Source organism: Wolbachia endosymbiont (group A) of Nomada flava (assembly GCF_964027055.1).
Classification (GTDB): Bacteria; Pseudomonadota; Alphaproteobacteria; order Rickettsiales; family Anaplasmataceae; genus Wolbachia; species Wolbachia pipientis.
The window spans coordinates 1,095,761-1,153,431 of sequence record NZ_OZ034725.1 but is presented as its reverse complement, the minus strand read 5'-3'; the positions used below and the strand labels follow the sequence as shown (position 1 = coordinate 1,153,431).

Genomic DNA, 57,671 nt, shown 5'->3' with positions numbered 1-57,671 from the left:
CGCTTCTGTCATATACCGGGGGAAGTCCTTGTTTTAACTGCAATTTTCGTTTAATGTCTAACTCTTCTCTTGTTTCATAGCATGCATAAATATGCCCTTCTTTTATTAACTGCAAAAACACCTCATTGTAACGCTCAAAGCGCTCTGATTGCTTGAAACTTGCATCCCAATCTATGCCAATCCATTTCAAGTCTTGTATGATATCATTTATATATTTGACATCTGAACGCTGAAGGTCAGTATCATCAAAACGGAGTAAAAATTTTCCATTTTGATTGCGTGTGTACATCCAACAAACCAAAGCAGTTCGTACGTTTCCTACGTGGAGGTAGCCAGTTGGGCTTGGAGCGAATCTTGTTAGCATTTAAATAGCAATATTGTTTACTCTAATTTATTTTAATTTTATATAAACATATGGCTAAAGCAAGTGAGATCTGCTAATACAATTGAGCAAGAGAAGAATAAGTATGGCTATAGCATTGTGGCACCTTTGATATTTGATGGATTAAGACCATATGATAAATTCAAGAAAATTCACAGCTTGACGACAAAGGCTAATGTAGCATTATATTGGTATCATGACTAACTTAGAAAAGATGAGAGAAAAACTACAAGATCAAATAAATTATCATAATGTTTTATATCACCAAAAAAATAAGCCAGAAATAAGTGATGCTGAATATGATGAACTGAAGAAAAAGTTAGCTGAAATAAAGGCACAACTTCCAGAAGCTTATGCAACACAAGATAGTGTTGGTGCTTCACCTGATGAGAGGTTTTCTAAGGTGGAACATCAAGAACCTATGCTTTCCCTTGAGAATGCTTATGATGAACAAGGTGTAGAGAAATTTTTGTCTAAAATAAAGAGGTTTTTAATTGAGGACAAAATAGAGATATTATGTGAGCCAAAAATTGATGGGTTGTCGTTTTCTGCAATTTATGAGGATGGAAGATTTGTTAAAGCTGCAACTCGAGGCGACGGTTTTGTAGGAGAAGATGTCACTCACAATGTTGCAACAATAAAAGGCTTTCCTAAGTTTTTGCAAGGTGTGCAAGGAAGACTAGAAGTAAGAGGTGAAATATACATCAGTAACAGCGACTTTTTAAAGTTAAATGAAAACGATGAATTTGCCAATCCTCGAAATGCAGCCGCTGGTTCTCTAAAGCAATTGGATGCAAACATTACAGCAAGTAGACCACTTAGATATTTTGCTTATTCTTTAATTGGTGGGGCAGAGAAAAGTCAAAGTGAAATACTAAATAAGCTTGAGGCACTTGGTTTTTGCGTAAATGAGCATCAGTCCTTAACGAGTAGTTTGGATGGAATGCTGAAGTTCTATAACGAGATCTATAATTGTCGCTATAACTTGGATTATGATATTGATGGAATAGTCTATAAAGTAAATGATTTGGTACTACAAAATCGTCTAGGGAATACTCACAAAGCACCGCGCTCAGCACTTGCATACAAGTTTTCTGCGGTTTATGCAAAAACAAAGTTAAACAAGATATTTATACAGGTGGGCAGAACAGGGGTTTTAACTCCAGTTGCAGATTTAGTGCCAGTCAATGTTGGTGGGGTGCTAGTTAGTAGAGCAAGTCTGCATAACCAAGATGAGATAAAACGTAAAGACATAAGAGAGGGAGATATTGTAACAATCAAAAGAGCAGGGGATGTAATTCCCCAGATCGTTGAAGTAAGCAGAGATTCTCGTCTTCCAAATACACCTGAATTTGTGTTTCCTGAAGTATGCCCTGAATGTGGTAGTAAAGTACGTCAGGTTGAGGGAGAGGCGGCAGTAAGATGTCCTGAGGAATTTGCCTGTAAAGCTCAAATAATAGAAAAACTAAAGCATTTTGTATCGAAAGATGCATTTGACATTGTTGGCCTTGGTGATAAGCAGATAGAGTTTTTTTACGACCTTGGTCTGATAAAACAAATCCATGATATTTTTACTTTAGAAGAAAAATTGGATGAATTTAATCTGGAAGAACAGTCTGGTTGGGGCAAGAAATCAATAGCTCATTTATTAAATGCTATACAAAGCAGAAGGGTAATAACTCTAGATAGGTTTATATTTTCTTTAGGTATTAGATTTATTGGCCAAGTTGCAGCAGAATTGCTCGCAGATTATTATGTTTCTTATGATAATTGGTATAATTCGATGATTGAACTGTCATCAGATAATACTGAGCTAGTAGGTATAGACGGCATAGGAAAAAAAGTGGCTGAATCTTTGGAATCATTTTTTTCTAAGGAACATAACATCAAAATGTTAAATGATCTTACTGCTTGTCTTCAAATTCTTCCTGCGAGCTCCAACTCTAGTGACTCTGTTTTAAATAATAAAATTATAGTGTTTACTGGTAGGCTACTTGCTATGAGTAGAGGAGAGGCAAAAGTAAGAGCCAAAACTCTAGGAGCAAAGGTCAGCTCACATCTTTCTGCTAAAACTGACTACCTAATTGCAGGAGAAAAACCAGGATCCAAATATAAAAAGGCAGTGGAATTAGGTGTAGAAATTTTAGATGAAGACCAGTGGCATAAAGTGATAAGTTTGGGAGTGCTCAAATGACACTTGGATGTATCCGTTCAGGCAATGGCGTCAACTTAAGGACACATTTTAGATTTCTTTGTTGAAATAAAACAGAAACAAAAGTGCTGTTTATTGCACTCTTTGGATAATTTAATGATAAAAAATTTAGAGAGAAATTTTATACACTATCGCTGATATTTTTCCTTAAGTTGACGCCATTGCCTGAACAGATACAATCAATTTACTGACATTGGTATGGCTAAATTCGAAATGGCTACATGAATTTATCGTAAATTACTACCGCATAAGGTGCGATGCAACAAAGCCATCCCAGTGTCAAGCACTGCCGTCATAAAGGAACCAGTGTCAGCTACCTTCATGACGTCGTTTACTATGTGATATCGTACCATATTGCAGTGTTCGTACAGTTGTGGGTCAAGCCATAGGATGACAACAATGATTAACTTTCTCCAAATTTAGAATTATTTCGGTTGCTTTTTTTATCTCATCAACAGACGGCAAGTCTTCTGTGCTGAGCGGTAGGCGGACAGTTTGATGTTCTATAAGACCAATATCATGCAAAAGTGCTTTAGTAGGTATTGGGTTGCTGGCAATAAATAGTGCTTTGCAGGCTTGTTGCCAGATATCTGTTGAACTTTTCATGTCATTTTCTGTCATTTGAGCAGGTTTCCTTCTGGATTCCAGCGTCACGCGCTGGAATGACAGTGAAGAGAGTTCGTCGTTCAGACATTGCTTAACGTATTCATGCGCTACACGCGGCCAAACATTGGCAGCAACAGAAACCAGACCAGCCGCACCATAAGCGGCCATATCAGATATCATATTATCATCTCCGCAAAAGACCTCAATATTTGGTGCAACTTTCTTATACTGAGCTAAAGTATCAACGGTGCCACTGGAATCTTTGATAGCCCAAAATTTTTCATGGCTGGATAAGTTGCGTACAGTTTCAGCGTGGAGACTCACTCCTGCTCTTGATGGAATATTATAAAGCATAGCCGGCACATGTGCTCTTTCAAGTAGCTTTTCAAACCATAAAGTCTGCCCCATAATTCCGGGCTTTGCATAAATGGGAGTTGTCATTAGATAGCCGTGAATAGGCATACCCTTGCAAAAATCAAGCCATTCAAGAGCCTGATATAGATTCACCCCTGGTACGCCAATTATAATTTTTGTATTTAATTTTAGCTTACATACAAATTCAACTAACTCGCGTTTTTCAGAATCAGTAAGCGATAGGCTCTCACCTGTGCTACCCAGCAACACTACGCCATTTTCAGCTTTAACTTGCATTGTCAGTAAACGCTGCAAACTGCTATAATCTATGCTATCCCCATTGCAATTAAAAGGAGTAACACAAGCAGTCCATAAAAATGTAGATTTCAATTTAAATTGTTAAAATGGTATTTCATCGTCGAGTAGTTCATCTTTTATATCGTTGTCAAAACTTTCGTGTTTATCTTTTTGTTCTGTTTCACCTTGTTTGTATTCACTTGGCTTGTAATCAGAATTTGGCGCACTATTTCGTGAATCCAAGAGAGTAAGAGCGCTATTAAAATTATATAGAACCACCTCTGTTGTGTATCTTTCACCACCGTTTTGGTCAGTCCATTTTCTAGTTCTCAAAGAACCTTCAACATAAACTTTACTGCCTTTGCGTGCAAAATCTTTGACGATTTTTACTAATCCTTCACTAAAAATTACGATATTATGCCACTCTGTCTTTTCAGAGCGCATACCGGAAAGTTTGTCAGTCCAACTTTCAGACGTGGCTATTGAAAAACTTGCCATTTCTTTTCCATTTTGTGTAGTCCTAATTTCAGGATCTTTTCCTAAATTACCAACTAGTATGACTTTGTTTATGGTACCACCAGACATAATTATGCTCTAAATAAATCCTTTTATTATCTTATGTGAAAATACTATTGTCAAATTTAATTAAAAGTGCGCTTGGAGGGATTCGAACCCACGGCCTTTGCCTCCGGAGGGCAACGCTCTATCCAACTGAGCTACAAGCGCATATATATTTAAGTTATTTAATAGATAAGCCATCCAAGTCAAATTTTTGTTTTGGATAAAGCGTAAACATAATACTCCCATATCCAAAATATACATTTTGAGAATCATTCGCATGCTTTTTTATTGCTTTTTGATCTACGGTCCATACAAAAGTTACATAATTTTCAGTGACTGAGTGCACTTTTAAATCCTTGGTATTTATAAACAGTTTTCCATTTACCCATATTTTCCATGTATCGGGAGAAAGATATAAAATTGAGTCTAAACTCACTACCTTACAGTTGAAATTATCTGATACCTCCTCTTTTACAGCTCTTGAAGATCGTAAATTGAACTTTTCCATTTCATTGACCATTCTATTAACTGGCTCTTCATCAAAAAAAATGCTTTTTACGTTACTATATTGTGACAAAACGTCAAAGTCACTTTCCACTGCTTCTCTTATTATATCGTCCCGATCTGTATAGCTTAGTTTTTGATTGTTGATAAAGAAACACTCTTTTGCACGCAAATTTGCTATATCAATAAAATCGTCGATTTCTTGATTGCCAACTTTAAGAATACTTTCAAAATATCTTTTTTCTATCATCATTCCATACTGAGAATGATGACAAACCATTTCATCATTACCTTGTTTTTCTATATATACGCATAAATTTCCACTATTTAATCCTAATATTTTATGCTCAATAAAATCTTCATTGCCAATATATTGTCGGCAAGAATACTCCTTACAAATTTCTATGCTTTCTATGATATCTTCACAACTGCAATATGCATTAACATTGGAAATGAGTAGCGTAAAAATAAAAAACAGCTTTATGTTCATCACCTTATCTACTTAATATAGTATACCAATCAAAGACTATATTAGCTCTCACTATCTCTATCATATTACCATTCAAAATCTGATTCATAGTTGCAGCATCAATATTTCTCTGCTTATTTAAAATAAGAGATTTGATCATAACATAACCGGGCAGATTTGGAATAGACTGTAGAAATAAAAAAATATGCTTATCGCTGATTGAGCTTAAATTTAGGACCACTTCACTTTTTATTACTTTTGTGCGTTCACTTTTGTTGTGGAGCTCAACTTCTTCGGGTATAGAAATTGATATTTCAGGTTCTAATATATAGTACTTTTTATATAACTTGCTAAGCTCGAAATTTAAATTTGCAATGTATCTGCTACTATGTAAATTTGAAGAAGAAATTTTTTTCCATAAATCTAGGTTTTTATTTAGAACAACTTCCTTTTTTTGAATTCCAGTAATCTGTAAATTAATAGAACGTATTTTATCAATCGCAATTTGGTTTTTATTATAAATCTTTTCGTTATAGATAACAACATATGTTAATAACCCTATTAATCCAACAGATAATAACAAATACGATATAAACTGAATTGTAGCTTTTCTTTTTAATTGAGAGATAGTCATTAATCTACATTGCCTCTCCTATTTCAACATCAATAGATAGATTTTGCTCTTTAGCAGCAGGTAAGCTAGAAATATTAATGTCATAGGTACGAAAATTATCGTTTAAATTTTTTCGTAGTTTCTCGTATTGATGAGAAATATTTTTACCGGATTGAAAATTAAACTTTAAAGTTGTGGTAATATAACTTTTTGCCTCATTATAATTCCATTCAAATGATCGAAGCTCTATACCTGGTATTTTTAACTTTTCTACATACTTAACTTGTGTAAGAGGAGAGTATTCTATTTTTGATAAAATATTATTGATATTAATAAAATCATAAATTTCATCTATTTTTTTTACATTATAGCTTTGGCTAAGTTTTGTTAATTGGTTATTTAAGGTGTTCTGCTTTGCTGATAAATTATCAGCGACATTGAAATTTGAATACAAATTTAGCAAACAAAGGGTGTTTGTTATAACTAAAACCAGGGCGAAGTATAGAAAAATTCGAGGAGAGTTTAAATAAAGGTAATTGAATAGATAAAATTCTTTAGTTTCCTTTGTATTAAAAATAGCTGCTAATTTATTCTTAAAGCTATGAAACAAAATTATGGTATCGCAAAAGTTATCTTTTTCACTTATAGCTAGTTCTGCTCCTAATAGTTTGCCTAACTCATATGGAGTTAATATGTTCACACTGTTCTCTGAAAAATTTATGACTGATAAACTAGCTTTGATATCTTCTGACACTATGATACAAAGGTCGATAGGGTTATTTTTTTCAAACCCAAACTTAGTTAAGGATCGAATAGTATCTTGCACTTCCTGATATATTCCACCAGCGATAATTCCTGGTAAATTATCATTAGTAAATGATGTTAAGCGCGTAAATACCATTTTATTCTCTTTAAGAACCACTTGTCTATAGCCTCCCGTTTTAGTTGCAGCAACTATAATTTTCCAATTATTAGGATCTTTATGTAGAATCTTTTTTGTTATATTACTTATTTCTATAGGAAACATTAATATTCCCTTAAAGTTGGAGCCTATCTCAATAAACACATTCAACCAATATTCTACTAAATGCTTTGCTTTTGATGAAACAAGAAGATAGCACCAGTTTTGATTGAATTTGTTTGGCTTCTCAACCAAAAAAACTGAACTTATGTCATTATTACGAGAAAAATGCTCCATCTTTGTTTTTGCTGATAGATAGGCACTAATCTTGTTTGCCCTTGTAATAAACTGTAGCGAGTAATTTTGATCTGCATGATTAAGCACCAGGTATAAAGGTGCTTTTTTATCTGACGAAAGACATGAAATTAAATCGGAAACTGCTTTATCGTTTTTGCCCTTAACAAAATACCTTTTATTTAAAGTATTATTTTTAAAATATAGTAACATTATGCCTTCTTCTCCAATAGAAAGCATAAACTTACTTTTGGATTTTGAACTAAACATATTAACAAAGCATATACTTATCTAGAATTAAAAAGGCAATTTATTGAAATTCATTAAACGTTAGAGGGAAATATTGTTATAAATTTTCGCAGCAACATTATTTATATTATAATTTTTTTATAAAATTACCACTAATATTAAGTTATTTAGATAACAAATTAAGAAAATTCATTAAGACGAATTTGTTGTTTTTCAAATTGTAGGTAAACCTAAGCCACTTTAGCTATATCTGCCGATTGACTTTAATTAATAAGAGTTATTAATCTATTTACTATTCTTGTAATATTATTTCTAATAGTAAAGAAATATATATTTTTCTGGAACAGTTGTTATTTCAGATACAGAATTTATTGTAAGTAAACTAACCATTTGCTGAAGAGCGCTCATCTTCTGTGGTACTTGATGATGGAGCAACTAATTTGCTCAAAATCTCATCTTTTGGTCCCATAGCGTAAATGACACCATCTGACATGAGGATCACCTTATCAACTACGGACAATAACGGTAGCTTGTGAGTGATGATAACAGTAGTAGTATTTTGTTTTCTTGCAATGCCAATTGCATTAATTAAGCATGCCTCTCCATTGCTATCTAAGTTAGCGTTTGGTTCATCAAGTACTAAAAGTTTTGTGTGACCATAAAAAGCTCTGGCAAGTCCAAGAAGCTGTTTTTGGCCGCCAGAGAGCGTTACTCCTCCAGGACCTCCTATTGTTGTATCATATCCATTTGGTAAGCTTAGTATTAGTTCATGTATTCCTGCAATTTTTGCTGCTTTGATTATTTCTTCAGGATTTGGATCTGGCCTCATGCGAGCAATATTAGCTTTGACACTAGTGTTAAATAACTCAATATCCTGAGGTAAGTAGCCAACATAATTACCAAAATTTTCTCGATTCCAAGTATATACATCAGCGCCATCTAGTCTGACTACACCAGATATTGGCTTCCATACACCAACAGTTAATTTTGCGATAGTGGATTTACCAGAAGCACTTGCACCAATAACACCAACTACATCTCCAGGATCTATAATGAATGATATTCCTTTTACTGTCGGCTTATTGCTTCCATAAGGAGTAAAAAATACTCTATCAAATTCCAATTTTCCTTCAGGTTCTGGTAGAGCCATCGTTTGCTCTCTTTTTGGCGATGTTAATATAAGTCTTTGTAGCCTTCCATATGACATTCTAGCCTGATTTAAAAACTTCCAAGTATGAACCGCAGCATCAAATGGTGCTAATACTCTACCCATTAAAATTGAAGCAGCGATGATGCTACCGGCAGTCTTATGAGCTGTGATTGCAAGTAATGCACCTGTTCCAATCACTGATATTTGCAGAGTTGAGCGCAAAAATTTAGTGATTCCAGTAATTACATTAGAGCGATTTTGTGCTTTAATTTGCATTGCTCGGTTCTGATCATTTCGTTTACACCAATCAGAGACTATGAATTCTGACATGCCCATAGCTTCAACCACTTCTGCATTTCTTGTTGCAACATCTATAGCATTGATATTCCGTATAGTTTCTTCGTTGGTTTCTTGTAATATTCGTTTAGTGGCAAGTTCATTCCATATTGCCATAGAGACTAATATGATGATTCCAGTAATAGCTATGAACCCCGTGGAGGTATGTATCATGAAAATCACAACAAGGTAAATTAACGACCATGGAGTATCAAACAGTGAGAATATGCCATTTCCTGTAATGAAATTTTTTATCACTCCGAGATCTCGTATTGCTTCACCACTTGAAGTTGAGCTCTGCACTGATGTTAATCTAATTGACCTTACTATCAAATCTGGTGTTGCAGTTTTATCGATCCAATCACCTATTTTCGCCATGGCTAAATATCGACAAGTTTCAAGCATTGCAGAACATGCAAATGCAGATAAAGTGATAATTGTCAGCATAGTTAGTGTTGATACACTTTCGCTCGATATCACCCGATCAAGCACTTGAGAGGTATAAAGTGGTAGGAATAACATTAATAAATTGATTCCCGCACTAAACCAAAAGATAAACCAAAATGCACTTTTGCATTTTTCTAGGCAAATATATAGAGTACTTTGCTTCAATTCTTTTTTTATTGATGGCGTAATTTCCACAATCTTCCTCTTAATTTGATTACATGCACCATATACAATTTTTATTACAAAAATATTAATAACGGTAGTTAGCTTACTTTAAGTGAGTAAAATATTAATATATGTGAATAGGAAATATAAACAATGGTAAAAAGAAGTATAGTTGATATTTCCTTCGTTGCCTATAGCGAAGCTACGTCATACCGCGATTCATTCTATAGCTGTACGAACATTCATTTTTGAAGGTAAACTGCACAGCAAATGGTGTCATGAAAGTAGCTGACACTGGGATGGCTTTGTTGCATCGCTACTTATGAAAGGCTAACTATAATTAGGATTATAAGCAACTTATTGAAAATCTTGTTTTTTTGCAATCAATCTGATCAAATTTAAGAATAGTAATTTGTTATTTATATTAATAAATTTAATTCTATTGAAAATAGCTAAAGCATTGAAATTCTTGAATTTTAGCCGGATTAGTGAGTGATAGTGAAATTTCTTTTACTCAAATTTAGGTATTCACTGACCGTTCTTGTTGTAAATACCAGAATAATAAGCTACTGATATTCTCCACCTTTTTTATCTTTAATCCATCATAGCTAGCGATGCAACAAAGCCCACCGATTCATTCTACTGCAACGCAGAAAATTCGTACAATTGTGCATAATGTGGGGCTTCTGGCTACATTTTTCTATTGAACTCACCTTTTCTCTATGTGACAGATTTCGTATTAAATTTTAAATTTAATGCGCCTAGATATACAAGCATTCCTAGCAAAACCATAGGTATAGAAAGCAACTGCCCCATAGTTAAATCAAGCCACAAATAGCCAATTTGATAGTCTGGTTCGCGAAAAAACTCAACGAAAAAACGTGCTATTCCATACCACATAACTGCAATACCAGTTAACGCACCGTGATACAGTCTTATTCTAGTTAAGAAAAACAGTGAATTTGCAACTGCAAAAAGTAGCAGTCCTTCAAAAAGTGCCTCATAAAGCTGGCTTGGATGACGCAGCAAATTATCACCACTCTCTGGAAATACCATACCCCATGGCATAGTTGTAACTCTGCCAAATAACTCTCCGTTTATAAAATTGCCTATGCGACCTAAAAATAAACCTATGGGAACTCCGCAAGAAATTAGGTCCAGTGCATAAAATATAGGAATGTTATGTCTTTTACACGAAATTATTACTGCAAGCAAAACTCCTATAGCACCACCATGAAATGACATCCCTCCTTCCCAGGTCTTCAATATCTCAATAGGGTTGCTTATATAAAGAACTGGATCATATATCAATACGTAGCCAAGTCTACCTCCAAGGATAATACCTACAATAGTGGCTGTTAATAACGAATCGTAAAAATTCTTAGTAAATATTTTTTGGTCATCTAGCCTATGTAAATACCAATATGCAAACACTATACCCAAAACGTAGGCTAAGGAATACCAATATATAGAAACAGGACCGATGCTGAAAATTACTGGATTTAAAGACATATTTTGCTATAAATTATTCTTAGACAATCTACTTTTTTCACGATCCCACTCTCTCTGTTTTATGGTTGCTCTCTTATCGTAGAGTTTTTTTCCTTTTACAATGGCAATTTTAGTTTTTGCCAATCCTTTATCGTTAAAATAGACCAAAAGCGGCACAACAGTTATCCCAGCAGTCTTGATTTGACCAATTAGTTTATTTATCTCCTTTTTATGCAAGAGTAATTTACGTTCCCTTTTTGGTTTATGATTTTTTCGGTTCGCAGCTTTATATTCTGCAATATGCATATTGTGCAGCCATACTTCGCTATTCTTTTCAACAACGTAGGCGTCGGAAATATTTACTTTTCTTTCTCTTAGCGATTTAACTTCACTGCTTAATAAGACCATACCCGCTTCAAATTCTTCTAAGATGAAATATTCAAACCTTGCTTTCCTATTTTCTGCAATAACTTCCATATCTAAAGATATCTTTAAGCTTCAATATATTACAGAGTTTTTGACTTAATTCATAATAAAACAGTTATCCCAATAAATATAAGGTGCCAGGCTAGTCTGATAGCAACAGGATAACAAAAATCAAGTAAGTGCTTTTTCTGTCTCTCTAGGCACAAGTTCCTTTACTTCTTTCATTTCAGTTTTAGGCTTTGACATTATATATTGACCAGCACCAACTATGAGCGCAGATCCTGCAGCTAGTCCAATTATTGCTGGTACGGATAGGGCAGTAGCAAATGCAAGTGCAACACCAACTATCACTGCAGTTACAAAACACACAATAACACCTTTTACAATTGCATTTTTTGCAGACTGTTCTTTTTCTTTCATAATTGCATTTTTTCCAACCTGTTTTTCTTCCTTTTTCTCTGGAAGCTGCATTGCATCTTTATTTTCAGTAAGATCCTTTGGCGTTTTTTTATTCTCATTTTTTAACGTTTGCTTTTTTTCCGCTTCCTCTAAAAGCTGAACTATACCTTGATCTTTAGTAAGGTCTCTTGGCGTTTTTTCATCAACATTTTTTAATGAAGAGTCTGCTCCAGCTTCTAGCAGAGCTTCCACCACTTTTCTCTTGCCATTTTCAGCAGCAAGATGTAAAGGAGTACGTTTATCACCTTTGTTTGCATTAACCTCTGCTCCTTTTGCGATTAGAGTTTTTACTACATCTTCGTGGCCATTTTTAGCAGCAAGATGTAAAGAAGTACGTCTATCAACATTTTTTGCATTAACCTTTGCTCCTTTTGCGATTAGAGTTTTTACTACATCTTCGTGGCCATTTTCAGCAGCAACATGCAAAGGAGTCCATCTATCAGCATCCTTTATATTAACATCTGCTTTCTCAACTAGAATTTTTACTACCTCTATGTGGTTCCCTTCAGCAGCAAGATGTAAAGGTGTATATCTATCATCATCTTTTGCATTAACATTTGCTTTGTTTGCAATTAGAGTTTCTACTACATCCTTATGGCCCTTTGCAGCAGCAAGATGTAAAGGAGTCTTGTACTCAATACCTTCTGCATTAACATTTGCTCCTTTTGCAATGAGAGTTTTTACTACATCTTCGCAGCCCTCTCTGGCAGCAAGATGTAAAGGAGTACATCCATCATCATCTTTTGCATTAACGTTTACTCCTTTATTTAATAGGTTTTTCACCTCCTCCTCCTCATTATTATGTTTAACAGCTGAAGGCAAAGCTTTGATGTTCTCTTGTGCCTTTAATAGAGCTTTTTTTATCGCTTCATGGCCTTTTCGAGCAAGCATTAAAGGAGTACGTCCATCATTATCTTTCGCACTAACATCTGCTCCTTTTGCAATGAGAATTTCTACTATATCTTCGCGGCCCTTTGCAACAGCAAGATGTAAAGGAGTATACCCATCACTATTTTTTGCATCAACGTCGATTCCTTTTGCTTTTGATAGAACTTGTACTATCTCTTTGTGGCCATTTGTAATAGCAAGATGTAAAGGAGCCCATCCTTTATCATTTTTTGCATTAACATCTGCTCCTTTTCCAATTAGAGTGTTTACTACATTTTCGTGGTTCTTTTCAACAGCAAAATGTAAAGAAGTCCATCCATCACCATTTTTTGCATCAACAATTGCTCCTTTTCCAGTTAGAATGGTTACTACATCTTCGTGGCCATAGTGAGCAGCAATATGTAAAGGAGTAATTTTATTATCATGTTCTGCATTAATATCTGCCCCGTTTTCAATCAGAGCTTTTGCTACATTTGCACAGTTCCAATAAGAAGCAAGATGTAACAATTTGACTTTCTTAGAATTTTGACCACAAGATATAGTAAATATGTAATTTATGCCAGACCCACTATCGTTGTCAGGTTTACTCTTTTCCCACTCTTGACATAAATCTGGATCTTCTTCTTGTAACTTAGCTTTTATTTTTTCAACTATATTGTCCTTGCTCAAATCTGAAAGGTCATTTATTTTTTTTAATATTTCCATAAATTTGTCATATTTCATAACTTCCTCACTTAAAATACATAACTTAGTTGTTATATCTTTTAACATAGAAGTCAAGAACCTAAATATTCGTTATTATCTTTCCTTAAAGAGTCATTTAAGTTATATTACAGACTATGAAAAACCTCAACTTTAGGAAGGAAATCAAATTTTTTTCTCTGTCGTTTATAACTTTATTTGTTTTATGGACTGTATTGTCTGGTTATTTTGAGCCGTTTTTTATTTTTTGTGGAGTGTTTTCCTCTATATTCACATTGTTTATCTTTAGACGGTTGATAAACGCTGAAAGCGCTCTTAGTCAGATTTTAAATGGTACGAGTAGACTGTCGTTTTATAAGTTCGGAAGTTATATACCGTGGTTAATGTACCAAATCATTTTATCAAGTGTTTATGTAACAAAAAAGGTGCTACAACTCAAATCTAAGCTTGAACCGATCATTATCCTAAGAAAATGCAAAGGGCATAATGATGAAAGCATTGCATTATTTGCTAGTTCAGTTACAATCACTCCTGGAACTTTAATTATCAATGTTGAAAGCAAGCAAAAAACGTATTTGTCTACCATATGCTTGATAGATAAAAACCTTGAAAGCGGCGTTTCTGAAATAGAAAATAAAATCTTAAAAATACTACGTTCAGTTAAGTAATTGCTTTAAATAAGTTAACAGCATCCTTATATTCCCTTACAAGACTTTCAAGCATTTCTTTTGGAAGGCTATTGTTAACAATAGAACATAAATAATTATATAAATCTTCTAACCTTAATATGTTATTTCTCTTCTTGCTGTTAAATTTATACGGAAAAATACCTTCCATAACTTCAATAGTAGTAGCCTTGTTTAAAAATACATTTTCACTTGTCACGCTTATTCTTGCTAAAACAGTGTTAATTTCAGGTTCGTCACTCGTATAAAAATCTGATAGCTGAGTTATTCTAATAACGTACAAAGTTACTATTTTTGACAAGCAATTATCAGCATATTCACAATTTTTTATTACCTCCCACTGAGTAACCTGAGATTTACCTATTTTTGCATTGTTCGGTAATTTACTCATTGAACTTTCTCCATTTAATTCAGTGTAATAAATTATACTAATACTTTGTTAAATAAATAATAACGCGATTACAAAAATATATACTTATAGTAGTATATTATACAAAAATAGCACAATATCTAAGCATTAAAGCTAGTTTAAGCTGGGTACATGGGGCTATTCGTTATTTTTGTGTTGTCCAATGAGGTCCAAAATTAGAGGTCCACTGATAAAAGAGTTTAGTTTACCTTCTTTGCTATAAAATAAGTTTTCCTTTTGAGCTGTTTTGTTAGTATTAACTAAATCCTAAACTAACTGTGCTATAATGAAAAAGATAAAACTCGGAATACTAATTTCAGGTAGGGGGTCAAATATGCAGGCCTTGATAGAAGCATGTCAAGATCAGAATTTTCCCGCAGAAGTTGCATGTGTTATCACAAATAATAGTGAAGCTACTGGTCTGAAAGCAGCAGGGCAAGCAGGAATCCCAGCGTTTGTTGTTAAAGATAAACCACTTGATGCTAATAAAATTCACAAAATACTTGTTCAACATAAGGTTGATTTAATTTGCCTTGCAGGGTTTATGAGAATTCTCAAAGCTGATTTTCTGAGTAAATGGCATAACAAGGTGATAAATATTCATCCTTCTTTACTTCCGTCTTTTAAAGGCCTAAACGCTCAAGAGCAAGCTCTAAAAGCAGGTGTAAAAATTACAGGTTGTACTGTACATTATGTCACTCCTGAGGTTGATGCTGGAGCCATGATTGCTCAAGTTGCTGTGCCAGTGCTACCGAATGATGATGTTCAAAGCCTCTCAGAACGCATTCTAGCTGAGGAGCATAAGTGTTATGTAGAAGCAGTAAGATCAATAGCAGAAAGTATTAATTATTGATCTTAAGTGTTTCTTCCAACTTCAACAAAAAATAAATTTTCAGGTTCCAGTAAAGAACTTGCCAGTTCGTTTACTTCCTCTAATTTAACATCATTAATGACATTCGCATAATTATTTATACGGTTAACATCACGATCATTTATCTGCATATCATCGAGCAGCATTGCTGTATTTGTGTTATTGGACAGGCGAAGGACAAGATTATTTACCAAGCCAATTTTTACATCCTTGAACAATTGTTCGTCAATTCCTTCCTTTTTTATTCTGCTCAATGTATCTTTTACCGCTGATATAGCTTTGCCAGCAGTAGAACTATCAGTATTCATAAATCCAAATATAATATTTCCATGTTTATTGGGAATAATACTTGCATAAACACCATAAGTAATACCCAAGTTTTGCCTCAGTTCTGTCATTAATATTGAATTCAGCCTCATGCCACCAAGTGCATCAATTAAGACACCAGCGTTATAATAATTAGGATCTTCATAAGTTATACCTTTTTGAGCAAAAAGTATCACACTCTGTGGTATATCCATAAAAATATTCTTACTTTCTGCAGGACCAAAATCATTTTTCACAGGTATTTTTCTAACTTTCGATCTTTTTGATGGCAATTTAGATAAATATTTATCTAATAGCGTAATAATTTCTTCTTTCTTTACACAACCAACAACACTGATAACGATGTTATCTTTAGCAAAATTACGCTTTATGTATGTTAAAACATCGTCTCTAGTAATGGTCATTACAGTGTCAAGAGTTCCATATTCACTTTTTGAGTAAGGATGCTTTTTAAATAGCAACGTTTCCAATTCCCTTTTGGCAACAAAGCCAGGATCTTTTTCAAGATGATTAAAATTCACTTTAGCAACCTCTAATACCCTATGCAACCCTTCAGGGTCAACCTTAGGACGCATTATAGTATCGCTCAGTAACGAAATTGCATCCTATAGATTGTCAGACAAAGTATTTAATGAAACCCTAAATGCTTCTAAATCAGCAATAAAATTTAAACTAATCCCTTTATCTTCAAGCTTTTTCGCAAAATCTTTGGCATCATTTTTTCCTGCCCCTTCTTGAATTATAAGAGAAGTAAACCAGGTAAGTCCCTGTTTTTCTGCATTCTCATACACGTAACCTGCATCTTTGAACGATATATTGAGTGAAACTTTTGGCAAATCATGATTTTCTACAAATAAAAACTTAAATCCTTTACGGGTGGTGACCTCCTCTATATTTAGGTTACCACTTGCTTGTAAATTAAAGCCTAGACAGAAAAAAAATAGAAATATAATTTTACTTATTCTCATTATTATCTCCTTTTGGTAATAAACGACCAATTAACTTATTAGCAGAAAAAATAGCACGGATTTTATTATTTACATCCTCTAGATTGACATCATTAATCTTGCTATATGAAATATCTATTTCATCAAGTGGAATGCCAAGTGCTAGGTGCGGCACATAAAACATTGCTATATGAGTTAAGTCAGATAGATTATCAAACTGTGCTGCTTTGTATCTATATTTTGAGCTTTGTAATTCCTCGCTCGTCACCCCTTTAGATACGAAGCCATTAATAGTATTATCTAACTCTCTTTCAACAATATCTAAATTAGCGCCACTTTTTGGAATTATCATAATATCAATGTAGCCATCACTAAAAGCTAGGCTATTATAATAAGCAAACACTGATACTGCCACATCTTTATCTAAAACCAAATCTTTATACAGTTTGCTGGATTTGCCGCCACCTAAAATGTCAACCGCTAAATGAGCAGCGGAAGCTTTGTTTATATGCTCAAATAAGGGTACACGATAACGAAAATATAAAACTGGTTCTTTTACTTCAGTGCTTTCTAAGGTCACCGATAGACCTGCGTTATGTACTGGGTCCTGATTAGGGTAATGCCTAATTATAAGCTTAGCTTTAATTTCGCCATACTTTTCTTCTGCTAATTTCACTACTTCATCAAGTTCCACATCACCCACAATCAGTAATATTGCATTGCCGGGGTGATAATAGTTATCATGAAACCTCGTTATGTCATCCTGATTGTAAGTTTTGATATCGCTCTCCCAGCCAATAACAGATCTACCATAGCCAGTACGATAAAATGCACTATCCATTTCTTCCCACAACAAGTTATGAGGTTGGTTATCAAATCTCATTTTTCTTTCTTCCAGTACAATGTTTTTTTCTCTATCTATTTTGTCTTGAGTAACATTAAAGTTTCCCATTCTATCTGCTTCAACTTCCATTGCCAGTGGTAAATCTTTTTTGGGGACCAACTCATAATAACAGGTATATTCTTTAGTGGTAAGCGCGTTAAATTTAGCCCCAATGCTACTCATAGTGGCTTCTATGTCTTTAAACTTTCCTGTAGTTTTAAACATTAAGTGTTCAAAGTAGTGAGCCAATCCTGCTTTGCCGATTGGATCATCCATTCCCCCAACTTTATATATTACTGCATGTAAAACAGATGGAATCCGATGATTAGGAACAACATAGACATCTAGTCCGTTACTGAGTTTAGCATATTTTATGTTGTGCTCTATGCTCAAAGCCTTCAAAGAAATTGGGTAAGTAAAAAAAAGTGCAGGTAGTATAAGAAAACTAAAAAGCTTATGAAGCATTATCCTAACCTAATATAAACATAATTACTTTATTCCCCATTTTGTTTAGAAATAAGCATATCGTATATATACCACTTATATAACAATGTAAACATTCCACAAACTATAGATAAATCCGCTAAATTAAAAGCTGGCCAATACCAATCATCAATATGAAAATATATGAAATCATATACAGCTCCCCAATAAATCCTATCAACTACGTTTCCGATTGCTCCACCAATCATCAGAGAAAACCCAAGGTAAGTTGACTGATCATCAGACTTGTATATCAAGTATGCAAGTATACCAATTATTAGTATTGAAAATGCTGAAAAAAAGAAACCGCCATGCTGTAAAGCGCTACACATTCCAAAACTAATGCCTGAATTCCAAACTTCAACTAGCTTTATAAAGCTAGCGATCTCAATTGATTCTCCCTCATCAATCAATGAGTTTATGTACAATTTGCTCGTTTGGTCAATCAATACTATAATTAATATAACAATTAAGCATAACTTTTTCATAAATTTGCCTTTAACCTATAAATTTTAAGTATATCATAATTTATCTGTTTTGTTAACTCCTCAATACTATGGAATTTTTTTTCTGACCTTATGAATTTTAAAAGTTGTATATTAACTTTATGATTATATACGTCTTCATCAAAATCGAATATGTGCATTTCTATTATGGGCTTTTTCAGATCCTTAAATGTAGGTCTCATACCAATATTGACTACTCCATATAACCAATTTGGGTTATTATAAGAAAACATCACTTTAGCGTAATATGTACCAAATTTTGGTTTTATCATGTAATCTTCTATAGGAATATTTATGGTTGGAAATCCCATTTCTCTACCTCTACATGCACCTTTTGTCACAACACCAGAAACTTGATAAGGTCTGCCGAGCAATTTATTAGCAATTTCTATTTCGCCCCTTTGTACATACTCCCTTATTGAAGAAGAAGAGCAAATTTTGCCGTCAATTATTAATGGCTCTAATTTAGTCAAAGAGTATCCATATGTTTCAGAATATTTCTCTAGAGTTAATATATTACCCAATCGTTTATGACCAAAAGTGCAATTTTCTCCGACAATTATGTGTTTAGCGCCATATTTATCTATTAAAATCTTACTGATAAAGTCATCGCAGCCAACCTCAGAAAAACCTCTATTAAAATTAATAATATACAAGTAATCTATACCATAGCTGCTGATCAGTTCCTTTTTTTGTTCTTGGTCTATTAACCTAAAATTGTTTCTACCAAATAAAACAGTTGATGGGTGAGGCTCAAAAGTTAAAACTGCAGAGGGTAATCCTCTTTCTTGTGCTACCTTCTTTAGAGTAGAAATTGCAAACTCGTGTCCTAAATGAATGCCATCGAAATTTCCGAAGGTTAGTGCTATATTATTTTCTATCCCTTGCTCACAATTATAAATAATTTTCATACAATTTGATGTTTTTACATGTTTCTTATATATAATAACTATATTTTAGCAAGCTACGGAGATAAATTGTGAAAAATGTTGTGATATATGTAAAGAAGGGCTGTCCATACTGCATAAGGGCAAAGGATTTACTAGATAAAAAAGGTGTGAAGTATGAAGAAATTGATGTGCTCAAAAACTCAGATCTATTTAACGACATAAAATCAAAGTATAACGTTAGAACAGTTCCACAGATTTTTATCAACGATAAGCACATGGGGGGGTGTGACAAATTGATGGATCTTGAAAAAGAAGGAAAGTTGGATGATATGCTAAATAATAATGACAATCACACTGATGTCACAACCTACACAAACAGCAATGATGAATGTGGAGAGTGTGTTATACCACATGATGATTTTATGTAACTTTTTATCTTGTTTTGTCGTGTAATACGTAAATGAAAACTAGTATGCTCACTTTAAACAATTCTTAATGAATTAAAAATACAATTCATTCAGTGAGTTTTTTTAGTGGGAAAAAATGACAAAAAATATTTCAATTATTAGCAGAAACTTAATTAGTATCGAATTAGTTAACAAACAAGATTTAGAGAATTTCATCAAGATTTTCACAGTGCTTGATAAACATATAGCAGCTAAAACACTTTTTACAGAAGAAGTGAGAATAGAGTATAAACAGCACAACAATATAGAAGTTGTTGAATTGCTAAAAGATACAGACTTTACATATCATGAGGTTGAAAATGTATTGAACCACCTGAGTAAACATGGAATGAAGGTGCCCAGCAGTGTTATAGCACACACCCTTTTTGCTGCATACAATCACGCACTTGAATTTAAGGATGTAGCATTTTCCTTTTCTGAAGGCTTTCCACAATTTAACATCAGAGTGAGTAAGAACACCTTCATAATAACTCCTATGAGTGAGGAGAATTTGGAATTGAATTCACAAAGTAGCAAGAAATTAATAGAGTCGTTACAGAGCGAAAAAAATATTTATGATTGTATAGTAGAAGAAAATACCATTAAAGTTATAGTGCATTCTGAAATACATCAAGCTATAAATTTGATTATAAAATCACTGATAAAGTCTCGCCTTTTAGCAAAAGAGGAAGAAGGAAAATTCAAAGAGAAATTGAGACAACTTGCTTTTAAGGATCAAGCTTTTGTTGAGTATTCCAGTATCAAAACCATCAGTAGTTATCCACATAATCATCCTCTGAGGAAGCATGAAAGTGTTACTAAGGATATAGAAAATATTTTATGTGATTTCATAACAAATGAGAACAGCGAGTTTGCTATAGAGCGACTAAATAGGCTGAGCTCAGCAGTTTCTCCGGATACTCCAAGAATCATCACTAAAACTATAGATAAACTTGTTAAGTTTCACTAAGGTATACGAGAGCCAATAGATTTCTTGTATTACCTTTTGTCATCCAAGTAGCCAGGGCTACTTGGTTCTTTTTTTGGGTTTCAGCGCTATGTACATAGCTGTACAAACATTGTAGCCGTTATTTAAGTAGTCCACAGAAACGAAAAACTTACTTGACAAACTCCGCCAGCCCCCTTATCATGAAACTGAAGCTATTTCATTTAACTTCGCAATCTGTGCAGATTAAAACGACAAGAAAACTTGTATTTGGCGTCTTATTTTTAATTTTTTGCACTATGTGCACCTTATGTCTTCACAACATTTCTGGGTTTTTACCTATATAAGCTGAAACGCGCTTATAAGTCGTTTAAGACAGTATAGTACGCCGATTTGCAGGATTAGAGAGTGACAACTAGCTAACACGGGGTTTCTTTTGCCTTTTTTTCTGCTTAGTAAATTTCTTAAACATTTAAACTAAGGTGAGTTGCATTTAAAAGCAGCTAAATTGCAGCGTTTAAGACTTAAAAAACGCCAATACTGAAAATAGACAATGACTAGGGCTTCTTTTGCCTTTTTTTTGTTTGGTAAATTTTTTAATATTTATATGGAAGGTGTCATTCCAGCGCGTGACGCTGGAATCCAGGAATTTTATCAAGTATAAAAGTTATGTTAAAATGCACCATTTATGGAAAACTGGATCCCAGTGTCAAGCACTGGGATGACATCATAGGGGCTACTTTCATGACACCATTCTTTTTCCTGGATTGTATCTTATCAGTAAAAAAGAAGAGCTATTTTAGGAAGTTTTTATAGGACTAAAACCAAAGAAAACTTGCATATAAGTTTATCAAGATGTAAAATTGAAGTTATTTTAAAAGAATAGGTTAATTATGAATCTTGTAACAAAATCTGCTATCGATTTTACTGCTTCATCTGTTCTCTCTGACGGAGAAATTGTTGATGATTTCTGTCTGAGTAAGCACATAAAAAATAAGTATGCTGTCCTTTTTTTCTATCCACTTGATTTTACTTTTGTTTGCCCAACTGAATTGATATCGCTCAATAATAGAATAAATGAGTTTGCAAAGCGTGGTGTTGAAGTGATAGGAATAAGTGTAGATTCAAAATTTTCACATTATAAATGGCGAAACACTCCAGTTAATGATGGTGGTATTGGAGAGATTAGCTACACTTTAGTGTCTGATATCAAAAAGTCTATATCAAGAGACTATGGGGTCTTATATGATGACTCAATTGCGCTGAGAGCAACTTTCGTTATTGATGATAAATTTATTGTACGTCATCAATCGATAAATGATTTGCCTTTAGGGCGTAATATCGATGAATTCGTTAGAATCGTTGATGCAATTAAACATAATGAGGAGCATGGTGAAGTATGTCCAGCAGGGTGGAAGAAAGGTAAGCCAGCAATGCAGGCAAGCGATGAAGGAGTAGCTGATTATCTAAACTCATACAGTGAAGAATTATAAATTTAGTACAAAAGTTCTTATTATTGGATCTGGGGCAGCGGGTTATGCTGCCGCTATATATGCAGCACGTGCAAACTTAGAGCCGATTGTAATAACGGGAATGCAGCCTGGTGGTCAGCTTACAATTACTACAGATGTTGAAAACTATCCTGGTTTTGTTTCAATACAGGGTCCAGAACTAATGGAGCAAATGAGGTTGCATGCAGAAAAGGTTGGAGCAAAAATAATAGATGATGAGATAAAAAGCGTTGAACAACTTGAGGATTTTAATGAGTATAGATTTAGATCTTCTGGTAATACTAATGACTACTATTCAGATGCAATTATAATTGCATCCGGTGCGCAAGCAAAATGGCTTGGTTTGGAGAGTGAAAAGGAATTTCAAGGTTACGGAGTTTCAGCTTGTGCAACTTGTGATGGTGCATTTTTTAGGAATAAAGTTGTAGCTGTGGTTGGTGGTGGAAACACTGCTGTTGAAGAGGCGATATTTTTAACTCGATTTGCCAAAGAAGTGATATTAATACACAGGCGTGATAAATTGAGAGCGGAAAAAGTAATGCAAGATAGGCTCTTTAAAAATGATAAAATAAAAGTAATGTGGAACCATACCGTAGAGCAGATTCTTGGAGAAGAAAATCCGAAAAAGGTTACTGGTATTATAGTTAAATCAACGGAAGCTCAAGAATTAAAAGTGGATGGAGTGTTTATTGCAATCGGACACGCACCAAATACGGGTATTTTTAAAGGCTTTGTTGAAATGGATGAACAGGGTTACATCATTACAAAACCTGGAACAACTTTAACTAGTAAAGCAGGAGTATTTGCTGCAGGTGATGTTCAAGATAAGGTATATCGTCAGGCAGTAGTTGCAGCAGGAACAGGATGCATGGCTGCGCTTGATGCAGAAAAGTTTTTGGAGTCGTAGTTAATTCTAGGATTTTAGATAAATTGCTTGCAATTTTCCTTTTCTTTTACATAATTATGTTAGTAAATTATTAGATGGGTTTAATATGCTTTATGGAGAGAATAGGACAAATACTAATGGTTACAGATATCAGAGAACTCTAGATGCACCGACACAAAAGTTATTTAAAGCTATTGATGATGAAAACCTAGAAGCTTTTAAACAAGCTTTGGAAGGAGATGCGGATGTTAATGCGTTTGATGAAGAAGGCATGACACCTTTGATGTCTATTGCTAGAGCTTGTGATGTCACTTATGGTAGACAACCCATGTTAGAAAAAATGGCTAAATTGCTTATACAAAATAGCAGTATCGATATTAACGCTCGAAGTAGGGAATATGTTTATGAGGAAAGGTAAAAGAAAGACAGCCAAGGTCATGTAGTTTTTCAATACCTTGGAAAAGAAATAGTACGTGATGGTTTTTCGGGTTCCAAGCGCTTTACACTAAGAAATGGACGGGGATCAATAAACGCTAGTAAATTCAAGTACATTGATAGTAATGAAATAGTAACGAAAGATGATAATGAACCTATATGGTTTACTACTGATCATTTTGTAGGATATCATGAAGAAAATATTGGTTTCAAGGTTTTGACAGAAAGCTATGACGGTGTAAAGGAGGAGGTAAGGACACCCTTAATACAAAAAAATACAGCCCTACATATTGCTTGCCAAGTTGGAGCTAGAGATATGGTAAAAATATTGCTCACGCACCCAAATGCAAGCACTAATGTCAGAAATTATAAATATAAAAGCCCTGAAAATTGTATTGAAAGAGGTTCCGGAGATGTAATAAAATTGGAGTTTAAAAAAGCACAGGAAGGAAAAGAATTATTAGATGCTCTTTCTAGCGGAAATATTTACCAAGCGAAAAGACTATTAAATCAAGAGCTTAACCCTAATTGCTGGAAAAGAACCTACAATGAAGAAATAGAAACACCGCTTAGCTTAATTATCGAATCGTGTTTACGAGGAATAACACAAGATAACGAAGAAGTATTGACTAAACTTTTAAAACATAAAGACCTAGATTTTAGTCAAATAAAGCCAATACAAGATATAGAGAAAAATCCATGGGTGAAGCAAATAATTGAACAAGCCATTAAAGAGCGATTAACCGGTACTATTAATAGAAAAGATCTAGATGATGTAAAAGAATTGGTAAAGGATAATTGCTTCATAAATCGTGCAATTGTTACTGCTGCATTGAGAAATGCTAGTGAGCCAACTGAGTCCATTAAAAATTATCTAAATGAAAAATTTCCTGCAAGTGTGGAACAACCTGTGGCAAATACGAATAATATACCAGCAGGTTTTGAGCGAGCTTTTCAAGAAGTTGTAATTGAGCTTGAAAAAATAAAAGCTCAACTTGCAGAAACAGAGCAAGAGCTGGATAGTGCAAAGCAAGAGAAATTAAGTCAGCAAGCAAGGATTAGCGCTCTTACTAATCAAGTAGCTCGACTGACTGAAGAAAGAGATAGGCTTTCATCAGAAAATAGACTGCTCCGTACTAAAAGTCTGAGTAATAAAAACGAAAAATCCTCGCAAGCAATTTCTCCTGGTAGAAAACTAAGCAACTACGCTTCTGCTGCTTTTGTGTTGTCTGGAGCATTTGCTGTTGGTGCATGTTTAGCAGTTTTATACGATTATCCAGTAATAGGTGCTTGTCTTGCAGCAGTTGCACTTGTTCTTCTTTTAGTAGGATATTTTTTATACAAAGGAGATGAAAAAGACATAGGACCTGGTAGTGCCACAGATAATCCTCGAGTTACAAGGGTTTTGGCTTCTTCTCCAAACTTTGTTGGAAATTCTTATACATATTAAAAACATCTTGATAATTGAGGTGAGTGTAAACTTGAGTGGTCTCAAGACTCGAATGACCAAGCAGTTGTTGTATTGATCTTATATCAATATCTTCCTGAAGCAAATGAGTAGCAAAACTATGACGAAATGCATGTGGAGATAAGATTTCTGGCAGATTTAATATTCTCCTTATTTTCTGCAAACGATTAGCGACATAAGTTCTCCCCAATTTTTTTCCTCTTACTCCCAAAAAAAGATGTTGTGCTTCATCAAGGTAAGGACAGGCTTTTACATATTCTTGTATACATTTTTTTACTACCGGAAGAATGAATACCTGCCTTTGTTTATCTCCCTTACCTGTTACTATTAAACTTTCATTGTTAATATCACTAACCCTAAGGTTCAACGCTTCACTGATTCTTAAGCCTGTACCATATAGCAGGACGATAATTGCAATTTCTCTTTTTACCACCCAAGGTTCACCCAGGTCGGATAGTTTCATTTCTTTTAATAAAGCTTTTATATTAGATATTGAAAGTGCTTTGGGCAAAGTTCTTCTCTGAATTGGCCTTGATAAGGAAAATACAGCTTCATTGTCTATATTGTGGTTGTTTTTTATGTACTTGAAGAAATTTCTGATTACTGAGAGTGCTCGAGTGTTGGATCTTGCGTTTACACCTCTTGCGTAACGAGAGGTAAGCCAACTTCTTAACTCAGGTACGCTCAATTTTTCCAAAGTGCCGACATTTACTTCTTCACCAATGTGAGTGCTTAGGAAATTTATGAGGTCCTTCAAGTCCCTCATGTATGATTCCAAAGTGTTTGGTGAATAAGATCTGTTGCACCTCAGCCACTCATACCATTTTTCAATGATTGAACCGAGGTCCACAATTATTTTTTAAAGAAAGCATCGATGCACGCATCACGGAAAGCTTCGTTTATATCAGGATGAGAGTGACAAATTCTGTATATATCCTCTGCTGCTGCGCCGTATGCCATTGCAACTGCTGCTTCGTTGATTAGCGTATCAGCGTATGCCCCTATGATATGCACACCTAGTATTGTATCTGCTCTGTTACAAGTTAGCACTTTCACGAATCCTTCAGCATCATCAGTTATTTTTGCTCTGCCGTTTGCAGCAAATTGACACTTACCCACTTTGTATTCACGGCCAGCATTTTTGAGTTCTTCTTCGGTTTTACCAATCGAAGAAACCGCAGGGTGAGTGTAAATGACAGATGGTATGATTCCATAATCAACGTGAGGTACTTGCCCAGCGATTATCTCTGCAACTGCTACCCCTTCTTCCTCTGCTTTATGAGCAAGCATTGCTCCACCGATCACATCACCAATAGCAAATATTCCTTTCACATTAGTTTCATATCTGTTGTTAACTTGAACGAAACCGCGATTATCTTTTTCTATTTTTTCAAGACCATCAGTACATGGTTTGCGTCCTGCTGCCACCAATACCTTATCCGCCTCTATAGTGTTTGTTTGATTATCTTTTACAGAACAAACTTTCACACTCAAAGAGTTACTACTTTGTTTTATCTCCTCAACTTTAGTGCTAAGTAAAAATTTTATTCCTTGTTTTTGTAGACTAGAAAGTAGAGACTTACTTAATTCTCCATCCATTGCTGCAGCGATTCTGTCAAAAAATTCTACTACAGTGACTTCAGACCCTAGCCTCCTCCATACAGAAGACATTTCAAGCCCTATTGCCCCGGCTCCGATTACGACAAGTTTTTTTGGTACTTCAGTTAAAGATAGTGCACCGGTGGAAGAAATAATGTCTTTCTCATCGATATTAATTCCTGGCAAAGAAATAACGTCAGAACCGGTTGCAATTACTATATTTTTTGTCTTCAGCACCTTACCTTCAACTGAAACTTCAAGATTACCTTGGTCAAAAGAAGCAAGCCCATTGATTTTAGTGATTTTGTGAAGGTTAAACAGATATTCTATACCTTTTCCGAGTTCCTGAACTCTGGCGTCCTTATAACCTAGCATTTCTTTTAAATCGAAACTTGCATCCTTAATTTTTATGCCAAGCTTCGACAGATCATTTTTCGTGTGAGCATACTGATAGGAAGAATGAAGTAGTGCTTTGGAAGGTATGCACCCAACTCGCAAGCATGTACCACCAAAAATGCTATTTTTATCTATGCAGGCAACTTTCAATCCAAGTTTTGCAGCAGCGATAGCACACTTATAACCGCCTGGACCACCACCTATAACAATCAGATCATAATCAATCATAAAGAACAAACCTATTTTCTAAAGAATAAACACCATTTCCCTCAGTTGTTACATATATTTTATCGTGAGTAAACACTGGAGTGTGAAACACATTACCAGGTACTTTGACTACCTTTCCTGCACTTTCAGATCCAGGAAAAGCAAGCATTGAACCTTTATTGCTTGTCACCCACAGTGTATGGGCATGCACAATTGGAGCAAACAATTGCGTATTTTCTATTAAATCAGATGCCCAGACTGTTTCTCCATTTTTTATATCCAGGCCGATTATTTTATTATCTTCAGTTACTATAAAAATTCTTCCGCCTTCTTTTTGTTTCTCTGCAGGAATAAGAGGACTATAATATGACTCAATGTCTGATACACTTTTTACTTGCAGTGACTTTGACCATAAAATATTTCCTGATTTCACCTCAATGCCATAAATATAAGAATTATTTGTAGCTATTAAAGTATCGCCAAGCACTCTCGGTGTAGTAGTTACATCTGTGAGCTGTGTATCCAAAAGGTTTGTAGCCAATTTTTGGCTCCACAATTTTTTACCGTCTTCATTAAAAGCTATTAACTCACCATTTGAAAATGGCGCTATTATTTTATCGTTAGAAATTGCTGGCGATATGGAATATAAACCTCGAACCTCATTGATACCGTTTTGATAAGTCCAAACGGAGCTGCCATCTTTTATATCAAACACGTACAGATAATTATCAATAGTCAATACTGCCAATTTATTGTTTATTACTCCTGCTTTCCCTCTTACTGGAGCTCTCAATTCTTTTTCCCACTGAATCTCGCCGGTTTTTGCATCTATTGTGTGTAGAACGTTATCCACTATAAAGAAAACATTTCCTCCGTGACGCAATAGGCTCATGTTACCGATTTTTTTCCTATGTGAGAGGTGTAATTTCCAATTCATAGCCTTTGAGTTATCAATATCAAAGGAATATAAAGCGCCGTGCTTGTCTGGTAAAATAACGCTATTTTCTGTAAGCACTGGAGCTACATACCCTTGAGATAGTTTTTTATCCACTAGACTTATTCGCTCGCTTGCCATTGTATAGTTGCTACACAATAACATTATTATAATAATTATTACTTTCATTACTTAGTTGAGAACAAGATTTATTAATATACATACTAGAAATCTTAATCACAATGAAAATGTTCTTGTTGTACGTTGAAACATTGATTTATGAACAGAATATCACATTATTATGTAAAAAACTATACTCTTAGAGGTAATACACCTCATCCACTATGCAGCAACGTGCATAGCTGTATGAACATTGAGATATAAAAGTAATTTATACCAAGAAGAAAGATGTCATCCAAATAGCCTCTTTTCCTGTCATCCCAGTGCTTGACACTGGGATGGCTTTGTTGCATAGCAACTGAAAAAATCTTGTGGCTACTGACAAAATTCATTATAAATAGCTATTTAACTGTTGAAGAAAAAATATGCCACAAAAAATGAGAGTTAGTAACTGCCATGAATATAACAAATTTCTAGAAAAAAGAGGAAATATTTTTCGTTACATCGATAAAGCTATCGAAAATTGGTATGAAAATAGTCCAAAAATGCAGGGCGGCAACTATATTTATAGTGATAAAGTTGTGATTTTAGTCCATATAATCGTTAATCTTTTTAGAATTGGCTTAAGACAAACAGTCGGGTTTATAAAAGGATATTTGCAACAAATAGGAAGAGATTTGGCAGTTATCAGCTATTCGCAAGCTTCAAAAAAAACTTAATATTAAGATCAATGATTGCAGAATTGATAAAAATAATATGGAAGATATCGAAATTGCCATAGATAGCACAAGCATCAGCATTTATAACAACACACAGCAAGGAAAATAGCGCTGACAGAAAATATCGTGGCTATGAACAGACAAGAAAATTGCATGTAATGTTGAATATAAACAGCAAAAAAGCCATAGCTGCAAAATACAGTAACGGTCTGATCACTATGGAGCTTGCGATTTGCTTAAAGGAGTTAATTTTCAGCATGCCATAAAAGCACTATATGCAGACAGAGCATATGACAGACATAAACTCTATAAATTGTGTGATGAATGCGGCATAAAGACAAAAATTCCTCCAAAAAAACAATGCAGCAGAGCATCCAAAGTATGGCAGAGAGAAATGCTGCAATTAGACTAATAAAGTCATACAGCGAAGATGGAATGAAGAGGTGGAAAAGGCAAACAAACTACGGAAAAAGATCTTATGTAGAAAGTTTTTTCTCGCGACTGAAACAAACATTCGGGTTTAATTTTCGGAACAAATCTGAAATTAATCGTGGGAAGGAACTGCTACTCAAGTGTTATTTGCTTAATCAATTTACTGACATTGGTATGGCTAAATTTGAAATGGCTACATGAATTTATCGTAAATTACCACCGCATAGTTGTAACATTGTACCATATTACAATGTTCGTACAGTTGTGTGCGCGACCGAGGGTTTTATACTATTCTAGAAGTAACCTACGGAAAAGGGGGGATTTGAACCCCCGACATATTTTCATATGTGCACGCTTTCCAAGCGTGTGCTTTAGACCACTCAGCCACCTTTCCATGTATTCATGATATTGAAAATTGTGCTGCTAAACAATATAAAAACCTGGTATATAGGGTTCACCACGAAAATTCACAGTATTGTTAAACTTGCTTCTGCAAGTTGGAAATGTTTTATCGCAACCTGCAAGTATTGAATATTTATCTCCAGCAAAAATTTGGTATGGAGGCACAGTAAACAATGTAACTACTTTATTTTTATATTCTTTTACTACACCTTCAAATGCTGTTGAGCCAAAGAATTTCACTACTCCGTGCTTATAATATTCATCACTCTCAGTTAAATTTGTGTCTTCAAATCTTCTTTCATCTATTACTTTAGTGATTGTACTTATTTTACTAAATTTTTTAGTATCGGCTTTACATTTATCATCGCAAAATTGTGCTCTGCATGCAGGAGAGTATAATTCTGCTATGCTTCTCTCAAGCTTTGCTGAGAGCCCTCTAATTTCAACAATAAATCTTCCACTACTTAATGTTACTTTACCAAAAGTTCCTGAATGTAGATTCAGAGGTTGTCCGGAAACAAGTAAATTCAAGCATATTCCCTCTTTAACATAACCCTACTCATAGCTAGGTATATGAAATTCTCAGTGGATGTTGTGAGTAAATCATACTCCTTCGATAGCCTTCTATTCCTATTAACCCAAGCAAAAGTCCTTTCTACAACCCATCTTCTTGGCTGTACTTTAAACCCTTGTTCTCTTGTTGGTAGTAGCTCAGGTGGCGTATCTTTGTGCACCCAAAATCTACATGGAGGCCTTTTAACAATTTCAATATCTATGTCATATTCTTCCTTTATGTGATTCTTTAAATTTCTTCCTTGGTATCCCATGTCAGCCCACATTTTTTTAACTTTAGTATATTTTGTTCTCATATTGTTTAATGCTATTTTAATACCATCTCTATCATTTTCGTTAGCAGCGCCTACGTAACAACCTAGTATAAAACCCTGAGTGTCTGTAATTATATGCCTTTTTCTACCCTTTACTTTTTTACTTCCATCATAGCCTTTGATCCCCCCTTTTCTGTAGTCTTTACAGATTGACTATCTACTATACAGGCACTCGGCTGCTCATTCCTTCCTATTTTTCTTCTACTATATTTCATAATTCATTTTCTCAAAAATTCCCTGCTTCTTCCATTGCCTGAACTGCTCATACACAGTCTTCCATAGCGGAAAATCATTTGGTAAATACCGCCATTGACACCCTGTACGCAATACATAGAAAATTGCTTCTAATATTTCTCTTTTGCTATACTTTGGCGGCCTTCCTCCTTTCTTGTATGATACTCTGAAGTGTTTTTCTATTCTTGCCCATTCCCTTTTACTTAAATCTGTTGGATACTTTTTTCTCATCTTTACCCCGTACTAAAATTTCAGATATTATAGCCTTTTACTTGTTTCCGGACAACCTCTAAGACAATATTCAATAAAAGAAAGTAAAAAAGGTTACACATTATTAATAAAACCAAGTCGTAATTCTATAAAGCAGCATACATTTGCTATTAAACATAAACTTAGAGAAATGCGTGGGGCGCCACAGGAAGTAATAATAAGGAATCTCAATCCAATAAACAGAGGATGGAGTCAATATTACTCTTCGGTAGTTTCATGTAAAATCTTTAGCTCATTGGATAATACTATACATAGAAAGCTCTGGAAGTGGGCAGTCTTTAGGCACCCAAATAAAGGGAAATGCTGGATAAAAAGAAAATACTTTAAAAAGTATAATAACGATAACTGGCGTTTTATGACAAGTAACAAGATACATCTTATTATATACAGCGATCATGTTATTAAACGACATATCAAAGTGCAAAAAACCAGATCTCCATATGATGGTGATTGGGTATATTGGGGTAAACGTCTGAGAAAAATACCAGATAAGCCATTAAGAGTAATAAAACTATTGAAGTTACAACAAAGTAAATGTGATAATTGTAGACTATGGTTTAAAAGTGATGATACAATAGAAATACATCACAAAGACCGGAATAGACGAAACAATATGATCAAAAACTTATCTTTGTTACATGGACATTGTCACGATGAATTACACAGGAGGTGTGCATGAAAAGCACCAAATTGGAGAGAAGCCGTATGAGGCGCAAAGTCTCACGTACGGTTTTGAAGTCGAGTGAGGAGGGGCGACCTTCTTCACTTAGACAACAATATGCAGATGAAACTACGGAAGAAGACTTAAGGAAAATAGCAGAAAAAGCACCAATAATAAAGTTAGCCTACGATGAATTAGACAGGTTTAGCTGGAATGAAAAAGATTTAGTAGCATATGAAGAAAGAATAATGGATCTACGTAAGGAAGAAGCCATTCTTGAATACAGACTTGAGGAAGGTATAGAGAAAGGAAAAATCGAAGTTGCAAAAAATTTACTTAAAGCTGGTGTATCTGTTAATTTAATAGCTGAATCCACTGGCCTTTCTCAAGCTGAAATTGTACAGCTTAAGCAAGAAGTGGCCTAAGTATCACGGTTTTCAGGGCTTTTTTAGCTCGGCAGTGGTCTGAAAAGTCCATTTTTCACTTTATAAAATGTTTATATTTTACCACCTACTTTATTTGAATAAGTTCTTCTGCCACACTCTGAACGGATACTTGAATCAGGCTCAAGTTGACAAGTAGATGTTATCTTGTTATAATAAGTAAGTATTTATTAATTTAATCTTAACTTAAGAGGGTATTTATGGTAGCAAGTGATAGTGTTTTAAAAAGGTATGCGTTAGCCTATATAAAGAAATCTGGTAGTAACAGTGATGTTAAAGAGTTTTTACAATTTTGTAATACGCAAAATACCACAAATTGGAGTGAGGAGAATTTTAAAAATGCGTATGAAAAATTTACACATCCAAATTCAAGCAATAGGCACGATACAGGAAGCAGAAATGATCAATATAACGCAGGGAATAACGCACAACCTACAGGCCCTCAGACTACACATATACATGTATACAATGATAGAGGTTTAGATTTTTGGGATTATTTACTACTTCGCAGCCTGTTTGGTGGTCATACTACAGTTATAAATAACCCTGGTTTCAGTAGTGGTAGCCATCAAAGCAGAGAAGATAAGAAAAAAGACTCAGAAGACAATAGAAAGTTATTAGCTTTAGGTATGGTAGCTGCAGTTGTGTGTGTTGCTTTCCATGCTGGTATGTGCTTTTGGTACAACAGCAGCAAAAAAGCGGCTAGAAAAGAAGAAAAAATAGATTATCTTGATAATAAACTTAAAACGTTCAGAAATATAGAATTTGCGGTTGGCGCTGTTTCTTTGGCAGCTTTGGTAGCTTGTGCTGTTTACCCAGTCTTACCAGTGTGGGGTTTAGTCATTCTTGGTATTAATTCTCTTGTGTGTTTTGCTGGTGGTTTAGCTTTTCATATGAAGCATGAGGAAGAATCAGAAAATATCGAGAAAGCTAAAGGAGCGGTAGATAGCTGTCTTAGACAAGGGCATGGTTATGGAGATTCTTCTCGTTATGATGCACCACCTCCTTACTTTTCTCAAGATCCTAATACTACTCCAACTGCTCCTCCTTGTAGTGAATTTGATAATTCTAATGCGAAACGGCAGTTTGAGAATTGTGAGGGGTTCACGTATGATAGAAATAAATAGTTTTATTTTTAGCCAAATTAATTGAATCAAGCCACAAAATCTGCTAAAGTTAACTTTATGAAAGCACCCTTAGCTCAGTTGGATTAGAGCATTTGACTACGGATCAAAAGGTCGGGCGTTCAAGTCGCTCAGGGTGCACCACATTTTATAGGAAGCAGAAGTCACACTTGAAATTAATATATGCAATACCTATCTTTAAAGGTTAAGCACTAAACTATTATATATGAGCAAAAAAGACTACTATGAGCTACTGGAAGTAGGCAGAAATGCCAGTATTGATGAGATAAAAAAAGCGTATAAAAAATTAGCGTTAAAATATCATCCTGATAGAAATCCTGGCAATCAAGAAGCAGAGGAAAAATTTAAAGAAGTAACAGCTGCATATGAAGTTCTATCTGACTCTGAGAAAAGGGCAGGCTATGACCGTTATGGCCACGAAGGTGCTTCTGGTGGATTTCAAGGCTTTAGCTCTGCAGGAGATTTTAGCGACATATTCAATGACTTCTTTGGTGGAGGATTCGGTGGTGGTGCAAGTAGATCGAGAGCAAAAAGAAGTACAACAGGAGTATCTGGAGCAGACCTACGTTATGATCTTGAAATTACCTTAGAAGATGCATTTAAAGGAATACAAGCGCCTATACATTATGTGACAAATGTAAAATGTGATACATGCCAAGGCACAGGTGGCGAAGGAGCAATTAAACCAGTTCAGTGCCACACATGCCAGGGAAGCGGTAGGATTAGAACTCAACAAGGCTTTTTTACCATCGAAAGAACATGTACTACATGCTATGGGGAAGGAGAAATAATACAAAACAAATGTAAGAAATGTGGTGGAAGTGGACGTAGAAGAGATGAAGTAAATATATCCGTTTCAATTCCAAAAGGCATAGAAGAAGGAGCTAAGGTAAGGATAAGTGGTAAAGGAGAAGCTGGAACAAAAGGTGGAAAAAGTGGAGATTTATACGTATACGTGAAAATAATTTTTCATAAAATCTTTGCTAGAAATAAAGCAGATTTACACTGTAAAGTGCCTATAAGAATGACACTAGCAGTGCTTGGTGGTGAAATCGATATTCAATCAATTGATGGAGCTAAAATAAAAGTAAAGGTCCCTGAAGGCACTCAAACTGGTACCAAACTACGTTGTAGGGAAAAGGGTATGCCATATATGAACTCACATGCTCGTGGTGATTTATACGTACAGGTAATAGTTGAGACTTTAAATCCAAAAAATTTAACTAAAAAGCAAATTGAACTATTAAAAGCGCTTGAAGAAGAGGAAAATGCAAGTGTACAACAGCAACCTGAAGGGTTTTTTAGTAAAGTAAAAAAAAAATAAGAAATCTGCTAAATGACATAAAGGGGTAACTGTTTACGGGTTTTCATTTAATCCTGCAATTCTTTGACCTTATTAATGGAAAACTTAACAATAGTGTTATTATTAGCCAACAGAAACTTCTTAGTTCCTTAAAACTATGTAAAAGCAATAAATTTCTTTATTTAAGGTCGAAGTTTTGCTATTCTCAGGTTTTAATAATTTAAATTTAATGAATATAAACAAAAATGAGTTTTTATTTCTTCCGCTTGGGGGAGTAGGAAGAATCGGGATGAATGTTAGCCTATATCATTACCAAGGTAAGTGGATTATGATCGACCTTGGTGTTGGTTTTGCAGATGAAACTATGCCAGGTGTTGAGCTGCTTATTGCTGATATAGATTTTATTGCTCAAAGAAAAAAAGATTTACTTGGAATAATAATTACACATGCACATGAGGACCACTGCGGTGCAGTGCCCCACTTGTGGGAAGAGTTGCAGTGCTCCATATATACAACAAAGTTTACGGTTAATTTTCTTAAAGAGAAACTAAAAGAATTTCGATTGGAAGGTATAGTGCCTGTGAAAGAGGTAGACATAAATGGCAGCATAAATTTGGGTCCTTTTACCGTCGAGTTTATAAATGTAACTCATTCAATTCCTGAGGCAAATTCAATATTAATTAGCACTGAAATGGGTAGTGCACTCCATACCGGAGACTGGAAATTTGATCCAAAACCTGTTGTTGGATTAACTTCTAATATGGAGCGTCTAAAAGAAATTGGCGATAAAGGTGACCTGCTTGCAGCAATTTGCGATTCAACCAATATATTAAGCAAGCATCACCCTGAGTCAGAAGGTGAAATTTATAATAATATTTATAACATAATAAAGCGGTCTAAAAAATTAGTTGCTGTTTCGCTATTTGCTTCAAATGTGGCACGAATTGAAACGATAAGCCAAGCTGCAAAAGCACTAAATAGAAAAGTAGTTTTACTTGGTAGATCTTTATGGAGAATAGTGAAAGTTGTGCAAGATAGTGGTTATTTAACTGATTCTCCTCAGTTTCTTGAAGCAAAGGAAGCAGTAAATTTTCCAAGGGAAGAACTGGTGCTACTTTGCACAGGTTGTCAAGGTGAGCCACTGGCAGCTACCGCAAGACTTGCTGCTAAGAGTCATCAAGCATTTAAAATGCAGCAAGGTGATACCATGATCTTTTCGTCAAAAATCATTCCTGGAAATGAAACTCGTGCGCACAATATGCTCAATGCCTTTATTGAGATGGGGGTAGAAGTTATTACTGAAAAAACAGAGCATGTTCATGCTTCTGGGCATCCAACAAGAGAAGAGCTAAAGGAAATGTATTCTTTAATAAAACCGAAGATGTCTATTCCAGTTCACGGCGAATATATTCACACGCATGCACATGTAAAATTTGCTAAAGAGTGCGGTGTGGCAAAAGCAATAATGATTGCACCAGGTGATATTGTTAATTTGGAGAACGGAGAAAAGGTTGATTCAATTGATGTTGACTACTTTGGTATTGATGGTATGTTGCTACGTCATCCGGAGAGCAGTGTTATAAAAATGCGTAAAAGAATGAGAGATGCCGGAGTTATTGTGGTAACAGCAGTTGTAAACAAGAAAAATAAATTGCTTGCTAAACCAAAAGTATTTGTACCTGGTGTTTTTGAAGTGCTAGAAGATGCAGCTACCATACAGAAAATTGTCAAGAAAGTTGAGTCGTTGTTTAGTTTGCAGCCAACAAAAAAAATTAAAAATAAGATTGAAAGTTCAATATTGAGTATCTTAAAGGAATATTTACTAAAAAGACCTATAATTGAGGTTCAGATAGAACAGGTATGAAATGAATGAAGCTATTCGTTCATCTGGTGTTATTTATTTCGTTATTTATTCCTTATTTTACAAAAGCTGCTTTATATGTTGATATAAAAAAAAGCAGTGTTGGTAACATTGGTCTTGTTGTATCTAAATGTACATGTAAAACAGCGTTGGAAAGCGAATTAAGCGAAAATATTGCAAAGGTAATAGGAACAAATTTATCTAATTGTGGCTTATTTAATGTAAAACGTGGCGCGGAAGCTGAATCTAAATCTTGGAAAAGCGATACTGTAGTCACAGTAAGTTTAAGCGAAATATCTGGTAGTGCATTAGAGCTATCATTTCGTTTATTTGACACTTTTACAAAAAGAGAATTACTTACTCAGTCAGTTGTTTTTCCAGCAAAAGACTGGAGAAAAATTGGTCACCTCGTTTCGGATGTGATACATGATAGATTAATTGGTGAGAAAGGGCACTTCAACACAAAAATCACGTATATCGCTGAAGAAAAAGATAGCAACTACAAATCTGTGCGTAAAATTGTTGTGATGAATCAAGATGGAAGTAATATAAAATACTTAACAAATGGCGATAGATTTGTGTCAACACCGAGATTCTCACCAAATGGAAAGGGTATTGTTTATATCTCGTACGCAAATGGTAAAAGTTATATAATATTAAAAAATTTAAAAGATAACACTGAATCAATAATCAGCGCATTTGAAGGAGTTGTTTCTGCACCAAGATTTTCTCCCGATGGTAAATCTCTTTTAATTTCCCACTCATTGGGTGGTGAAACGAATATATTATCTTTGGATTTAAGTAGTAAACGAACAAAAAAAATTACTAAAGGTTCAGCTATAAGCACTTCTCCCTCTTTTTCTCCAGATCAAAAGTATATGGCTTTTAGTTCTGATATAAGTGGGAGTCAGCAACTGTACGTTATCGATTTTACTAACAAAAGTAAAAAACCTAAAAGAATTAGTTTTGGAAGTGGAAGATATGCTACGCCTGTTTGGTCGCCAAAAGGAGATCTAATAGCTTTTACAAAGATTCAGTCAGGAAAATTTTACATAGGAGTTATGAAGCCAGATGGCAAAGAAGAACGTCTGCTTTCAGAGGGGCATAAAATTGAATCCCCGGCATGGTTACCAAATGGTAGAGAAATCATTTTTACAAGAACAGAATCACCAAGCAACTCTAAACTATATTTAGTAGACTTAGTAAAGAAAAATCAAAAAATGGTTTCCACTCCCACAAATGCTTCTTTACCGGATTGGTCTTATTTTTGAAAGTAGATTTATTGTATCTGTTCAGATGCATGGCTAATGTACAAATACTGAAACAAAAATTCCAGTGCTCCCTTTCTTGTCATCCCAGTGCTTGACACTGGGATCCAGATTGGGCACTAAGTTGGTAAACACGAAAGCGCTTTACAACGTTTTTGATGGAACTGTGCAAAAGGACTGGATGCCAGTGTCAAGCACTGGAATGACACCCATTTGTTCCTATAGTTGTCTTTTCTCGTCTACCTTATTTTGCCACTCTGCTGAACAGATACGATCCATTATAGGTTTGATATGAGCCTTATTTTACCTTAATCATTTATAACCTTTGGCACTACGAAATACCCATGCTCAGGTTTTGTATTGGACAATATCTCTTCTTTAATGTTTTGAGAATTTATAACATCATCGCGTACATGAATGTCCTTGTCTATGCTGCCATAACGCATAGGAGAAACACCTTCAGTATTAACTTGCAATAAAGTATCATGTATCCAATCCAGCATTGTCAGTTCTTTGGAGTAGTGATCAATCTCGTCATTTGATAACTTAATCCTTACAAGCTGTGCAATTTTAAGCATTTCTTCTTTGGTAATTGTTATTTTTCTCTTATTTGCAAATTCTATTAGTGAAGTAATAACGTCTTCTGTTGACTTAGCTGGCATCTTTACCTCCTTGGATAAAGTGAGTTAAAATATCTACGACCGAAACAACTTCTATTTTACCAGTTTTTTCAAGTTTGTGAAGTATGGTATCCGTAATCACTAATTTATCTAAAGAAGAGGAAGAGATTTTCTCAACTGCACTTCCTGAAAGCACGCCATGTGTGATGCATGAAATTACGGACTTTGCTCCGTGGCCTTTTAAAGCAAGAGCTGCATTACACAATGTTCCACCAGAGTCAACTATATCATCAACAATGACACAATTTTTATTCGCAACTTCTCCTATTATGTTCATTACTTGAGATGTGCCTGCTCTCTCCCTATATTTATCTACTACAATAATCTTATCACTTAACCCTATCTTGTACTTTTCCTCTAAAGCCTTTGCAAAAGCACGTGCTCTGCCAATTGCTCCAACATCAGGTGCAACAATTGCCAAATTTTCTGTGTGTATAGAGTCAACAAATGCTTCAAAGCAGTTCAAATTAGTTATCGGTACATCAAAGAATCCTTCAATTTGACTTGAGTGCAAATCAATAACTGCAACACTACTTGCACCTGCAGTTTGAATAAGATTTGCAACTAATTTGGCACTTAAAGCAGACTGCACATTATTGTTCTTGATAATTCTATCTTGCCTGCTATATCCATAATAAGGGATAATTACTACTATCCTTTTGGCTCCTAATCTATTTACTGCATCAATTATAAGCAGAAGCTCCATAAGATTATCATTCACAGGGGGAGAAAGAGATTGTATTATATATACTTCTTGATTATACAGATCATTTGCTACTTCTACATTTACCTCACCATCGGTAAACTTTGATATCCAAGCAGAGGATGGTTGAACATCTAGCCGGTTAACTACTGATTCCCCTAATTCCTTACTAGCATTACCTATTATTATTTTCATAACGCACTAATTGAGTTTTTAAGATTATACAGAAATTGTGAAATAATTGAAATGTAAGTGTCTTTATCTAGCATTCTTGTCGGTGAATTAGGTACCTCTTGTACAATGACCTGTCATTTTCACGCGTTGTTTCAATATACAGACCCAAATTGAAACAACTATACAAAATCCTGCTTATGTTTCAAGATAAATGACTTTAATGAAATATAATTTATCTAGTCATTTGTATCTGCTAACATACTACACTTCCCATTGTAGAGCCTCTGCAACTTACTGAAATTTATAATCGCTTTATAAAAAGCTTTATACTCTTTGCTTAATTGGAGGTGCTACCTCTGCACTTTCTGCTCTGTCTAGGGTACTACTTGGTTTTTCTGCAGTAATTTTTTGAATGCTACCATCTACCTTATTCTTGATATCTGCTCCATATGATCTTAATACTTCAATAGCTTTCTCGTTTCCACTATTCAGCGCAATATCCAAAGCATCCATTCCATCATTATTTTTGTGGTTGATAAAATTCTCTAACTCAAAGATTTTTATATATTGCTCAATGATGAATTCTACCACTTTTCCAGGGCAATTATTAGCGGCAGGAAAGAGTACTGCATTGTTATTATTGTCTTTCTTTGTTACATCTGCTTTGATCTTGTCTATCAAATACTTGATAATTTCTATTCTGCTATCATCTTCTGCTTCAGTGCACTGCCTAGCAGCTAAAAACAGAGCTGTTCGCCCATTATTGTCCACATCTTCAATATCTTGCCCCTTATCAATTAAGGTTTGTATTATATTTTTATTCCCATACAAAGCAGCAAAGTGAAGAGGAGTATACCCTTCGGTACTTTCTCTTTCATTAATCAATGCACCATGGCTAGCTAGTAATTCTATAAATTCTGGCGTATTTGCAAAAACTGCAAAGTGCATTGGTGTTAGATCATCTTTACCATGATTTTGAGTTTTTGCATTAACGTTTGCTCCATTTTTTATCAGCAATTTTGCTATTTCTAATTGTTTGCGTCCGATGGCAATATGCAGTGGCGTACGATTGCGTTCATAATGATCATTGACGTTTGTACCACACTTTATTAGTAGTTCTGCAGCTTCAATATTACCTTCCTGAATTGCAACGTATAAGGAAGCATATCCATCTTTTGTTTCCTCTGTCATACGAAATTGCGAACATGTTAGTTCATATATTATTAAGGATTATTATTAAGTTTTTATTAATACAATATTAATGTAGCGGGATGACGAGCTTATCGTCATCCCGCCGCGAACCGTCATACCACTGCGAACCGTCATACCGCCGCAGTATCTCTAGATCCCGCTAACAAGTAGCGGGATGACGGTTTTTCAAATTATCGTAAGTCAGTTTAGCTATAGCTACAAGTTTCATTCTTCCCTTACAAATGACTTTACTGCGTCCTTTTTTCGGATTCAGAATTAGCAAGAAACGTTCTTGTAAGGTGGTCTACTAAAATTTTGCTTTATAAAACAATGTCTGAACTATGCAATTAATACATTATCAACACAACTGATTCATAAAAGCAAATATTATAACCACGAAGAGAGGAAATGTTATGCTTAGTTTAATAAGAAAGACCTGGAGAAAAAAAATGACTCATCAGGTAAACAATTCGAAATCGAAAGAGAAGGAAAAACAAAGGATTCCTACTACGGAAGTAAGCAAACATCGGGGTAAAGAACCAACTATTATATCACTTGCTTATGCTATACTACGTAAAGATAGTATAGCTGTTGAGAAAATGTTAAGAGTAGCTAAAGAAAACGGTATTCTGAAAGACATTCTTGACGCAACAACAACTATAAAATATCCAGGTGGTCAGGAAGAAACTTGCACACCACTTACTTATGCCATATTATGTAAAAATAGCAAAACTATTGAAGAAACTTTAAAAGTCTCTAAAGAAAACGGTATTCTGAAAGATATTCTTAACGCAACAACAACTATAAAATATCCAGATGGTCGGAGAGCAACTGTTACACCACTTGATTATGCTATACTACGTGGAGATAGTATAGCTATTAAAGAAATTTTAAAAGTCTCTAAGGAGAACGGTATTCTGAAAGATATTCTTAACACAACAGCAACTATAAGATATCCAGATAACAAGGAAGTGACTTACGCGCCACTTGCTTATGCTATGTTCTGGAAGGATAGCAAAGCTATTAAAGAAATTCTAGTAGCAGCTGAAGAGAACAGTATTCTGAAAGATATTCTTAACACAACAACCACCATGAAATATCTAGACCGGGAAGTGACTTACACACTACTTGCTTATGTTATACTACGTAGAGATAGTATAGCTGTTGAGAAAGTGTTAAGAGTAGCTAAAGAAAACGGTATTCTGAGAGATATTCTTGACACAACAATAACTATAAAACATTTAGATAGCCGGGAAGTGACTTACACACCACTTGCTCATGCTATGTTCTGGGAGGGTGGCAAAATTATTAAAGAAATTCTAGTAGCAGCTGAAGAGAACAGTATTCTGAAAGATATTCTTGACGCAACAACAACTATAAAATATCTAGATGGTCAAGAAGAAATTTACACACCGCTTACTTACGCCATATCATGTAAAAATAGCAAAACTATTGAAGAAATTTTAAAAGTCTCTAAAGAAAACGATATTCTGAAAGACATTCTTGACGCAACAACAACTATAAAATATCTAGATGGTCAGAAAGAAATTTACACACCGCTTACTTACGCTATATCATGTAAAAATAGCAAAACTATTGAAGAAATTTTAAAAATCTCTAAAGAAAACGGTATTCTGAAAGATATTCTTGATGCAACAACAACTATAAAATGTCCAGATGGTCATGAAGAAACTTGCGCACCGCTTACTTATGCTATACTACGTAAAGATAGTATAGCTGTTGAGAAAATGTTAAGAGTAGCTAAAGAAAACGGTATTCTGAAAGACATTCTTGACGCAACAACAACTATAAAATATCCAGATGGTCAGGAAGAAACTTGCACACCACTTGCTTATGCTATACTACGTAAAGATAGTATAGCTGTTGAGAAAATGTTAAGAGTAGCTAAAGAAAACGGTATTCTGAAAGACATTCTTAACACAACAATAACCATAAAACATAAAAATAATCAAAAAGTAACTGATAAGTTACTTGCCGCATTACATGATCGCAAAGTTATTCAAGAAATTTTAGACATAGCTAGAGAAAACGATATTCTGAAAGACATTCTTAATGCAACAATAACTATAAAATATCCAGATAGTGAAGAAAAAATCTACACACCACTTACTTATACAATATCATGTAAAAGCAACGAAGCTTTTAATACAACAAGAGCTATCAATCAAGATGGTCAGGAAAAAACTCACATCCCATTTCCTATCGTTTCCGTACTTGATGAAAGAGAAACTGAATTAAAATTAAAAGAAAAAAGACAAAGTAGAAGAGATGAGGGATTAAATTTTAACAATGGTAGTAGTGACAAAAATGTTGAAATAAAAGTTAATGGGGATATCTTGTTGCAGCATAGTAGTGGAATTGAAAATGAAATAAATCATACTGCTGTACGTAATGATGTAGGGGGGGTAAAGCCTCTAATAGAAAGTAGAGTAAATGTTAAAGTACAGAATATAAATGCAGTGATTGCAACTTCTGTGACACTTGAGTTGGTAGCTAGTAAAATAACATGTGTACTGTCAAAACCCACCACTAAATTGGAAGAAGTAGCTATAACATATTTTCAAGGTTCAGCACTATATTTGTGAAACTTAATTTATATGTGCTAAACAAGATGCTGATTAGTTTTATAGCTAACCCAAGAAAGGTTTCCCTACGTCATACCGCCTCGGTATCTCTAGATCCCGCTAACAAGTAGCGGGATGACGATTGTCGTTTAGCCATAAATATTTAAGAAATTTACCAAATAAAAAAAAAGGCAAAAGAAGCCCTGGGGTTATTATCTGCTTTAAAATATTGGCGTTTTTTATGTTTTAAACGCTTGACAAGCAAGATTTAGCTGCTTTTAATTGCAACTAACTTACGCTGCAAATGTTTAAGAAGTTTACTAAGCAGAAAAAAAGACAAAGAATCCCCGAGTTAGCTAGTCTTTTACTATCTCTGTCGAGTATTGGCATCTTTTGATGTCTTGTAACGCTTTATAAGCGCGTTCAGCTTATTTAGATAAAAATCTAGATGTAGATGAAGTTTTGTAAAGACATACAGTATCTATATACTGCAAAAAATTGAACATAAGACGCCGATACATTAAGTAATCCTTACCTTTTAATCTGCAGATTGGCGAAAGCAAATGCAATAGCTTCAGTTTCATGATAAGGGGGCTGGCGGAGTTTGTCAAGGAAGTTTTTCGTTTCTGTGGGCTACCTGCTTAACATTAACTACCGATATCGTATCTGAAGAAGCCCCCTGGCCATTCTAAAAAATTTAATGCTGAGTACACCTTACTTTTGGCTTCCTCTATAGTGCTCCCTTCTGCTACTATATTTAGCACTCTTCCGCCATCGGAAACTAAGTTACCACTTTCATCCAATTTAGTACCAGCATGAAACACCAACACACCAGGAATGCTTTCAATCTTATCTAATCCTTTAATTACTTCTCCCTTTTGATAATCACCCGGATAGCCTTTACTTGCAACAACTACACAAACTGTAGATTTGTTGTTAAGTTCCACCATTTTGACATTTAACTTTCCTTCTGCAACTGACAACATCAATTTTAACAAATCGCAATTTGAATCAAATCTAGGTAATATAGATTGCGTTTCTGGATCACCGAATCTAACGTTATACTCGAGAAGTTTTGGGCTATCTTTGCAAATCATTAAACCAGCAAAGAGTACTCCTTTATAAGGCGTACCCATGTTAACCAATGCTTGAGCTGTAGGGTATATTATTTTTTGGATAATTTTTTGCTCCATGTCCTTACTTATAATTGAAGGTGATGAGTACGACCCCATACCTCCAGTATTTTGGCTTTCATTACTTTCATCAACTCTCTTATAATCTTTTGCACACCCAAGAGTTACTACTTTCAACCCATCAATAAGAGCAAAAAAACTTACTTCTTCTCCAATTAAAAACTCTTCTATGATTATTTCTTCACCTGATTCACCAAATTTTTTCTCCACTAGCATTAAATTTATTGCTGCAAAAGCTTCGCTTTCTGTATTACATATAACCACCCCTTTTCCTGCTGCAATTCCATTTGCTTTCACTACAAGTGGAAACTTTATTTTATTGCTACGTACAAAATCTTTAGCTAACCCTTCATCAACAAAACACTCGTACTTGGCAGTTGGTATACCATATCGTTTACATAGTCCCTTGGTGAAAGACTTCGATCCCTCAAGTTTTGCAGTTGCTTGACTTGGAGCAAAAACATTTATTCCCTCTGCAACTAAATCATCAGCAAGCCCATCAATTATTGGTTGTTCTGGACCAATAACAACCAACTCTATATTTTCTCTCTTGCAAAATTGTGTAACATCCACTGAATTTTGAATATTTACATCCACAAGAACTCCCAAATTTTCCATGGCCGAGCGACCAGGAGTTACATATAACTCAGTCAAGATAGGAGATTTTTTTAGAGCCCAAAGTAGAGCGTGCTCACGCCCACCAGAACCTATAACCAGAACCTTCATCTTTATTTCCTCGCTTTTCTATATGTCAAAATTATTATTTGCTTATAACAGTATCATTACTCATGTATTTTTGCAACACGTTTGGTATTGCAATCGACCCGTCAGAATTTTGATAATTCTCCATTATGGCAATAATCGTTCTTCCTATAGCTAAAGCTGAGCCGTTTAAAGTGTGAATATATTTTTTCATCTTTTTATCAGTTTCTGAAGAGTATTTAGCGTTCATCCTTCTTGCTTGAAATGCACCACAATTTGAGCAGCTTGATATTTCTCTATATTTATCTTGCTCAGGTAACCATACCTCTATGTCATAAGTCCTTTGTGCAGCAAAACCCATATCACCACTACAGAGTAGCATTACTCTATACGGTAATTCTAGTTTTTTTAATATCTCTTCAACAATACTCGTCATGCGCTCAAGTTCATCATTTGATTGGTCTTCAGTTGTGATACTCACCAATTCCACCTTACCAAATTGGTGTTGCCTTATCATGCCTCTCGTGTCTCGCCCTGCGCTGCCTGCTTCTTTACGAAAACACTCTGAATACGCAGTAAAACGAATAGGCAGTTCTTTTTCCTCTACTATTTTATCAGCAACCAAATTTGTTAAAAACACTTCACTTGTGGGAATCAACCTCAATTCGTCGGTAGTTAAATACGAATCATCTGAAAATTTCGGTAGCTGACCAACGTTATACATAGCTTCGTTTTTTACTAAAGCTGGGTGATATACCTCAGTATAGCCAAATTCATTAACATGCATTTCAAGCATAAAATTTATCAGCGCTCGTCCAAGCTTAGCTAACTGTCCTTTTAATATCGCAAATCTTGATCCGGAAATTCTTGCTGCTTGTTCAAAGTCCATCAAATTTAATTTTTCTCCCAATTCATAATGAGACTTTGGCGTAAAATCAAATTGCCTTTTTTCTCCGTATTTTCTAATTTCTATGTTGGAGCTCTCATTTGCGCCTATTGGCACATCTTGCGCAGAAATATTCGGCAAGTTAGATAAAACATTCACCAACTTATCCTTTTCTGCTTGTTCTTTTAAGCTAATTGCCTCTATTTCATTCGTAATGTTTTTTGATGATTTTATTTGCTCTTCACAGGGGCTCTTGCTCATTTTCAGCTTCTTTATTTCCTCTGTGATTTCATTGCGCTGCCTATTTAAATCTTGCAGTTTAGTGGTTAATGACCTTTTCTCGTGATCAATTTCTAATATCTCTTCCGCAGTAGATTCTCTAATTCCCCTGCTTTTCATTGCCTTCTCAAATTCTTCAAAGTTCTTACGTATATATTCTATATCGTGCATATATTGTGCTATTACTAACATTGTTACTGTACTTTAAAAGCTCTTAATATTCAATATTTTCTCATACTACTAAAATTATTATGGTTGATTTTTTTGTTAGAATTTGTTAAAATTTAATTAACTTAGCGTTTATAGGATGTAGTATGGGCGTCACAGAAAAATATAATCAACTTAAAGAGAGCACTTACTTTGCTGGTGGGAAATTCGTTATCTACGCTACTTGTGTATGCCTAGCAGCCACATTTGCTGTTGGCTGTTTAGGGGCGGTAATAGGATCTCCTCTATTGACCTTTCCACTTGCTATACTCATCTCTAACCCTGTAGTTTGGGTTTTAATGGGAATAATTCTTACAGTAGCATACAAATTAGCAAAGAACTATATTAATGGAAAAAGAGCAAGTCAAGGTGAGCAAAAAACTCAAGATGGAGATAGTGGTATTGTACCAGGAAGTGAACCCAATTCAAGGAACAGTAGTCGTAGAAGCTCTTTGGATAGTGGTTTGGGTGGTAAAGAGTTTCATGAAGATTTGGACACTCTTGTGCATCAGACAAACAGAAAAAACTATAGTTACTGGTTAGATGATAATGACATTACACATATTGCAAGAGTTGTATATGGGTACTCACAAAGTGAATATAGTAATAATAATGTCTATTTTCTTGCCCCTAGCTATTCTAATGGTTGGGACGAACTCACAAAAGAATTTCTTCAGAATTATAGAGGTGAATTCAAACAAAATTCTAAATTGATATTTACTTCGGTTCTTCATATTAACAATAATCATTGGGTAACTTTGGTTATTAAACCTGATGCAGGTGATAAAAAATTTAGAGCTTATTACTGTGACTCATTTGGTAATCAATTGCCAGATAATGTGCTAAATATTGTTAAAAGAGAACTGCAAAAAGAGGAATGGGTATTAGACATAAGAATTTCCCCAACTAAGCAGCAAAGTGACGGGTATAACTGTGGAATATTTGCGTTAGAAAATGCTCATAAAATTACACAAATGCTTAACGAAGACAAATCATTTGACGAAATTGACAAAAAGTTATCAGAATATAAATTTGATTTGAATGAGAAAAGAGAAGAATTTACAAGAGCGCTTATGGAAGATGAGAAATGTAAGGAAGATCTAAGAAATCGTAAGCGTCCGCCAAGGACGAAAACATCTCAGTCTTCTATTTCAAGGGAGAATGCAAGTTTGTGTTACATTATGTAATCAATGAAAAATTACCATTGACCTTATGCCCCTCCAAATAGGAAATTTGACGATTGATTCTCCGGTAATTTTAGCGCCAATGTCTGGGGTGACTGATTATCCGTTTAGAAGTATTGTGAAGAAACTTGGTGCAAGTTTGTTAGTTTCAGAGATGATTGCAAGCAGAGCTATGATTATGCAAACTCGCCAGAGTTTGCAAAAAGCAAAAGTCGATGCATTAACTGCTGTGCAGCTTGCTGGGTGTGAGCCAGATGTTATGGCGGAGGCTGCAAAATTAAACGAGGACATGGGAGCAAAAATTATAGACATAAACTTTGGTTGCCCTGTTAAAAAAGTTGTAAACGGTTATGCAGGATCAGCGCTAATGCGTGATGAGAAAAAAGCCGCTGAGATAATTGAAGCTGTGGTCAAAGCAGTGAATATGCCAGTTACGGTGAAAATGCGCACTGGATGGAACGATAAAAATCGCAATGCCCCGAGACTTGCGAAAATTGCCGAAGACTTAGGAGCAAAAATGATTACTGTGCATGGAAGGACAAGAGCACAGCTCTATAACGGTCAAGCAGATTGGAAATTCGTTAGAAATGTTAAAGAACAAGTGAAAATTCCAGTTATAGTAAATGGCGATATTAAAAACTTGAGTGATATTCAAAGTGCTCTTAAAGAATCCGGAGCAGACGGAGTGATGATAGGTCGTGGTGCCTACGGTAAACCTTGGCTGATTAATCAAGCAATGAACTTTCTCAGTGGAAGTGAAACTTCTGAGCCAACAGCTTCAGAGAGATTAAGCATCATACTCGAGCATTACGACAATATTCTTGAGTACTATGGAAATGACACAGGAATAAAGATGGCCCGCAAACACATAGGTTGGTACAGTAGCGGGCTTCAAGGCTCATCTGAATTTCGTGTGAGAGTAAATAACATGACAGATAGCACAGAAGTGAAAGAAAATATTATTGGCTTTTTTGGTCAAGAGACACACTAGCTGTACTCAATTCGACTGATCGTATGCCACTACGCTCTCTTCCTCACCAGAGTGTAAATGACAACCATTATCCATCAACCATTCCTCGTCATAAGTTTCAATATCAAAATATTTTTCATATTTATCCACATTATCACAAAGTGAAAGTGCTCTGATCTTATTCATAATCAAACCTGTACCAGCAGGAATTAATCTTCCTACTATAACATTTTCTTTTAATCCACTTAAAGGATCACTCTTCCCGCAGAATGCTGCTTCTGTAAGTACTTTTGTTGTCTCTTGGAAAGAGGCAGCAGAAATAAAGGAGCTAGTTTCAAGACTTGCCCTAGTAATCCCCTGCAGAATAGGAAGATAATGAGTAGGCCGTTTGCCAGAGTTACTCATAGCATCATTTTCCCTATCAACTTCCAGCTTGTCAATGCTTTCGCCAACCAAGTACATAGTATCACCAGGATCAGTAATTTCCACTTTTTGTAGCATTTGTTTTAAGATCACCTCTAAATGCTTATTGTCTATACGAACACCCTGCAATCTATAAACTTGCTGTATTTCAGAAATCATATAGTGCGCTAAAGCTTCTAACCCAAGCACACGTAAAATATCATGGAGATCAGGGTCACCATCCATCAATAGATCACCTTTACGTACAAAATCACCTTCATTGACTATTACATGCTTACTTCTTGATACCAAATATTCAACTGGAGAAATTTGTTCATCTACAGGTTTAATTAATATACTGCGTTTTCCTCTACGGTCTTTTTCAGAAAACGCTACATAGCCATCTATCTCACTAACAATAGCATGCTCTTTAGGACGACGTGCTTCAAATAACTCTATAACCCTCGGTAAACCACCAGTAATATCACGAGTTTTAACTGACTCTCTTGGTGTTCTTGTAATAACATCACCTGCATGAACCTTCTGGCCATTTTGTACATTGAGCACTGCACCAATTGGTATAAAATAACATGCTTCAACGCCACTTGCGAGTGTCATTACTTCACCATTATCGTCAAGCAGCACAATACGAGGACGTAAACTAGCTCCACCAGAATGCAATTTCCAGTCTTTTACTACTTTGCTTGATATTCCTGTAGATTCATCCATCACTTCAGTAATCGAAATTCCATCTTTTAAGTCCTGATAAGACACTGTACCAGTCTTCTCCGTGATAATAGGCAATGTATAAGGATCCCATTCCGCAACTTTATCGCCAATTTTTACTGACCCACTCTCATCTACATAAAACTTAGCGCCGTAAGGTACACTGTGCTTCAACTTCTCACTACCAAGGCTATCAATCAACACGACTTCACAGGAACGGCTTATCACAATTTTATTTCCGTTTCTATCTATAATTATATTACTATTGTTTAACTTTATTTTAGCATTAATAGAAGCTATAATATTCGAGGATTCAACGCCTCTAGTCATTACTCCACCTATATGAAAAGTACGCATCGTTAACTGAGTACCTGGCTCTCCAACAGATTGAGCAGCTATAACACCAACTGCTTCACCTATTGAAACAATTTTACCAGTTGCAAGGTCTCTTCCATAACATAAAGAACATACATCAGGACTTATTTCACAAGTTAAAGGCGATCTAATTTTTACAACATCAAGACCTGCAATGCTGATTTGCTTTACTTTATCCTCATCAATTAATTCCCCTGCTTTTACTAATAATTCTTTTGTCACTGGGTTATATATATCATTTGCAGCTGTTCTACCCAGCACAACACTCTCTAGAGATGCAACTATAGTACTTCCTTCAACTGTAGCTCTCACAACAAGACCATTTTTTGTTTTACAGTCATGCTTTGTAACTATGCAATTTTGAGATACATCAACTAAACGACGAGTTAAGTATCCAGAGTTTGCAGTTTTAAGTGCAGTGTCAGCTAAACCTTTACGCGCACCGTGAGTAGAATTAAAGTATTCAAATACGTTCAATCCTTCACGGAAATTAGAAATTATAGGTGTTTCTATAATCTCACCAGAAGGTTTGGTCATGAGCCCTCGCATTCCTGCTAGCTGTTTCATCTGTGAAGTAGAACCCCTTGCACCAGAGTTAACCATCATATACACTGAGTTGTACTTACTATTTCCATCATATATAGATATTGCTTTTAACATATCATTAGCTATCATATCCGTACACTTAGACCATTCATCTATAACCTTGTTATACCTCTCACTTCTAGTTATTAGCCCATCTTGATATTGCATAGAGAATTTCTTAATTTCACCCCTCGCGTGATCAACATGTGTAGCTTTAGTTTCAGGTATAACCATATCACAACGACCAAAAGAGACACCAGAAAATGTGGCATACTCAAAGCCAAGTACCATTAATTTATCAGAAAATGCCACTGTAGCACTTTGACCACAGTTACGATATACCAAATCAACTATACCAGTTATTTCCTTGACTGTTAATATCTGATTTATTAGATCGAAGCCTAGATTCTCATGCTTAGGAAAAATTTGCCATAATATTAAACGGCCAGGAGTTGTACAAACAGTTTTATAGTGAGTTTCACCGCTGCTATTAATATACTCCATCCTATACTTTATACTAGAATGAATATGTAAAGTACCATCACTCAAGGAATGCTCAACTTCACAAAAAGCACCAAAAGATGGTAAATTATCTTCCTTAGGTTCTTGTAAAGTCAGATAATATATACCAAGTACTATATCTTTACTAGGAACTATAATCGGTCTGCCATTAGAAGGACTTAAAACGTTATTAGTGGACATCATCAACACCCTAGCTTCAAGCTGAGCTTCCAATGAAATTGGCACATGCACTGCCATTTGATCACCATCAAAATCAGCATTAAACGCCGTACAGACAAGCGGATGAAGCTGTATTGCTTTGCCTTCAATAAGGATTGGCTCAAAAGCCTGAATACCAAGTCTATGTAGCGTAGGCGCTCTATTCAACAAAACAGGATGCTCTTTTATTACCTCTTCAAGCATATCCCAAACTTCTGGTTTTTCTGCTCTTATCAACTTACTAGCAAACTTAATAGTTGGAGCCATACCATACATCTTAAGCTTTGAGTAAACAAAAGGTTTGAATAGTTCAAGAGCCATTCTTTTTGGTAATCCACACTGATTTAGTTTCAAAGTTGGACCAACAACTATTACAGAACGTCCAGAGTAGTCTACCCTTTTTCCTAAGAGGTTCTGGCGAAAACGACCCTGTTTTCCTTTTAACATATCACTAATGGACTTTTTATATCCAACAGCACCAGCTTTATTTACCAAAGTATTACGACGACCATTATCAAAAAGAGAATCAACTGCTTCTTGTAACATCCTTTTTTCATTACGAATCATAATCTCAGGAGGATTTAAGCTCAACAATTTCCTCAACCTGTTATTTCTATTAATAATAGTCCTATAATGATGATTCAGATCAGAAACTGCAGGACGACCACTCTCAAGCGATACCAAAGGACGCAAATCAGGTGGTAAAATAGGTATAGTTGTAAGTATCATCCACTCAGGCCTATTTCCAGATTTAATGAAGTTTTCAACAATACGCAATCTCTTTATAATTTTCTTTCTTCTTATCTCAGAAGCAACAGATTCTAATTCTAGTCTTAAATCCTTCCTAATTTCATGTAAATCAAGGCGCGTTAGCAACTCTCTTATAGCTTCAACACCTTGCATAGCTACAAAACTATCGATCCCATAGCTATCTTTAGCTTCATTATAAGCTTTTTCACTAATAATCTCACCTTTTTCAAAAGGCGAAACAAGAGGATCTATTACGATATAATTATCGCTATATAAAATATTCTCAATATCTCTGAGAGACATATCCAATAATGCTCCAATTCTTGAAGGAAGCGATTTCAAAAACCATATATGAGCAACAGGAGATGCAAGCTCTATATGACCCATCCTTTCTCTTCTTACTTTAGAAGATGTAACTTCTACTCCGCATTTTTCGCATATACGACCTCTGTGTCTTCTTTTTTTGTATTTTCCACATAAACATTCATCGTCATTGACAGGGCCAAAAACCTTAGGGCAAAATAATCCACCTTTCTCAACTTTGAACGTACGATAATTTGCAGTTGAAACATCTTCTATCTCACCACAAGATATACGCTTAATACTTTCAGGGCTAGCAATCGATATGCTAACCTCATTAAAAGGTTGTGCAATGTTAGTGTGAGATATATCTTCAATCACTACATCATTTTGCTTTAAATCTACATTTAAACATAAAGAACGTAGTTCTTTTATCATCACATTAAAGGATTCAGGAATTCCACATTCAAAATTACTGTCACCTTTTATTATCGATTCATAAATCTTAACTCTACCATTAATATCATCAGACTTCACAGTTAACATTTCCTGCAAAGTATAAGCAGCACCATAGGCTTGTAATGCCCAACATTCCATTTCACCAAAACGCTGACCACCAAAATGAGATTTTCCTCCAAGAGGTTGTTGAGTAACCAAACTATAAGGCCCTACTGAACGCGCATGAATTTTACCATCAACCAAGTGGTGCAACTTAAGCATGTACATATAACCAACTGTAACCTTGCGGTCGAATTTTTCACCACTGCAACCGTCATATAATACAGCTTGTCCAGAGTTATCTAAACCAGCAAGTTCAAATAATTTTGCTATTTGTTCATCTTTTGGACCCTCAAATACAGGTGCAGCAACAGGAACGCCATCACGTAATTTGCGTGCAAATTCAATGAGATTATTATCACTAATATTACGAATATCATTACAGATAGATACGTTACTGCCATAGCTATAAACCTCAATCAGGAAGTTACGTAAATTGCTGTATGAACTTTTACAAGAGTTCAAATAGTTCTCTACTAACTCATTCAACTCGTCATTTAGTGCATTCTTATTAGGTGTATTTAAAACAGAAGCCGTTATTTCATCATCATCAATATTTTCAATTTTTTTATTATCAAGGTATGCTACTGCAAATTGTGTAAAATTATCATCGTTAAGGGACCTAATTCCCTTGCAAAAAGCACTTTTGATCTTATTGATCCCATCGAGAATATTACTTACCTTTTCCCCTAATTTTCTACAAGCCCAACCTACATGCGTTTCCAGTATTTGCCCTACATTCATTCGTGAAGGAACACCAAGAGGGTTAAGAATAATATCAACAGGAGTACCATCTTCCAAATAAGGCATATCTTCCACTGGCACAACTCGAGAAATCACACCTTTATTCCCATGTCTACCAGCCATTTTATCCCCTGGCTGCAGACTATGTTTCACAGCAATGAAAACTTTTACTGACATCGACACACCTTGAGGCAGGTCATAACCTTCATGTAATTTTTCTACTTTTCGCTTAAACTGTGCTATTGCATGTGATACTTTTTCATCAAAATCTTTTTTTAAGCTCTTAACTTGCTCAGAAATGGATTGGTTTTTTAATCCTATACCCCACCATTGCTCACGTTCAATAGAGTCAAATTTTTCTCGATCTTGAGAACCAGAATTAATAAGAAGTTTCTTCAGTTCATCATAGAAATATTCACTAGTAACATTGATTATATAATCTCGCTCTTCCTCAAAGTCATTTATCTCTTTTTGTTTGATGAGTAATGCCCTTTCATTTTCTTCAACCCCCCTGCGTGTAAAGACTTGTACATCAATTACTGTCCCTTCAACATCTGGAGATGTATATAAAGAGGAATCCGCACAATCGAATGACTTTTCACCAAAAATTGTCATTAATAACTTCGTTTCAGGAGGCAATGAAAGAGAAGGTTTAGGTGTAACTTTACCTACCAGAATATAGCCTGGACCAACTCTTGTACCAATTTTCACTATACCACTATCATCCAAGTGATATAGATTTTCTTCATTAACACCAGGTATAGCACGAGTTATTTTTTCTGATCCTAAAGGGGTATCATGTACAACACAGTCAAATTCTTCTATATGAATAGAAGTAAAGAGATCTTTTTTAACAACTTCACTAGAAATAATAATAGAGTCTTCAAAATTATAACCTTGCCAAGACATAAAAGCGACTAGCAAATTTTTACCAAGCGCCAACTCACCACTGTTAATTGCAGGACCATCAGCTATTACATCACCCTTTTTAACATAATCACCTACGCACACTAGCGGTCTTTGATTAATACAAGTATTATGGTTAGAACGCTGAAATTTCCTTAGATGATAAATATCTACGTCCAAGTAGTTAACCCTTTCTTTATCAAAAGCACGTATAACTATAGAGTTACTATCAGAACTATCAACTATGCCATCGCGTTTTGCTAAAACTACAGCACCAGAGCCAGAAGCTACAAAAGACTCCATACCAGTAGCAACCAGAGGAGCGGTAGGCTTCAATAAAGGTACGGCCTGACGTTGCATATTTGAACCCATTAATGCTCTATTAGCATCATCATTTTCTAAAAATGGAATCAAGGAAGCTGCAACTGATATTACCTGCTTAGGAGATACGTCAATGTAACTAACTTGGTCGCTACTTACCATGACGAAGCTACCAGCATATCTACAGTATAGCATGTCATCAACAAAGCAATTATTTTCATCAAGCTTTACGCTAGTGTCAGCTATATGATGTGAGCCTTCGTCTATAGCAGAAAGATACTCAATTTGATCAGTAACAACCCTATTGACTACTTTTCTATAAGGGCTTTCAATGAAACCATATTTATTAATACGCGCGTATATAGCTAAGCTGTTGATTAACCCTATATTTTGCCCTTCAGGAGTCTCAATAGGGCAAATTCTTCCATAATGAGTTGGATGAACATCACGTACCTCAAATCCTGCCCGTTCTCTTGTTAAACCGCCAGGACCTAACGCGGATAACCTTCTTTTATGTGTTATTTCAGATAACGGATTAGTCTGATCCATAAATTGCGATAATTGAGAAGAATTGAAGAAATCTCTTAAGACATTAGTTAACACTTTTGGATTAATAAAATCAGATGGAGAAACTTTATCTAAACTAGAAGTGGACATAGAATCAACTATTGCGCGTTCCAATTTCAACAACCCAGTTCTAAATTGATTTTCTATAAACTCTCCAACTGATCTTACTCTTCTGTTTCCTAAATGATCAATATCATCTACAGAGCCTTGACCGTCACGTAACAATACTATTTTTTTCACAATTTCAATAATATCTTCATGCGTTAAAACAGTTAAATCCTCATCATAATTTAATCCAAGGTAAGAGTTAAGCTTCAACCTACCAATGTTAGACAAATCATAATATTCCGGACTGAAGAAAAGATTACGGAAAAACTCTTCTACTATCTCTAAAACAGGAACTTCACCAGGACGCAAAACTCTATATATTTCATATAGTGCATCCTGATAAGACATGTTTTCATCTAAGAAAAGCGTATTTAATATATAAGGTCCAACAAACAAATTATCTATGTTCAACACTGATATTTCATCTACAGATAATAACTCAAGCTTCTTTATGTCTTCCAGCTTTATAGATTCACCAGCAGATAAAATTTTCGTAGAGCTAGCACTATCCATTAAATCTTCTGCGAGGAATAAACCACATATAGAATTAAAAGGAACCAGATACTCTTTCAATTCATTATCATATAGCTTTTTAGCTAGTCTTGAGGTAATACGAACGTTAGCTTTAAGCAGCACATTACCTTCAATATCCATTAAGTCGAAAGGTAGCCTCACTCCTTTAAATTTATCAGGAACAAAAGGCACTTTCCAACCATCTTTATGTTTTACATACTTTATTTTCTCATAAAATCTATCGAGTATATCATTATTTGATAGACCCAACGCCTTTAATAAAACTGAAATTGGCAATTTTCTTTTTCTATCAACACGAAAATACAAATGGTCTTTAACATCAAATTCAATATCAAGCCAAGAACCCCTATAAGGAATAATTCTAGCAGAATAGATCAATTTACCAGAATTGTAAGTTTTTCCCTTATCGCTATCAAAAAATACACCAGGAGACCTATGCATTTGTGAGACGATAACTTTTTCCACACCATTAATGATGAAAGTGCCCTTATCAGTCATCATAGGCAACCCACAAAAGTGGACTTTCTGCTCTTCTATAGATTTTACAACGGTTGCAAGTTTAGAATGATCTCCACTCTCTTTAATCGATTTATATTCATCAAGAGAAATACCATCCTGCATAACAACAAGACGTATAGAAGCAATAACCTGAGCAGAAAAAGTTACACCACGCTTTATACACTCAGATTCATCATACTTAGGATCATCTACCCTACAACTTATAAACTCAATAGTAGCCCTACGCAAAGGATCATTTATTGGAAAGATTGTATGAAAGATAACTTCAAGTCTTTCATTACCCTTATTCTTAGGAGTAAAAGAATCATATGATTCTTTTTGAACCTTAACCAAATCCAATAAAGAATCTTTTAAATCAATCGACCTAGAATAAGAAACTCTAGGAACAAAAGCACCAGAAGCGTACATATAAGAAGAATCAACCATTAAAATACCCCAAACTAATTAAAAGAGCTATATCAATATAAAATTAATACATTAAATATTATTCAAGCTCCACTTTAGTTGCTCCTGCTTCAATAAGTTTTTGCTTGATTTTTTCTGCTTCGTCTTTAGGAACATTAGCAGTCAAATCTTTAGGTAAAGATTCAACCAACTCTTTTGCTTCTTTTAAACCCAATATAGAATTAACCTCTCTCACAGCTTTAATAACTCCTATTTTTTTACTCGCATCAATTTCTTTAATCACAACTTTATACTCAGCTTTTTCTTGAGCAGCAGG

47 protein-coding genes, 3 tRNA genes and 3 pseudogenes (2 of these 53 running past the window's edge) are annotated in these 57,671 nt (G+C 34.9%); 24 read left to right on the top strand and 29 right to left on the bottom strand.

The annotated features are described in order from the left end of the window. A protein-coding gene (gene gltX, locus AAGD70_RS06025; RefSeq protein ID WP_065094803.1) for a glutamate--tRNA ligase crosses the window boundary here: on the bottom strand, positions 1-364 show its 5' portion. It extends 959 nt beyond the left edge of the window; 364 of the gene's 1,323 nt are visible here — the first part of the coding sequence; its start codon is at positions 362-364; the stop codon falls past the left edge of the window. Between the two features lie 214 nt (positions 365-578). On the opposite strand from gltX, the gene ligA reads away from it, so the two are divergent. Continuing rightward, positions 579-2,576 (top strand): NAD-dependent DNA ligase LigA, encoded by a 1,998-nt coding sequence (ligA, locus tag AAGD70_RS06020; protein WP_065094802.1) that lies wholly within the window; start codon positions 579-581, stop codon positions 2,574-2,576. Between the two features lie 396 nt (positions 2,577-2,972). Here the strand turns inward: ligA and dapA are convergent, their stop codons facing one another. The 10 genes from dapA to AAGD70_RS05970 all read right to left on the bottom strand — a co-directional run bounded on the left by dapA (position 2,973) and on the right by AAGD70_RS05970 (position 13,527). Further along, positions 2,973-3,944, bottom strand: a complete 972-nt coding sequence (gene dapA / locus AAGD70_RS06015; protein WP_065094801.1) for a 4-hydroxy-tetrahydrodipicolinate synthase — start codon at positions 3,942-3,944, stop codon at positions 2,973-2,975. A gap of 9 nt (positions 3,945-3,953) precedes the next feature. Next, positions 3,954-4,436, bottom strand: a complete 483-nt coding sequence (ssb, locus tag AAGD70_RS06010; protein ID WP_010082448.1) for a single-stranded DNA-binding protein — start codon at positions 4,434-4,436, stop codon at positions 3,954-3,956. Positions 4,437-4,503: 67 nt separating this feature from the next. Beyond that, a tRNA-Arg gene (locus tag AAGD70_RS06005) sits at positions 4,504-4,577 on the bottom strand. A gap of 13 nt (positions 4,578-4,590) precedes the next feature. Further along, positions 4,591-5,406 (bottom strand): hypothetical protein, encoded by an 816-nt coding sequence (locus tag AAGD70_RS06000; protein ID WP_065094808.1) that lies wholly within the window; start codon positions 5,404-5,406, stop codon positions 4,591-4,593. A gap of 4 nt (positions 5,407-5,410) precedes the next feature. After that, on the bottom strand, positions 5,411-6,019 hold the full coding sequence (locus AAGD70_RS05995) for a hypothetical protein (RefSeq protein ID WP_065094800.1): 609 nt from the start codon (positions 6,017-6,019) through the stop codon (positions 5,411-5,413). 4 nt (positions 6,020-6,023) lie between these two features. Beyond that, positions 6,024-7,463 (bottom strand): hypothetical protein, encoded by a 1,440-nt coding sequence (locus AAGD70_RS05990; RefSeq protein WP_015589193.1) that lies wholly within the window; start codon positions 7,461-7,463, stop codon positions 6,024-6,026. Between the two features lie 361 nt (positions 7,464-7,824). Further along, positions 7,825-9,570 carry a type I secretion system permease/ATPase gene (locus tag AAGD70_RS05985; protein WP_065094799.1) on the bottom strand — a complete coding sequence of 582 codons (1,746 nt, stop codon included), beginning with the start codon at positions 9,568-9,570 and terminating at the stop codon, positions 7,825-7,827. A gap of 690 nt (positions 9,571-10,260) precedes the next feature. Further along, positions 10,261-11,052, bottom strand: a complete 792-nt coding sequence (gene lgt, locus AAGD70_RS05980) for a prolipoprotein diacylglyceryl transferase (protein ID WP_065094568.1) — start codon at positions 11,050-11,052, stop codon at positions 10,261-10,263. 6 nt (positions 11,053-11,058) lie between these two features. Further along, positions 11,059-11,508, bottom strand: a complete 450-nt coding sequence (smpB, locus tag AAGD70_RS05975) for an SsrA-binding protein SmpB (protein ID WP_065094569.1) — start codon at positions 11,506-11,508, stop codon at positions 11,059-11,061. 120 nt (positions 11,509-11,628) lie between these two features. Next, entirely contained in the window at positions 11,629-13,527 is a 1,899-nt protein-coding gene (locus tag AAGD70_RS05970) for an ankyrin repeat domain-containing protein (RefSeq protein WP_341814075.1), read from the bottom strand. 116 nt (positions 13,528-13,643) lie between these two features. Between AAGD70_RS05970 and AAGD70_RS05965 the strand changes: the two genes are divergently transcribed. Further along, positions 13,644-14,174 (top strand): Na+/H+ antiporter subunit E, encoded by a 531-nt coding sequence (locus AAGD70_RS05965; RefSeq protein WP_065094571.1) that lies wholly within the window; start codon positions 13,644-13,646, stop codon positions 14,172-14,174. Here AAGD70_RS05965 and AAGD70_RS05960 read toward each other — a convergent pair. Then, positions 14,167-14,583, bottom strand: coding sequence for a hypothetical protein (locus AAGD70_RS05960; protein ID WP_006279382.1), 417 nt, complete (start codon positions 14,581-14,583; stop codon positions 14,167-14,169). The two genes, AAGD70_RS05965 and AAGD70_RS05960, sit on opposite strands and share 8 nt — an antisense overlap. A 304-nt stretch (positions 14,584-14,887) precedes the next feature. On the opposite strand from AAGD70_RS05960, the gene purN reads away from it, so the two are divergent. Continuing rightward, complete coding sequence (purN, locus tag AAGD70_RS05955) at positions 14,888-15,454, top strand: phosphoribosylglycinamide formyltransferase (protein ID WP_065094572.1); 567 nt, start codon at positions 14,888-14,890, stop codon at positions 15,452-15,454. A 2-nt stretch (positions 15,455-15,456) separates the two neighbouring features. On the opposite strand, the pseudogene AAGD70_RS05950 reads toward purN, so the two are convergent. From AAGD70_RS05950 to ribF, 4 genes and pseudogenes are all read right to left on the bottom strand, one after another. Further along, positions 15,457-16,767, bottom strand: a pseudogene (locus tag AAGD70_RS05950) (M16 family metallopeptidase). Then, on the bottom strand, positions 16,754-18,094 hold the full coding sequence (locus AAGD70_RS05945; protein WP_065095303.1) for a M16 family metallopeptidase: 1,341 nt from the start codon (positions 18,092-18,094) through the stop codon (positions 16,754-16,756). Before AAGD70_RS05945 ends, AAGD70_RS05950 begins: the two are co-directional and overlap by 14 nt. A 29-nt stretch (positions 18,095-18,123) precedes the next feature. Continuing rightward, entirely contained in the window at positions 18,124-18,600 is a 477-nt protein-coding gene (lspA, locus tag AAGD70_RS05940) for a signal peptidase II (protein WP_065094574.1), read from the bottom strand. Then, positions 18,597-19,529 carry a riboflavin biosynthesis protein RibF gene (gene ribF / locus AAGD70_RS05935; protein ID WP_065094575.1) on the bottom strand — a complete coding sequence of 311 codons (933 nt, stop codon included), beginning with the start codon at positions 19,527-19,529 and terminating at the stop codon, positions 18,597-18,599. The genes lspA and ribF overlap by 4 nt, the downstream gene beginning before the upstream one ends. Before the next feature lie 68 nt (positions 19,530-19,597). Between ribF and grxC the strand changes: the two genes are divergently transcribed. The 7 genes from grxC to AAGD70_RS05900 all read left to right on the top strand — a co-directional run bounded on the left by grxC (position 19,598) and on the right by AAGD70_RS05900 (position 25,182). After that, positions 19,598-19,936, top strand: coding sequence for a glutaredoxin 3 (gene grxC, locus AAGD70_RS05930; protein ID WP_065094576.1), 339 nt, complete (start codon positions 19,598-19,600; stop codon positions 19,934-19,936). A 115-nt stretch (positions 19,937-20,051) separates the two neighbouring features. After that, the gene (locus AAGD70_RS05925; RefSeq protein ID WP_065094577.1) at positions 20,052-20,924 is read left to right on the top strand and encodes a hypothetical protein; all 873 of its coding nucleotides are present in this window, start codon (positions 20,052-20,054) and stop codon (positions 20,922-20,924) included. A 560-nt stretch (positions 20,925-21,484) separates the two neighbouring features. Further along, positions 21,485-21,625, top strand: a complete 141-nt coding sequence (locus tag AAGD70_RS05920) for a hypothetical protein (protein WP_156518040.1) — start codon at positions 21,485-21,487, stop codon at positions 21,623-21,625. Between the two features lie 168 nt (positions 21,626-21,793). Then, positions 21,794-22,393 carry a peroxiredoxin gene (locus AAGD70_RS05915; RefSeq protein WP_065094578.1) on the top strand — a complete coding sequence of 200 codons (600 nt, stop codon included), beginning with the start codon at positions 21,794-21,796 and terminating at the stop codon, positions 22,391-22,393. Further along, positions 22,380-23,318: a thioredoxin-disulfide reductase gene (gene trxB / locus AAGD70_RS05910; protein WP_065094579.1), complete on the top strand. Its 939-nt coding sequence runs from the start codon at positions 22,380-22,382 to the stop codon at positions 23,316-23,318. Before AAGD70_RS05915 ends, trxB begins: the two co-directional genes overlap by 14 nt. A gap of 85 nt (positions 23,319-23,403) precedes the next feature. Continuing rightward, complete coding sequence (locus AAGD70_RS05905; RefSeq protein ID WP_065095393.1) at positions 23,404-23,715, top strand: ankyrin repeat domain-containing protein; 312 nt, start codon at positions 23,404-23,406, stop codon at positions 23,713-23,715. A 234-nt stretch (positions 23,716-23,949) separates the two neighbouring features. After that, a complete protein-coding gene (locus AAGD70_RS05900) occupies positions 23,950-25,182 on the top strand; it encodes a hypothetical protein (RefSeq protein ID WP_065095392.1) in 1,233 nt (410 codons plus the stop codon). On the opposite strand, the gene AAGD70_RS05895 is transcribed toward AAGD70_RS05900, so the two are convergent. Genes AAGD70_RS05895 through AAGD70_RS05885 form a run of 3 tightly spaced genes read right to left on the bottom strand, consistent with a single transcriptional unit; the run spans position 25,127 to position 28,525 of the window. Continuing rightward, a complete protein-coding gene (locus AAGD70_RS05895; RefSeq protein WP_065094582.1) occupies positions 25,127-26,050 on the bottom strand; it encodes a tyrosine recombinase XerC in 924 nt (307 codons plus the stop codon). The genes AAGD70_RS05900 and AAGD70_RS05895 overlap by 56 nt on opposite strands. A 2-nt stretch (positions 26,051-26,052) precedes the next feature. Further along, on the bottom strand, positions 26,053-27,423 hold the full coding sequence (gene lpdA / locus AAGD70_RS05890; RefSeq protein WP_065095391.1) for a dihydrolipoyl dehydrogenase: 1,371 nt from the start codon (positions 27,421-27,423) through the stop codon (positions 26,053-26,055). Next, positions 27,416-28,525, bottom strand: coding sequence for a PQQ-binding-like beta-propeller repeat protein (locus AAGD70_RS05885; RefSeq protein ID WP_065094584.1), 1,110 nt, complete (start codon positions 28,523-28,525; stop codon positions 27,416-27,418). Before AAGD70_RS05885 ends, lpdA begins: the two co-directional genes overlap by 8 nt. Positions 28,526-28,881: 356 nt before the next feature. On the opposite strand from AAGD70_RS05885, the gene AAGD70_RS05880 reads away from it, so the two are divergent. The 3 genes from AAGD70_RS05880 (at position 28,882) to AAGD70_RS05870 (ending at position 29,808) form a co-directional block, all read left to right on the top strand. Beyond that, positions 28,882-29,175, top strand: a complete 294-nt coding sequence (locus AAGD70_RS05880) for a transposase (RefSeq protein ID WP_080717625.1) — start codon at positions 28,882-28,884, stop codon at positions 29,173-29,175. 232 nt (positions 29,176-29,407) lie between these two features. Beyond that, positions 29,408-29,587 carry a hypothetical protein gene (locus tag AAGD70_RS05875; protein ID WP_265022058.1) on the top strand — a complete coding sequence of 60 codons (180 nt, stop codon included), beginning with the start codon at positions 29,408-29,410 and terminating at the stop codon, positions 29,585-29,587. Beyond that, on the top strand, positions 29,557-29,808 hold the full coding sequence (locus AAGD70_RS05870; RefSeq protein ID WP_022626339.1) for a hypothetical protein: 252 nt from the start codon (positions 29,557-29,559) through the stop codon (positions 29,806-29,808). Before AAGD70_RS05875 ends, AAGD70_RS05870 begins: the two co-directional genes overlap by 31 nt. Before the next feature lie 106 nt (positions 29,809-29,914). Here AAGD70_RS05870 and AAGD70_RS05865 read toward each other — a convergent pair. The 3 genes and pseudogenes from AAGD70_RS05865 to AAGD70_RS05855 form a co-directional block, all read right to left on the bottom strand. Next, positions 29,915-30,001: transfer RNA gene (locus AAGD70_RS05865), tRNA-Ser, on the bottom strand. A gap of 29 nt (positions 30,002-30,030) precedes the next feature. After that, a pseudogene (locus tag AAGD70_RS05860) lies at positions 30,031-30,513 on the bottom strand (DUF2163 domain-containing protein); the annotation flags it as partial. Positions 30,514-30,536: 23 nt separating this feature from the next. After that, a pseudogene (locus tag AAGD70_RS05855) lies at positions 30,537-31,361 on the bottom strand (IS5-like element ISWpi1 family transposase). A gap of 169 nt (positions 31,362-31,530) precedes the next feature. Between AAGD70_RS05855 and AAGD70_RS05850 the strand changes: the two are divergent. The 8 genes from AAGD70_RS05850 to AAGD70_RS05815 all read left to right on the top strand — a co-directional run bounded on the left by AAGD70_RS05850 (position 31,531) and on the right by AAGD70_RS05815 (position 38,376). After that, entirely contained in the window at positions 31,531-32,079 is a 549-nt protein-coding gene (locus AAGD70_RS05850) for a group II intron maturase-specific domain-containing protein (protein WP_341814074.1), read from the top strand. After that, a complete protein-coding gene (locus AAGD70_RS05845) occupies positions 32,076-32,486 on the top strand; it encodes an Rpn family recombination-promoting nuclease/putative transposase (protein WP_065094983.1) in 411 nt (136 codons plus the stop codon). The genes AAGD70_RS05850 and AAGD70_RS05845 overlap by 4 nt, the downstream gene beginning before the upstream one ends. 218 nt (positions 32,487-32,704) lie before the next feature. After that, a complete protein-coding gene (locus tag AAGD70_RS05840; protein WP_065094982.1) occupies positions 32,705-33,631 on the top strand; it encodes a hypothetical protein in 927 nt (308 codons plus the stop codon). 63 nt (positions 33,632-33,694) lie between these two features. Beyond that, a tRNA-Arg gene (locus AAGD70_RS05835) sits at positions 33,695-33,772 on the top strand. An 82-nt stretch (positions 33,773-33,854) separates the two neighbouring features. Continuing rightward, on the top strand, positions 33,855-34,973 hold the full coding sequence (dnaJ, locus tag AAGD70_RS05830) for a molecular chaperone DnaJ (RefSeq protein ID WP_065094981.1): 1,119 nt from the start codon (positions 33,855-33,857) through the stop codon (positions 34,971-34,973). A gap of 208 nt (positions 34,974-35,181) precedes the next feature. Next, complete coding sequence (locus AAGD70_RS05825) at positions 35,182-36,816, top strand: ribonuclease J (protein ID WP_065094980.1); 1,635 nt, start codon at positions 35,182-35,184, stop codon at positions 36,814-36,816. A gap of 5 nt (positions 36,817-36,821) precedes the next feature. Beyond that, positions 36,822-38,084 (top strand): Tol-Pal system protein TolB, encoded by a 1,263-nt coding sequence (locus AAGD70_RS05820; protein ID WP_065094979.1) that lies wholly within the window; start codon positions 36,822-36,824, stop codon positions 38,082-38,084. Between the two features lie 64 nt (positions 38,085-38,148). Beyond that, positions 38,149-38,376, top strand: coding sequence for a hypothetical protein (locus AAGD70_RS05815; protein WP_167347040.1), 228 nt, complete (start codon positions 38,149-38,151; stop codon positions 38,374-38,376). 13 nt (positions 38,377-38,389) lie between these two features. Here the strand turns inward: AAGD70_RS05815 and gatC are convergent, their stop codons facing one another. The 3 genes from gatC to AAGD70_RS05800 form a co-directional block, all read right to left on the bottom strand. Continuing rightward, a complete protein-coding gene (gene gatC, locus AAGD70_RS05810; protein ID WP_065094978.1) occupies positions 38,390-38,743 on the bottom strand; it encodes an Asp-tRNA(Asn)/Glu-tRNA(Gln) amidotransferase subunit GatC in 354 nt (117 codons plus the stop codon). Then, entirely contained in the window at positions 38,733-39,659 is a 927-nt protein-coding gene (locus AAGD70_RS05805) for a ribose-phosphate diphosphokinase (RefSeq protein ID WP_065094977.1), read from the bottom strand. The genes gatC and AAGD70_RS05805 overlap by 11 nt, the downstream gene beginning before the upstream one ends. 303 nt (positions 39,660-39,962) lie before the next feature. Further along, entirely contained in the window at positions 39,963-40,829 is an 867-nt protein-coding gene (locus AAGD70_RS05800; RefSeq protein WP_065094976.1) for an ankyrin repeat domain-containing protein, read from the bottom strand. A gap of 413 nt (positions 40,830-41,242) precedes the next feature. On the opposite strand from AAGD70_RS05800, the gene AAGD70_RS05795 reads away from it, so the two are divergent. After that, the gene (locus AAGD70_RS05795) at positions 41,243-43,435 is read left to right on the top strand and encodes a hypothetical protein (RefSeq protein WP_341814073.1); all 2,193 of its coding nucleotides are present in this window, start codon (positions 41,243-41,245) and stop codon (positions 43,433-43,435) included. 626 nt (positions 43,436-44,061) lie between these two features. Here the strand turns inward: AAGD70_RS05795 and purD are convergent. Next, on the bottom strand, positions 44,062-45,333 hold the full coding sequence (gene purD / locus AAGD70_RS05790; protein ID WP_065095346.1) for a phosphoribosylamine--glycine ligase: 1,272 nt from the start codon (positions 45,331-45,333) through the stop codon (positions 44,062-44,064). Positions 45,334-45,367: 34 nt separating this feature from the next. Further along, positions 45,368-46,645: a serine--tRNA ligase gene (gene serS / locus AAGD70_RS05785; protein ID WP_065094738.1), complete on the bottom strand. Its 1,278-nt coding sequence runs from the start codon at positions 46,643-46,645 to the stop codon at positions 45,368-45,370. Between the two features lie 143 nt (positions 46,646-46,788). On the opposite strand from serS, the gene AAGD70_RS05780 reads away from it, so the two are divergent. Then, complete coding sequence (locus AAGD70_RS05780; RefSeq protein WP_065094736.1) at positions 46,789-47,868, top strand: Ulp1 family isopeptidase; 1,080 nt, start codon at positions 46,789-46,791, stop codon at positions 47,866-47,868. 25 nt (positions 47,869-47,893) lie between these two features. After that, positions 47,894-48,856, top strand: coding sequence for a tRNA dihydrouridine synthase DusB (gene dusB / locus AAGD70_RS05775; RefSeq protein WP_065094735.1), 963 nt, complete (start codon positions 47,894-47,896; stop codon positions 48,854-48,856). 6 nt (positions 48,857-48,862) lie between these two features. Here the strand turns inward: dusB and AAGD70_RS05770 are convergent, their stop codons facing one another. Next, positions 48,863-57,376 (bottom strand): DNA-directed RNA polymerase subunit beta/beta', encoded by an 8,514-nt coding sequence (locus tag AAGD70_RS05770; protein WP_065095347.1) that lies wholly within the window; start codon positions 57,374-57,376, stop codon positions 48,863-48,865. A gap of 58 nt (positions 57,377-57,434) precedes the next feature. Further along, positions 57,435-57,671 carry the 3' portion of a 50S ribosomal protein L7/L12 gene (gene rplL, locus AAGD70_RS05765; protein ID WP_065094733.1) on the bottom strand. Its footprint extends 165 nt past the window's final position, so 237 of the gene's 402 nt are visible here — the last part of the coding sequence; its start codon lies off the right edge, out of view; the stop codon is at positions 57,435-57,437.

Excerpts from the sequence above, each read along its gene's own strand:
- ligA (WP_065094802.1), top strand. The coding sequence starts at position 579 with ATGACTAACTTAGAAAAGATGAGAGAAAAACTACAAGATCAAATAAAT.
- ssb (WP_010082448.1), bottom strand. The coding sequence starts at position 4,436 with ATGTCTGGTGGTACCATAAACAAAGTCATACTAGTTGGTAATTTAGGA.
- AAGD70_RS06000 (WP_065094808.1), bottom strand. The coding sequence starts at position 5,406 with ATGAACATAAAGCTGTTTTTTATTTTTACGCTACTCATTTCCAATGTT.
- AAGD70_RS05995 (WP_065094800.1), bottom strand. The coding sequence starts at position 6,019 with ATGACTATCTCTCAATTAAAAAGAAAAGCTACAATTCAGTTTATATCG.
- AAGD70_RS05990 (WP_015589193.1), bottom strand. The coding sequence starts at position 7,463 with ATGTTTAGTTCAAAATCCAAAAGTAAGTTTATGCTTTCTATTGGAGAA.
- lgt (WP_065094568.1), bottom strand. The coding sequence starts at position 11,052 with ATGTCTTTAAATCCAGTAATTTTCAGCATCGGTCCTGTTTCTATATAT.
- smpB (WP_065094569.1), bottom strand. The coding sequence starts at position 11,508 with ATGGAAGTTATTGCAGAAAATAGGAAAGCAAGGTTTGAATATTTCATC.
- AAGD70_RS05970 (WP_341814075.1), bottom strand. The coding sequence starts at position 13,527 with ATGAAATATGACAAATTTATGGAAATATTAAAAAAAATAAATGACCTT.
- AAGD70_RS05965 (WP_065094571.1), top strand. The coding sequence starts at position 13,644 with ATGAAAAACCTCAACTTTAGGAAGGAAATCAAATTTTTTTCTCTGTCG.
- AAGD70_RS05960 (WP_006279382.1), bottom strand. The coding sequence starts at position 14,583 with ATGAGTAAATTACCGAACAATGCAAAAATAGGTAAATCTCAGGTTACT.
- purN (WP_065094572.1), top strand. The coding sequence starts at position 14,888 with ATGAAAAAGATAAAACTCGGAATACTAATTTCAGGTAGGGGGTCAAAT.
- AAGD70_RS05945 (WP_065095303.1), bottom strand. The coding sequence starts at position 18,094 with ATGCTTCATAAGCTTTTTAGTTTTCTTATACTACCTGCACTTTTTTTT.
- lspA (WP_065094574.1), bottom strand. The coding sequence starts at position 18,600 with ATGAAAAAGTTATGCTTAATTGTTATATTAATTATAGTATTGATTGAC.
- ribF (WP_065094575.1), bottom strand. The coding sequence starts at position 19,529 with ATGAAAATTATTTATAATTGTGAGCAAGGGATAGAAAATAATATAGCA.
- AAGD70_RS05925 (WP_065094577.1), top strand. The coding sequence starts at position 20,052 with ATGACAAAAAATATTTCAATTATTAGCAGAAACTTAATTAGTATCGAA.
- AAGD70_RS05915 (WP_065094578.1), top strand. The coding sequence starts at position 21,794 with ATGAATCTTGTAACAAAATCTGCTATCGATTTTACTGCTTCATCTGTT.
- AAGD70_RS05905 (WP_065095393.1), top strand. The coding sequence starts at position 23,404 with ATGCTTTATGGAGAGAATAGGACAAATACTAATGGTTACAGATATCAG.
- lpdA (WP_065095391.1), bottom strand. The coding sequence starts at position 27,423 with ATGATTGATTATGATCTGATTGTTATAGGTGGTGGTCCAGGCGGTTAT.
- AAGD70_RS05885 (WP_065094584.1), bottom strand. The coding sequence starts at position 28,525 with ATGAAAGTAATAATTATTATAATAATGTTATTGTGTAGCAACTATACA.
- AAGD70_RS05880 (WP_080717625.1), top strand. The coding sequence starts at position 28,882 with ATGCCACAAAAAATGAGAGTTAGTAACTGCCATGAATATAACAAATTT.
- AAGD70_RS05870 (WP_022626339.1), top strand. The coding sequence starts at position 29,557 with ATGGCAGAGAGAAATGCTGCAATTAGACTAATAAAGTCATACAGCGAA.
- AAGD70_RS05850 (WP_341814074.1), top strand. The coding sequence starts at position 31,531 with ATGCGTGGGGCGCCACAGGAAGTAATAATAAGGAATCTCAATCCAATA.
- AAGD70_RS05845 (WP_065094983.1), top strand. The coding sequence starts at position 32,076 with ATGAAAAGCACCAAATTGGAGAGAAGCCGTATGAGGCGCAAAGTCTCA.
- AAGD70_RS05840 (WP_065094982.1), top strand. The coding sequence starts at position 32,705 with ATGGTAGCAAGTGATAGTGTTTTAAAAAGGTATGCGTTAGCCTATATA.
- dnaJ (WP_065094981.1), top strand. The coding sequence starts at position 33,855 with ATGAGCAAAAAAGACTACTATGAGCTACTGGAAGTAGGCAGAAATGCC.
- AAGD70_RS05825 (WP_065094980.1), top strand. The coding sequence starts at position 35,182 with ATGAATATAAACAAAAATGAGTTTTTATTTCTTCCGCTTGGGGGAGTA.
- AAGD70_RS05820 (WP_065094979.1), top strand. The coding sequence starts at position 36,822 with ATGAAGCTATTCGTTCATCTGGTGTTATTTATTTCGTTATTTATTCCT.
- gatC (WP_065094978.1), bottom strand. The coding sequence starts at position 38,743 with ATGCCAGCTAAGTCAACAGAAGACGTTATTACTTCACTAATAGAATTT.
- AAGD70_RS05805 (WP_065094977.1), bottom strand. The coding sequence starts at position 39,659 with ATGAAAATAATAATAGGTAATGCTAGTAAGGAATTAGGGGAATCAGTA.
- AAGD70_RS05800 (WP_065094976.1), bottom strand. The coding sequence starts at position 40,829 with ATGACAGAGGAAACAAAAGATGGATATGCTTCCTTATACGTTGCAATT.
- AAGD70_RS05795 (WP_341814073.1), top strand. The coding sequence starts at position 41,243 with ATGCTTAGTTTAATAAGAAAGACCTGGAGAAAAAAAATGACTCATCAG.
- purD (WP_065095346.1), bottom strand. The coding sequence starts at position 45,333 with ATGAAGGTTCTGGTTATAGGTTCTGGTGGGCGTGAGCACGCTCTACTT.
- serS (WP_065094738.1), bottom strand. The coding sequence starts at position 46,645 with ATGCACGATATAGAATATATACGTAAGAACTTTGAAGAATTTGAGAAG.
- AAGD70_RS05780 (WP_065094736.1), top strand. The coding sequence starts at position 46,789 with ATGGGCGTCACAGAAAAATATAATCAACTTAAAGAGAGCACTTACTTT.
- dusB (WP_065094735.1), top strand. The coding sequence starts at position 47,894 with ATGCCCCTCCAAATAGGAAATTTGACGATTGATTCTCCGGTAATTTTA.
- AAGD70_RS05770 (WP_065095347.1), bottom strand. The coding sequence starts at position 57,376 with ATGGTTGATTCTTCTTATATGTACGCTTCTGGTGCTTTTGTTCCTAGA.